Genomic DNA, 57,671 nt, shown 5'->3' with positions numbered 1-57,671 from the left:
TGATTTGGCATGAACTGCCCAACATCAAACCGGTTTTGGGGAGCGAAAGTCTTGAGGATGAAGATTTGCTTGGGGAGCTGCAGAAAACAGAATTTATCTTGTCGTTGGATTTTCGAAAGGGGAGTTTATTAGGCCATTATGATTTACTCGAGCACAGCGATTTATGGCCTGACACAATCATTGTTATGAGTTTGGACAGTGTGGGGAGTGAAGCCGGACCGGATAAGCAATTATTGAAAAAAATAAACGAACTTAAGCCAGAAGCAAAGTTGATGGCTGCGGGTGGGGTGCGGGGAGAAGAAGATTTACTGGATTTAGCGGGAATCGGTACAAATGGCGCGTTGGTTGCCAGTGCGTTACACAAAGGAAAACTCAGCGTAAATGCTATACGCCAGATAATGAACTGAAAATGCCACCCCGAAGGGTGGCATCTGCATCAGTCTAAAACTTACTTAGCACCAAATGGGTGTTCTGAAGCTTTATATTGTGCAACAACGTCAGCCGCTTTTGGCTCACGAGCGACTGCACGTTTGATAGCTTCTTTAGTCGCACGGTAGTTCCAGTCCTGGATTTTTTCATCGCTGTCAGCAGTGGGTGAAATAAATACACCAACACAAATGAAGCAATCATCAGCTTCACTGGCAGGGATAGTGCCATCTTCAACACATTCAGCAACGGCAACAGAAACACCACGTTGTGCAGGGCCAAACATTTGCACAGCTTGTTTCATGTTTTTGATGGTTACTTTGTTGAACATAACGGTAGCTGGTTTGACCATCAGGTTAGGTGCAACAACAGCCAACAGGCCATTAACACCTTGTTTCTGGTCGGTCAGAGTGCGGCAGAAAGCATCTTCTGCTGCTGAACCACGTGGGCCCATTAATAAGTCAATGTGAGCAACGTTGTCTAAGTCACCATCTTCAATGACTAAGGATTCACCTACAAGTACGCGATCGATAACTGGCATGTTATATTTTCCTGTTCCAAAAAAATTGTCAAAAAGGCTCATTTTTTCCTCAATCGTTTTTGTGAGATTGAGGTTTATACGTAATAAAGGAACGTATCACCTGCTCAGTGGCGCCCGCTATAAGCATCGTGCTACTGAAATTCGGTTTGAATCAAACGCCTGCTCAAACGCAAATAGCAGCAAAGCTGCTGCGGTCATATCTGCGGAGGTTCCGGGATTGATGGCGTGACTCTTTAGTTCTTGATCCCAGACGGTCAACTCAGTTGTTGATTTGCTTAAGGGTCTATTTTTATTCATTTTTAAAATAAATAACTGTGCCTTTTGTGCCACTGTCTGGGCGAGATGCCGAGATTGCTTTCGTATAATTAAAGTGTCCGGCACACGTGCTAGTAAGTAAAGATACGCGATTGTGGTGGCCCATTCAACCTTTTCCCCACATTTCAGCGCTTCTGTCAATTCTTTATAGCCAATATCCCATATTTGCTGGTAGTTATTTACATATTGCAAAGCAATAGTATCCCGATGTTGCGCTAATGCCATGGCTTCCCGCAGAGTTACTTTTGGCTGCTGATTGATGTCTTCCTGCTCCTGTTTTCCCAAACCGCCTGCTTCAGCCAGCCGAATGGCTTCATAACAGAACCGGGCATCTTCCAGGGTCAATGCATTTAATGTGGCTTCAAGTTCAAAGGATAACTGATCAAAAGTGGTACAGCGTTGAATCGCGTCACAGAGCGGTGCAAACAACAGGACTATGCCGAGATTGGTGTTACAGTTAACCACTTTACGCGTGGCTTCAATGGCCTGCAGAATCCGTTTGCCAACCGGTAGATTCGGCTGGGCCATAATCGGAGCGATAGCGGAAGCGCTTAGTAAAAAATCCTGTACCTCCATGTTATGACCATCACTCCAGGTATTCACGTTACCTGGTTTGGGTGCATTGACTTCCTGCTCACAGGCCCAGCGGACACATTCGACAATCTGTTTTTCAGCTAGCATGTTCAGGAAGCGGCAACTTTTGATTTTGTCGGAGAATAGTGTTCACCATCAATGCCAGCCGACCAGCAATATCAATTCCAGTAGCCTGATATAAGCCTTTCCAGGCCGGTACGCTGTTCACTTCCAATACACTGAAACGACCTTGTTGATCCTGAATCAGATCGACTCCGGCATATGGGGCTTCTACTACCGCCGTTGCCTGGATGGCGAGCTGTGCCATCTCATGTGTCACTGTGCTGGCAAAACAGTTGGCACCTTGAGCAAAGTTGGTGATCCAATGATTCGAGCGACGGGTCATGGCCGCGATCACTTCGCCCTGAACGACCATCAGTCGCCAGTCCTGCCAGCAATCGGCTTGTACTGGTGGAATATAATGTTGCAGATAATATGCATCACCTACGACAGAGAGTTGCTCGAGTTGCGATAGTTGTTCAATGCGCTGAATCCCTTTTCCCTGGCAGCCAAATAATGGTTTGACGACCAGGCTATGGCCTTTAGCAAGCTCTTCAGCTGCAATTTGCAACGCGTGTTGTCTGTTTTCACAGGCCCAGGTGTGCGGTGAAGGAATATTGGCCAGATGAAGTTTCAATGACGTTCTGGCTTTATCGACCGTCAATTCAATTGCGTGAGCCGGGTTAAGTACCGGCACACCCAATTCGGCCAGAGTATGTAACACATCCATACGAAGGGTGATTTGTTCCAGACTGCCAGGCGCAATCCCCCTCACCAGGACGGCATCAGGTAAGGTATTTTCAAACTGCGGAATCACCAATCCTGTCGGGCTACGGGTATCGATCCGGCAATCAGCCAGATCGATACGCACTGCCTCCATACCGAATGCCGATAAGGCATCAGTCAGCTGGGTACTGTGCCACCCATGGGTATCATTAAAAATAGCAACGCGGGCTTGAGGCATGTTCAATCATTAAAACCCGAAAGATTGTTTTAATAAATCGGCATTCAACTCACCAGCAGTGAAACTTTTACCGGTTTGAGTACTGGTAATAATCACTTTAGCCGGACTGAACAGCATCGGATCAATTTTGAAAAAGTCGTATTCATACGATTTGAAAATCTGACCAAATGGCCGACCGTAATCTGACGATGTATTACTTGGCATTTTTTCTGCCAGTTCACGTGCTTCATCATTACTGCTGTCAACAAACAGATGTACGGTACCACCATAAAGAATCGCATCATTGGTACGGCCCATGCCGGTCATAAAATCACCACCCGGAGGTGCAACGGGGGTTGTCCCAAAGCCGTCAACAATTTTGTCCATCGGGAAGTGCAGGGTATGCGCTTTATGCATAGCGACTTCAAGTACCCGAATGGCAATTTGCATTACTCCTGCCAGACTGGTGGTTGGTGTCAGAATCAAGGTCAGGTTTTCTGGTTTAATGGCACAGTTATCAGCGATTTTTTCGGCAATTTCAACCGGAGGCATGCTATCGACTTCCAGTACAATCACGGTGGAATCGGCTTTATCCTGATAGCCGAATTCCTTGAATAACTCTTCACGAGCTGCGAGGGCGCGGCCCGGGCCTGAACCCAAAGCATAAAATTTTACATCTTCACTTTTGTGAGACAGGCTCCATCCCGCGTATTGACTGCCAAGACAGCTTAAAACAGGTGTTTTGGCATGTACATTCACTGACCACGGCCATTCAGCAAAACCACTGTTGCTGCCCAGGGTTGCGGTACCTAATCCCCCCATACAGATTTCACCAATCAAACGTCCGGCTTCAAGACCGCCAGAGGCTTTGATGCCGGCATCAACTACGCGAGTGCCATTGGATAGATAACTGATTTCCAGTTGAAGGGCTTGAGCGTTATTGATTAATTGATCAACCAGAGGCTGACAGGCGGCATTAACACTGGTCCAGTTGGCGGAGATTTGACTGCTCATGGAAGAAATCCTGTCTGATAAAAAAAGACAATAGTATACGTCATGCACTTGGTGCCTGTAATGTTCAGGCAGTTGTCAAGTCAGTGTTTTTTGCGAAATGGTTTCAGCACTTGATCAATAACCTTGCAACGCTGCCTTGCAATGGCGGCGGCGATGGCCGGTCCTTTCAGACCTTCACTGACAAACGGTGCAGCATTAATCTGTAAAGCAGCATCAAAACAGGCCTGAAATGCGATTTTTTCCGGCATATCGGCGTTTTCGTACCCTGGTCGACCGCGAAAATCAGCTTCGCCAGCCAGCAAGTATTGTGAAAACCGCTGTGGTTTACGAAAGGCATCGAGGCCTTCAAATACGGCTAATACGTCAGCAGCCGATAATTCGAATAATAAATGACAGTGAGTATGAAACTCTGCCACTTTTATCGCCAGACTGCTGATTTCGCGTGGCACACGTAACCGTTCACACAGGTTACGGGTTAATGCAATACTGTGTTTTTCATGGCCTTTATGACTGGGCAGAATATCGGCAGGCGTAGTGCCCTTGCCTAAGTCATGACATAAAGCAGCAAAGCGTACAGCAAGATCATCGCTGAGTCGGGCTGCCTGATCCAATACCAGCATGACATGCACACCGGTATCAATTTCGGGGTGCCATTTAGGAATTTGCGGTATGCCAAACAGCCGATCAATTTCCGGAAACAGAATATGTAAGGCACCCACCTCACGTAAACAGTAGAAAAACAGCGAGGGTTGTTTACTTTGCAGTGCTTTTTCCAGCTCTTGCCAGACGCGCTCAGCAACCAGATGTTCCAGCTCACCGTTAGCAATCATTTGCGAAATTAATTGCCTGGTCTCGTCAGCAACTTGAAAACCAAAGCGTGCAGAAAAACGGGCAAGTCGCAAAACGCGTACCGGGTCTTCAACAAAAGCAGGAGATGTGTGGCGGAGGATTTTATTTTGCAGATCGAGTTGTCCGTTGAAAGGATCAATGACATTACCCTCAGCATCTTCAGCTATCGCATTGATGGTCAGATCCCGCCGGGCCAAATCTTCTTCTAAGGTCACTTCCGGTGATGCATGAATTTCGAAGCCATGATAGCCAGGCGCCGTTTTGCGTTCAGTACGGGCAAGCGCATATTCTTCATGTGTCTGTGGATGCAGGAATACAGGGAAGTCTTTACCCACCGGCCGAAATCCCTGGGCCAGCATTTCATTAACATTGCTGCCAACCACCACCCAATCACGGTCTTTAACCGGGAGTCCCAGTAAGCGATCCCGAACACAGCCACCGACTTTAAATAATTCCATATCGCTATGTTAAGGGTTTTTGGGTTGTACCGCAGGCATCCGTTCCGACATTCGTTTGATGGGTTGTTTTCGCTGATAGTCGTAGGTCGCGGCAAAACTGAAAACGGAACGAACATATCGGCGAGTTTCGGTGAACGGAATATTTTCTACCCAGATATCAGCTGGCATGGTTTGTTCAGGTAACCAGCGTGAAACACGATGTGGACCGGCATTATACGCAGCAGTTGCCAGCACGGGATTGCTTTGAAACTGATCCTGCATACGACGGATGTAAAAACTTCCCATCTCGATATTACGTGGTGGGTAATAGAGTTCAGAGTCATGCTGTAAGGGCTTGTTAAGCCAACGCCCTACCTGTTTACCGGTAGCGGGCATCACTTGCATCAGACCCATCGCACCAGCATGAGAGCGTGCTTGTGGGTTAAAAGCACTTTCCTGCCGGGCTATGGCCAGCAACCAGGAGGCATCCACTCCAACATTCGCACTGGCTTGTCGCATTTCTGTGTCATACAACACCGGGAAACGTAAATCCAATGCATCCCAGTAACGTGCAGTACCCAGTAAGGCAATTGTTTGATTATGCCAACCCCATTTGTGGGTTTCGTTTGCCACGATCTGAAGCTCACGTGGAGTCAAGGTTTGCTGAAGAAAATAGGCTTCACGCCGGGCATCAAGTAGTTCGTCCTGCAGATAAAATTCACGCATGCGCTTTACAGGGGCAGAGTTGACGATGGCATTAGTTTCCAATGGTTCAGCGACAATGGGGTGATGGTTCATCGTATATTCTGCATCCACTTTATCGGCGGCCAGAAATGCATAATAATCGCGTTCGTCCACCAATGTACGCCATATAGCCTCGGCTTCAGTACGTTGGCCCAACTCGGCAAGACTTCTGGCAAGCCAATATTGCCAACGTGTTTCCTGTCGTGTGTTTTCATCCAGACTGGCAATGGCTTTTTGTACCTCAGGCCAGTTTTGTTGCCATAAGGCGGCACGTACACGCCATGGGTGATTTGGCGTGTCGCCGTAATAGTAGAGTGCTTTATCGTCACGATCCAAAGCGGCCCAAAGACCAATGCTACCCTGAACATCGTGGCGTTCATCCGTGGAAAACTGATAACGGTTTTCCAGGCGTTTCCAATGAGAATACGCCTTTGCAGGATCTTGTCTGGCTAAGCGTTTTAAGCCATAAACCAGGATTTCCCGAGCCATTGGAACATCCTGTGCCAGGGAAACTCCCTGAGCGGGCGCTGATGCGGGTAATTGTGACAGCAAGCTAACAGGATTTTTATGTATATCTTCCCAGCGTTTTGCCCATGCCTGAGCGGTTCCGCTCTGTTTTACGGTTTTGGCAAGATAGTTGGCCAGAGGAAACTGCTGGTTACGTAATGCCAGCAGCAGCCGTTGCCAGCGTAAATCATCGGTCAGCCAGCCCCGCTGTTCAGCGTGATGAAAAACAGGATCACAGGCCTTGTCTTGTGAAGCTGCGACTAACCAGAGTTTTTCAAATGCTTCGGCCGCGGCTTGTGGCTGGTTGTTGGCGATCAAAGCTCGGGCATAGTGGCATTCACGTGTAGCGGATTGCGGTGCCTGATAAAACTCCAGATACTGTTGCCACTGTTGTTTACTCGCCAGTTTATCCAGCCAGGCGCTGCGCAGACGTGCCTTGAAAAAACTTTCTTCCCGGGTTTGCAGGAAGTCCCTGATGTTTGCTGTTTCGGTATCGTTTAGTCGGTGTTGCAGATATAAATAATCAAGATATTCCCGCAACGGATAATCTTCCAGCTGACCTTGCAGTTGGCGAAACTGAGTCAGTTGATGTGTCTGTAGCGCTTTTTTGGCTTGCTGATAAAGCTTTCTCTGTTGATTGAGTTCAGCGTCAGCAAAGGCCTGGACAGGTAAAAAAGCTGCAAGCATCAGCAGCACTGCTAGTCGAATGTGAGTTTTCATGCCGGTATCTTAAAGCAAATTGTCAGAGGATGTACTACCGGACAAACTGTTTTGCAGATGAGTTTCAATATTGTCTAATTTTGGGATAAATGCCACATTGGAGCCAATCTTTATCTGGCAATGCAACCAGTCGGAGTCGACGATATCATGAGTGGGTTGCAGGGCGGTTTCATTGATAGTGATAAGCTGCGGAGCGCCGCAACAGGCAACCGCATAGTTTTTTATTTTGGCATCATTATTGATGCCGTTGATCACACAAAGTTTGTTGATTTGTCGTTTGTTTTGCTGACCACTGCCGATCAGCGTTTCCAAGTCTATCACCTGTAATGGTAATTCACGCCAGAAGAACTGGCCGATATACCAGGCTGAGTCAATATCGCTCTCTGTAAGATGAGGTAATGGAATGACTTCAGCAATCGTTGGGTTAGGCAGCAATAAATAATGCTGTCTGAGCGGTATCAACATGCAATGAATGAAATCAGATTCTTTGCTCATAATCGCCTTTAGTGAGTTATTCTCAACGCTTTTCGTTCGGATATCGATAAGCAAGTTGTTGTTTCAGTGAAATAATCAACTCATCATCCTGATAGGGTTTACCAAGGTAGGCATTTACACCGATGCTTAATGCCCGCTGGCGGTGTTTGTCTCCGGTTCGGGAGGTAATCATCACGATAGGTAAATGTTTAAACTGCGTGTCATTCCGGATAATGGATGCGAATTCAAATCCGTCCATACGCGGCATTTCGACATCCAGTAGCACGATATCCGGGGTTTGTTCGTAAAGTTGCGCCAGTGCATCCACACCATCTTTTGCGGTCATCACATCAAAACCCAAGCGCGTTAATAAACTGCCGGTCACTTTACGCATTGTAATCGAATCATCCACGATCATTGCCAGTGGTTTACGGTTAACTTCGATTTGCTGGAAGCTCTCACTGGCTTGTTGCAGGTTTATCGTACCACTGGGCTTTTGGTAGCTTTCAATTAAGGTCGGGATATCCAGGATAAAGATCACCCGCCCATCACCGAGAATGGTTGCACCGTTAATGGCGCTGATCTGAGCAAGCTGAGTTCCCACAGATTTGATAACAATTTCCCGGTTGCTATCAATACTGTCAACAGCCAACGCAATTTTGATATCGCCACTGCGGAACAGTAGCAATGGCATTTGCTGACGTAGATTTTCCAGCAGATTAAGTGGTTGGCCGAGCAGGTTACTCAGTGGAACAAAATCATAGTGTTCGCCATGAAATGTATATGTCGGTTTTTCCTGGGCCATCAATTCACCAATCTGCTGAAGACTGATCCGCCCACCGGCATTGACCGCCGAAAGCGGTACAGCAAACTGCTGCTGATTTACCGAGATCAATAACGCCTGCATCACTGACAGTGTCAGTGGGAGACGCAGGTTAAACTGAGTTCCCTTACCTGGTTGAGAGCTGATTGACAGACGACCTTTGAGAGCACGGATTTCATTGCTGACAACGTCCATACCAACTCCCCGGCCAGCGAGTTGAGATATCTTGTCGGCAGTACTGAACCCTGAGGTCAGAATCAACTGAATCAGTGCCTGCTCATTGGGGATGTTGGAGGGATCGATTAAGTTCTGCGAGATCGCTCGTTGTTTGATTTTTTCGATGTTCAGTCCCTGACCGTCATCAGCAATGGTGATCAAGACCTCTGATCCTTCACGTTGCATACTGATTTGAAGTTGGCCACTTGGATCTTTACCTTGTTGCGAACGCTCATCTGCTGTTTCCAAACCATGCGCAATGGCATTACGCAGAATATGTTCAATCGGAGCCACCAGCCGATCCAGGATAGTTCGATCCAGTTCCAAATCCGCGCCACTGACAGTTAATCTGGATTGTTTATTCAGTTCACTATTGGTTTGCCGGACAATTCTTTCCAGTCGCGGCACTATTGAATTAAATGGCAGCAGACGGGTGTGCATCAGGCCTTGTTGTAAGTCTGTATTCAACCGGGATTGCTGTAGCAGCAGAATATCGGTCTCACGCATCAGGTTACCCATCGAACGGCTGATATTATTCAAATCGTTAACCGTTTCAGTCAGACTGCGCGAGAGTTGCTGGATGGTGGAAAAACGATCCAGTTCCAGTGGATCGAATTCTTCGTTCGCATCATGGACCGTGTCTTCATAACGGAACAGGATCTGTGTTTCGGTTTCTATTTCCAGTTTGCGAAGCTGTTCATGCAAACGAGCTACCGTCTCCTCCATCTCCTCAAGCTGCTGATGCATCACACCATGTTGCTGGGTGACCTGGTCACGGGTAATACTGACCTCACCGGCAAAGTTACTCAGATAATCCAGCAGGTCAGCCCGGACTCTGATTTTCTCAGAGCTTTGCGGGCTGGGAGTGGTGTTATCGGATGAATCCCTGGCAAAACTGCTTGCTTCCGACCGGGGCAGATCAATGAAAGGTGCTTGCTCCGGCAACGTGTCGATATTGTCGATATCTGCAGGAATATAACCTGAGTATTGCTGAATATCGTGCAGTAGATCGGTCGCGGCTGGAATGTGGCTTCTGTTAGCCAGTTGTTCCTGCATTTCTGTCAGGCGATCCTGACAGCGTTGCAACAGACTAAAAAAGCTTTCCTCAGGTTGTTCTGAACGATCTGAAACAGAAAGTACCAACGTCTCGGTTTGATGTGTCAGATCAGCCATTGCCGTGGTGGCTGTTAACCTCGCGCCACCCTTAAGTGTGTGTAAATCACGCTGCAACTGCATTGAGCCAGCTGGGTTTTCCGGTTCAGTCTGCCATTGTTTGATAGCCTGATCAGTTGATATCAACAATTCTGCCGCTTCTTCAGTAAAAGCTTCCAGAATTTCAGGATCAACATCGACCGTTGAGATATCGTCCAAAGCCGTCAGGGTGGAACGGATTTGTTCACGGAAATTTGTGAAATCCGCTGGTGCTTTGTGTTGTATCAGTGCTTCAATCTGATCATTTACAATTTCTAAAGCTTCATCAAGCAGTCCACTTAAATTATCACTGCGACTCTGTGGATGCATTATCAGGCGCTGCATCAGTTGATAAAGTGCTGCGAGTTGAGGCAATGCGCTGTTTTCCGCATTCTCTGCCAGTGTGTTTAGCGTCTGCCGAAGGACTAAGGGAGCCTCATCATTTGATTGCTGCCATATTTCAAGCTGCTGACCGTATTCATTTAACAGGCTGTCCGTTTCCTCCAGGAAACTGACAAGTTGTTCAGGATCGAGTCGTGCACTGTAGGATTGTTCTGATTTTTTGGGACAAAGTTCGAAAATCCGGCGGTCCAGTAGACGAATATCAGGTTCTTCTGTCCCCGTTTTAACAGACTGCAGTAACTGACCCAGTTCAACAATAATGTCATTCAATTCACTGATAGACGCATCAGTGAAGGTTTGCTGCTGATGGTAAAGGTTACGGAAAGTCTGATCCAGTTGAGTGGCAATTATCGCGACGGGTTTTACATTGGCAATATTGGCACAGCCTTTCAGAGAGTGTGCTGCACTGAGCATGGTTTTGTTGATGACTTTACCGGTTTGCAGAATAGCGGTTTCTGCAAACAGGGTTTGCAGATGCTGCTCTGCTTCCTGATAGAAAATATCCCGCAGTGCTTTGTCTTCGTCATCTTCATCAGCAATTTCCAGCACATTCTCCTGTTCTGCAAGTTGTTGGGCCAGAATGGTTAATGCTTGTGCGGATTCGGTAAAATCAGACTCTGCCTGGGTAAATAATGTTAAGCAGTTTTTAATTTCAGGAACTGCCTCCATGGCGAGCGCCATGATTTCATCCGAAACAGGTAATTCATCGTCCAAAACTCGATTCAGTATATGTTCAACTGCTTGTGCCATATCAGCGATGGTGGTTGCACCGGCCATCCGGCCGCTGCCTTTAAGGGTATGAAAATGACGACGGATAGTCGCGATGTCACCGGTTTCTGGTGTTTCACTCCATATTGGCAATAATTGCTGCAAGTCTGTTAACACCTCATCGGCTTCTTCAACAAAAACTTCGGCAATTTCAGGATTAATATGTTCTTCAAATAGCCAGTTTCCGGCTACAGGACTATCACCGCTTTCAAAGTGCTCAGCAGTCGAAGGCGTTCGTTCTTCAAGTTCAACGGGTTGCGGGTGCTCATCGGCTTTCTGACCAGTGCTGAGGACGGTTGACTGATCATCCTGCAACGCCAATGTTTCCGCTTCAGTGACGCGCTCGCTGGAGTCTGCAGCAAGCGGATCGTAATCTTCAAACTGCAAGGTATCAGTATCTGTTTCCCTGTCTTCGAGTGCCTTGATATATAGATCGACAGAACTCAATTTTGGTTTTTCAGCAGCTGACTTGAAGGTAATAGAATCATCGGCAGAAAAATCAATCTCGGGTAGTTCCACAGCCTGATCCTGATCTGCTGGCTGGGGGATTCCTTCAGGTTCAACAGATTCCTGTTCCGTTACCGTGATGCTGAGTGGAGGGGCATCGGTATCTGTTGCTTTATCCTCGAGTGCTTTGATATATAGAGCAACCGAGCTTAGTTTCTGCTTTTCAGCGGCTGATGCGTTTTCACTCGATGCATCAACAGAAAAATTAATGTCGGGCAGATCCAATGCGTGGGTTCGCCCAGAGCTTTGACCGTAATTTTGTAATGTTTGCAGGGCTGTTTGCAGAAGATTCTCATCAGCCTGGCCGGTCCGGTGCAGATCGTCCAGATAAATTTCTGCTGAAGCAAGTATTTCTGCCAGGTTCTGCTGGTCATGAGGGGCGGTTAATAATGACGTTTCATCCGCAAATTTGTTGGCAAGAGAAGTAAACAGGTTTGCAGCGATATTGATATCCAGAACATCCAGGCTGCCTGCCAGCATCCGTAAACTATTGGTTAAGTTTTCCTGCATTTCATCAGTATCTTCAGCCTGATGATTTGATTGCTGGATCAGCAATTCTTTAATGCTGGCCAATTCATTAAGGCATTCCGTTAAAACGGTTTTTTGTAACTGACGATGAATTGCATCCGATGCATCGGTTTGTCTGAGTCTTGCTTCAATTTGCAGCAAATCATCAGCCAGACTGGTTAACTGTGCATGGTAGGACTTATCCGTTGCCAGACATCTTTGCAGGGCAGTGTGTTGACTATGTAAGCAATTACTTTGCGCCTGATGCTGCAGTAGTGACAGCGTATCCGCCATGCTGAGCAATTGCAGACTGATATCGTTGACTGCCTCGTCGGCTTGATCTTCTGCAACATCAAACTGACTGATACGTTCTTTTAATTCTTCGAGCTGTTCGAGCAGAGCATTTTGCGCTTCTACCAGTGCAGAATCGCTGTGGCCAATAAGCTGTGAAGCCTGGTCATAAAATGTCAGGTCAAAGCTTTGTTTAACGCCAGTGACCAGTGGCCCATAGCTGCTTGAGCTGGCAACCAGTAGTAACAGTTGTTTTAATAAGGTTTCCGGATATCCGGCCACTAAGGAGTTTTCATCACCTTCACAGACCAGTCTTATCGGTGAGGCCATTTTGCCAATAAGCTGTTTGGCAGTATCTTCATCCCGAATACCTCTGTGGGCCAGGCCTTCAAGCAAGGCTTCTGCCACCCACCAGAATAAGGTGGTTTTTTCCTGCAGACACTGCAACCGCAGATGACGCAAAATCCCACGCATTTTCCGCAGGTTTTTGTCATCTTTTTCACGCATCCAGGTCAACAACAAGTGTTGAAATACGTGGGCTATTTTGTGTCTTTCCAATTCCAGTGGTGGAGCGGACTGCCCTGGGTTAGGGATAATGCTGTCGGGTAGTTTTTGTGAGAGATCCGGCGTAAATACATCTGTTTTAGCAATCACCGGTTTATCTCGTAATACTCTCAATTCATTTATTGCGTCCAGCAGACATAAAGCATTGTCGGGGAATTTCTCATTTAATTTCTGTAAATACGTCGGCAGCAAAATCATGCTGCGAGTCAAGGTTTCCAATGCCTGGTTTTGTTTATCTTCCGGGAAAGAACGCAGATAACCCGCAACGGATTGCATTTCAGCAGCGAGCATCTGGGCGCCATCCAGATTAAGCATTTCCAGAGTACCGTTGACTTGATACAAATGTTCGACACAGCGGCTCAGTGATTCAGACTGTTGAGGATCCTCGATAAATGTCTGGACAGATTGCAATGCCGCAGCGAGTGAATTCTGCAATTCATCCTGAAGCCATGTCAGGGCATGGTAATTGCCTCTGGATTGGGTCATATGCAAATCTCCGCTGGCTCAGCCTGCATCAGGGTAATTTGAAACCGGAGACTGACTTACGCAGTTCGTTGGTCAGTTCAAGCAGTCTGCCGATCGCTGCCGCGCTCTCATTGGTTCCGGTTGAAGTCTGCATGGTGATTTCCTGAATCACACTCATATTTTCTGAAGTACCAATCGCCGCTGTTGCCTGTTGTTTTGCATTGCTGGAAATATTGTTAATCAATTCTGCCAATTGTTGAGATACGGTTTCAATCTGCTCCAGAGAAGCACCGGCATCTTGTGATAAGCGAGCTCCGGAAACCACTTCAGCGGTACTTTGCTCCATGGAACTGATGGCTTCGCTGGTATCACTTTGAATGGTGCGAACCAAAGCATCAATCTGCCGGGTAGCACTGCCTGAACGTTCCGCCAGTCGCTGAACCTCGTCAGCAACCACCGCAAAACCTCGACCGGCTTCACCCGCCATAGCGGCCTGAATGGCAGCATTCAAAGACAGAATATTGGTTTGTTCAGCGATGTCATTGATCAATTCAACGATTTCACCGATTTGTTGGGAGCTTTCACCCAAACGCTTCATGCGTTTGGAGGTTTCCTGGATTTGTTCACGGATGGTATCCATTCCGTGGATGGCTTTTTTTACTGCCCCGTTACCTTGTACGGCGAGGCTTACCGATTGCTTCGCAACTTCAGAAGACTGGCTGGCATTTTCTGAAACCAGTTCGATAGAGGCCGCCATTTGAGTAATCGCCGAGCTGACTTCAGAAATCTGTTGTGCCTGGTGCTCACTGGCGTCGGTTAAGTGTAACGCGGTCGCCTGGGTTTCCTGAGCTGCAGAGGCTACCTGCAATGTCGTTGAGTTAATCTGTGCGACCAGGCTGCGTAATGCATCAATGGTGTAGTTGACGGAGTCAGCAATTGCGCCGGTGATATCTTCGGTCACAGTGGCTGTAACGGTCAGATCACCGTCAGCCAGATCACCCATTTCATCCAGCAACCGCAGAATAGCGTCCTGGTTATGACGATTCTGTAGTTCCATTTCATCCATGGATTGCTTGATTTTGCGTAACGGCTGATAAGCGACCATCAAGGCAAATATCACCGCTAGGATAACGCTTAAACCACTGGCTGCAGCGGTGACCAGGGGATCGGGATAGACCAGAACATATTGTCCGGAAACCAGTAACCAGATACCGGCGAGCGTCAAGCCACTGAAAACAATTATTAAAACAAGGTAAAACAGATTTCTGCCGCTGAGCAGCGATGAAAAAAACAGTTTACTGGTGGCATTCATAGGGCGTGTCCTGAAATAGAATCGTTAAGCGGCTGCATTCAAAAATCTGGGGTCTTCCGCAAGCTTAAGCAGGCTGAAAACATGCCAGTAGGTATCTTGCTGATAAAGTCGACCCTGCAAATATGGTTTCAGATGCAAGTGCTGGCTTGCATCTGCCGGTTCCGGTTGACGTTGAAAATGCTTCAGACCGAAGACTTCATCAACGATCAGACCAGTGAAAAACTCAGGGTGGTTCAAAACAATAACGCGCGTGCGCTTATCTGCAGGAGGGCTGGTACCGTGCAAAAATAAATTCAAATCAATTAACGGTAGAAGATCACCGCGCAGACTGGTTATGCCGGCAACCCAGGGTTGAGATTTGGGAACTGGGGTGATTTGATGCGGCAGTGGAAACACTTCACGGGATTGGCCAAGCGGGATAAGCAGGTGAAGATTATCCAGCCGAAAGCCAATGGCTGTCCAGGCGCCCTCCATATTATCTTGCTGGGACAAGCCCGCAATACGTTGCTGGCTGCGTCGTTCGATATCCTTGAGAGTAGCAATAATATCTTTTGGATTGTCCATTGTGGTCATACTGACACTTCTACCAATTCATTGATTTGCAATATCAGATCTTCCTCTGCAACGGGTTTGCCAAGATAGCCACGTGCACCTTGTCGCATACCCCACATGCGATCAGTTTCCTGGTGTTTGGATGAAACGATCACAATCGGAATATGTGCCGTAGCGCTGTCTTTAGTCAATCGGCGAGTCGCCTGAAAACCATTTAAACCGGGCATTACCACATCCATCAGTATTAGCTGAGGTAACTGGGATTGCGCCATTGCAACTGCCTGCTCGCCATCTGTTGCCACGATCACCTGGTGACCGTTTTTTTCCAACATTTTCTGTAATACATATACTTCTGTTGGCGAGTCATCGGCTATTAAAATTAAAGCCATATAAAACCTAAGCGTCCTTGTTTTTGTTAAGCAAATGCGTCCGTATTGCATCAAGTAAGTCTTCGCGGGTAAATGGTTTTGTCAGATATTGTTCTGCACCGACAACCCGCCCTTTTGCACGGTCAAACAGTCCATCCTTGCTGGATAGCATGACTACCGGGATATCCCGATATTTTGGGTTGTTTTTCACTAGGGCGCAGGTTTGATAACCGTCCAGGCGAGGCATCATGATATCGATAAATATGATATCGGGATGCTGACCACTGATTATTGGCAAAGCCTCAAAACCATTATCCGCAGTGAGAACTTCACAACCTGCTTTCTGCAGCAGGGATTCAGCGCTACGGCGAATCGTTTTACTGTCGTCAATGACCATCACCTTAAGGCCTGAAAATTCTGATAAAGTCTCACTCACAGTCATTTTTACCTACAGCCTGATACATTCGATTAAAATCAACCCTGAAGATAACCCATTTTTGATCGTCAGGCTAGTGACTACTTTCGATGTTAAGGTCTGTTATTCCTTCATTTCTAAACGCATGGCAGAGTATGTATGACTTGAAAATTGCAATCTGTGTCCCATATCACAGTAAATACGGTCTGTTTATCTTTTGTTGTCCCTGGAAGGGCGGGAAAATCGCTTGCAGCAGTGACGGTGATAAAAGATAAACAGCCCTAATTCAGCCAGCCTTATTTTTATTGACTCAGAGAGTTCATCATGACTTCAGCTGTACCGCATCTCATTACTGCCCTGAATGGGCCTTTACTGGAATTGGAATCACATTTACTTGAGCGTCAGGCTGATGTGGAATGCTGGTTACGTGAGCAATGGCTTAAAACTCCCGCACCGTTCTATGCATCGGTTGATTTGCGAAACTCGGGATTTAAACTTGCACCGGTAGACACGAATCTGTTTCCGGCAGGTTTTAACAATCTTAACCCGGCATTTATGCCGCTATGTGTGCAAGCTGCGCAGGCGGCGGTTGAACGACTTTGTCCGAAAGCCCGTCGGGTATTAATCATTGCGGAAAATCACACGCGTAACCTGTTTTATCTGGAAAGCGTGGAAACCTTAAGAGATATTTTTGAAAAAGCCGGCCTGGAGGCGCGCATTGCCAGCTTGCGTGACGATATCAGTGAGGCTATACAGGTCGAATTGCCCTCTGGGAAAACCTGTGAAATTTCACCTTTGGAAAGACAGGGAAATCGCGTTGCGATAGGGGATTTTTCGCCTTGTCTGGTGTTACTCAATAATGATATGTCAAGTGGGCGTCCAGCCATCCTGGAAGGTGTTGAACAGCAACTTGCGCCTCCACTAAAAGCCGGGTGGGCCACTCGGAAGAAGTCGGATCACTTTACCCACTATTCGATGGTTGCTCATGCTTTTGCTGAGCAAATTGGGATAGATCCTTGGCTGGTATCGCCACTTACATTGCAATGTGGTGAAGTCAATTTTATGGAACGCAGCGGCATGGAGTGTCTGGCACGTAATGTGAACACCTTGTTAACGGCGATTCAGAATAAATACAATCAGTATGGCATTGATCGTGAACCGTTTGTGGTAGTGAAAGCAGATTCAGGCACCTATGGCATGGGTATTATGATGGTGAAAAGTGCTGATGAGTTATTGAACCTGAATCGCAAGCAACGCACTAAAATGTCTTCGGCCAAAGAAGGTCTGGTCGTTGATAATGTATTGGTTCAGGAAGGTGTGTATACCTTCGAAACTCTCGGTGAGGAGGAGGCTGTGGCTGAGCCGGTGATATATATGATGGACCATTTTGTTATCGGTGGCTTTTATCGTGTGCATACAGGCCGTGGCATTGATGAAAATCTTAATGCGCCGGGAATGCACTTCGAGCCCCTGGCGTTTGCCCAGTCCTGTATTACACCGGACAAATTTGATAAGCCGGATGCTGAACCGAATCGCTTTTATGCCTATGGGGTTATTGCGCGACTAGCGTTGCTAGCCGCTGCAAGAGAACTGGCATAATTCAGGCGTTATGCTCACTTAAATAGGCGATAGTCATGGTCTGGTTGTGCAACAGGCTATGGCTATCGTCTTCTCCGGAACAGATTTCACCATTTGAGTAAAAACCGGTAATGCCGGTTTGCATGCCCAGCAGACGCTGAACCGCATACACTTCGTCTGAAACCTGATCTTCCATCACCAGTTTACGACCTACACAGCTGACGCAGATGGCCAGCGCTTTATCGTTAATATCCACTTTTTTCAATAAGATTTGCCGGGCAGCTTCGCTGGCTCCGGCGACCAGCTGATCATGATCGGATTTCAGAAAACGTACGGTTGACCCTTCAGCAATATTGCCGGCAAAGGTCATACTGTTTTCTTTTTCGTTAATCGACAGCAAGGTTCTTATGACATTAACGTTTTTGTCATCCATGATGGCGAACGGAAAATTAAGACCCGAAGAAGGCAGTTCGCTGGCATAGTAGCCGATATACATTTTATAAAGCGGTAAGGCTGGTTTGTTATCCATTTCATAGACCACATTTTTAATGGCCTTGGTGATACGTCTTGGCGGGCCGTAAGGTTTCCAGCCACCTAATGCGCCACTGGTCACAATAGCGTCTTTGCCATAAATTCCTACAGCAATGACAATGCGATCCTGGATTTGATCATTATTCAGTAACAGAGTCTTGCTAAATTTGGCATCATCGCCAGCCAGACCGCCGGTAATAGGGGTGTTGGGCAATACTTCCTGCAGACCTTCAACCAGTTCTGAACCGTTAACATTAAGGCCATCGCTGAGAACAAATACACCTTTTAAATCCGGAGCGACTAATTCATTGGCGATTTGGGCACCTAAAGCATGTGATTGCTCCATGCTGTTGACGGGTTTGCAGATGAAGCGAAGCTGGCTGCGCTGCCACTGCATGGCGGTAATATGTACGCTGTCATCAAACACGCCATCTCCGGTAATTTCACCGGAAGTGGTGCAACCGATAATTTGGGCATTGGGGTAGCGTTTCTGTAACTGGCTGGCAAAATTGCGTTCGCTGAAACGGTTAACGGAGCCGAAAACCAAAACCCAATTTGCTTCACTCAATGTCGATGCAGATGAGAGTTTGTTAAAACCGCTTTTGGTAGGTAAATGTTCCTGTACAAACTTCATTTTATTAAACCCAACATCCTGAAATTTAAATGAATCATTAGCATCCTTGTTCTATGTGTTCAAAAAACATCAGCCGATACTACATCAGATTGTCTGATACTGGGAGTAGCTTGATTCAAAATGTGAACTGATTTGCACAAATCTGGCGCATAAAAAAGCCCTGAGCGCCTATTCCGCGTCAGGGCTTTCGAGTAAAAAAAGTTTTTAACCAGCCAGTTTCTGTTTAAGGATATCGTTGACCTGTCCTGGATTGGCTTTGCCTTTTGAGGCTTTCATAACCTGTCCCACAAAAAAGCCGAATACCTGTTCTTTACCATCACGATATTGCTGTAATTGATCGGGATTAGCGGCAATCACTTCATCAATCATTGCTTCGATGGCACCGGTATCGGTGACTTGCTTAAGACCTTGAGCTTCAATGACGGCATCGGCATCAGCGCCTTTACCATTCCAGATGGCTTCAAACACCTGCTTGGCGATTTTACCGGAGATAGTATTGTCCTGAATGCGAAGTAATACGCTGCCCAGTTGGGCTGCAGAGACCGGAGATTCAGTGATGTCGAGACCCGCTTTATTCAATGCGCCGGAGAGATCCCCGATGACCCAGTTGGCACATTGTTTGGGATCTTTATTGCCTGTCGCGACAAGCACGGCTTCAAAATAATCAGCCAGTTCACGGCTGCTGGTCAGTACGCTCGCATCATACCTTGATAAGCCCATTTCACTTACAAAACGATCGCGTTTCTCGTTGGGCAATTCCGGTAAAGTGGCACGAACCTGTTCAATCAAGCCTTCATCTAAAACCAAAGGCAATAAGTCAGGATCCGGGAAGTAACGGTAATCATTGGCTTCTTCCTTGCTCCGCATGGAGCGGGTTTCATTTTTATCCGCATCATACAGACGAGTTTCCTGAACCACTGCGCCGCCGGATTCAATCACATCAATCTGTCTTTCAACTTCAATATTGATGGCACGTTCGACATTACGGAATGAGTTGATATTTTTCAGTTCAGCCCGGGTACCGAATTTTTCCTGACCTTTGGGACGTACGGAAACGTTGGCATCACAGCGGAATGAGCCTTCCTGCATATTGCCATCACATATTTCCAGATAACGTACCAAAGAGTGGATTTTTTTCATATAAGCAACAGCTTCTTTAGCGCTGCGCATATCGGGTTCGGAAACGATTTCCAGTAAAGGCGTCCCAGCGCGGTTCAGATCGATCCCGGTTTGACCGTGAAAATCTTCATGCAAGGATTTCCCGGCATCTTCTTCAAGATGGGCACGGGTGATGCCAATAATTCTCTCACTGCCGTCTTCCATTTCGATGGTGATTTGGCCTTTGCCAACGATTGGCAATTCAAACTGACTGATTTGGTAGCCTTTCGGCAAGTCTGGATAAAAATAGTTTTTGCGGGCAAATACTGAACGATCGGCAATTTCGGCATCAACCGCTAAACCGAATTTGACCGCCATACGAACAGCTTCTTTATTCAATACCGGCAGTACTCCCGGTAATCCAAGATCAACAGCACATGCCTGAGAGTTCGGTGCCGCACCGTAGGCAGTGGCTGCTCCGGAGAAAATTTTCGTTTTGGTTGCAAGTTGGGCGTGGATCTCTAGCCCGATAACAACTTCCCATTCCATAATTGACGGCCTGAATTTAAGTGATTAAAACTTCGAATTGTAGCAATTATTCACGCAGACTCAGAATTTTCCAGTCGCGCTGTCGTGCAATTTCGGCCAATGTTTCATCCGGATCCACCGCGATGGGGGTCTCGACCTGCTCCAGCAAAGGCAGATCATTGTGTGAATCACTGTAGAAATAACTGCCTGCAAGGTTATGCTGATGTTCGGTTAACCAATGTTGTAAACGGACAACTTTGCCATGCTGAAATGACGGAACACCCTGTACCTGACCGGTATAGCGCCCATCAACCATTTCCGGATCGGTGGCAATCAGATGGTCGATACCTAATATTTCAGCTATTGGCTTGGTTAAAAAACTGTTCGTTGCAGTAATGATCAGCAGGGTATCACCCTGCTGGCGATGGTATTCAATCAACTCGCGGCCTTTTGGCAGAATAATCGGCATGATTTTCTGTTGCAGGTACTCGGCACGCCAACTCAGCAAGTTCTGCATACTGTTTTTTGCCAGCGGTTCAAACACAAACTGCAGGAAGGCATTGATATCCAGCTGTCCTGCCTGATAGTCATGATAATAAGCCAGATTAGTGTCGTGGTAACTCTGCGGATCGACGATGCCATTTTCCGCCAAATAGCGCCCCCACAAATAATCACTGTCGCCGCCGAGTAAGGTATTGTCTAAGTCAAATATTGCTAAAGCCATTGTAACTGGTCATGTCCCGATAAATTGAGCGCCTATTGTAAGACAAAATGCGTTGCATCCTCATGTCTCATTCACTAATCTAAACTTATTATAAATAATTATGCTGGCGGCCCGTGCTTATCGTTGCCCCCGGCGAGAGATTGAACCGTGATAGACAAAGATGGCTTCAGAGCCAATGTGGGGATTATCCTCTGCAATGACCTTAACCAGGTGTTGTGGGCGCAACGTGCTCAGCATGATTCATGGCAGTTTCCCCAGGGTGGCATTAAAACCAATGAAACGCCGGAGCAGGCCGCCTTCCGTGAATTGACGGAAGAAATTGGTCTGGGCCGTGAACATGTTGAGCTGTTGGCTACTACCCGGGGATGGTTGCGTTATCGCTTGCCCAAGCGTTATTTAAGGTATGGCAACAAACCCTTGTGTATCGGTCAGAAGCAGCGCTGGTTCCTCATGCGTTTTACCGGTGATGAAGCCGATGTCAGACTGGATCTGCATGAAAAACCCGAGTTTGATGATTGGCGCTGGGTAGATTACTGGACGCCCGTCGAGGAAATTGTATTTTTCAAACGGCGGGTATACGAAAAAGCTCTGCATGAATTTGCGCCACTGCTATTTCCTGAATACCGTAAACGGGCCGGTAATCGTGACCCGTCAGCTGGTTAATTCAGTTGCTTGCGAAATACGCTGGAATTACGTTGATAGTTATATAACGCCTGTTTTTGCATAGGTAAGTCACTGATTGCAGAGGGCTGAAAGCCATGTTCGATAAACCAGTGTGCAGTCTGAGTTGTCAGCACATAAAGCGTATTCCACCCTGCCGTTTTAGCCTGTTTTTCCAACACGGTCAGTAACTGTTTGCCACGGCCTTGATGACGGTAGTCTGTGGATATCGCCATGCAGGCCAATTCCGCTGCATTGTTTTCCGGATAAGGGTATAACGCAGCACAGGCGACGACCGTGCCATCACGCTCCATCACCGTGAAATGATCAATTTCCCTTTCCAGTAATTCCCGAGAACGTTTGACAAGTACTCCGCTTTGTTCCAGAGGTTGCAGTAATTCCAGAATGCCACCGACATCTTCAATATTTGCCTGACGTGTGGTTTCAAACGAAGTGGCACTGATTAACGTACCAGCACCATCCCGGCTGAATAATTCCTGCAACAAGGCACCATCAATCGAACGGTCCAGCAAATGTACCCTGGAAACACCTGCTTTACAGGCGCTGACAGCCGCACTTAATGACGGGTGATCGTAATCTTTTGCCTGTTGCAGCGTAATTTCCCGGGGCAAATGCTCATTGCTCTGACCAATAAATATAAGTTTGTCGGCTTGTAAGCGCGTGGCCGCTGCGGTGGCAATAGCCTCGGCAGATAAATTAAAGATTTCACCAGTAAGTGAATATCCCAGCGGCGGTAGCAGTACCAGATTGCCATTAGTCAATTGCTGTTGAATACCTTCAGCATCAATACGTCTGACTTCACCGGTATGTCCCAGATCAATACCATCAATAATGCCAGCGGGGCGGGCGGTGACCAGATTTCCACTGACACAGCGAATCCGTGAATCGGCCATAGGGGTGTGTGGCAGGCCAAACGAAAGTTTGGATTCAATAGCGATACGTAATTCCCCCACCACCCCACGGGCGATCTGCAGACTGGCATCATCCGTAATCCGCAGGCCACGATGATATTTCACTGCAATATTGCGTTTCTCACATTGCGCTTCGATTTGAGGCCGTGCACCAAATACCAGTACCAGTCGAATATCCAGACTATTCAGAATCGCCAGATCATGGATCAGATGATCAAAATTATCTGCTGCGACCGTTTCACCATCAAAAGCAATGACAAAAGTTGCGCCACTGTGGGCGTGAATATACGGTGCAGCCGCTCTGAACCATGAGGTTGTGGTCGCGAAATGAGCGTCTGCAGGTTGTTGTGATGATGAATTCATAATGTCTTTTTATCGTAGTCTCACCACGCTTGCCAAGTTGCGTGTAAAATCCCGTGGTTAAACTGATGTCATTCCGTTGTTGCAGTGTGTCCATCAGTCTCAATTATAGTTGGAGAAAATCAATGCCTGAATATCGTTCAAAAACTTCTACTGCTGGCCGTAATATGGCGGGCGCCCGTGCTTTATGGCGGGCCACAGGCATGAAGGATGATGATTTCAGCAAGCCTATTATAGCGATTGCGAACTCATTCACACAGTTTGTTCCGGGCCATGTTCATTTGAAAGATCTGGGTCAGTTAGTCGCGCGTGAAATTGAACGGGTTGGTGGTGTTGCGAAAGAATTCAATACGATTGCGGTCGATGATGGTATCGCTATGGGTCATAGTGGCATGCTTTACAGTCTGCCTTCACGCGAAATTATCGCCGACTCAGTTGAGTATATGGTCAATGCCCATTGTGCTGATGCGCTGGTGTGCATCTCCAACTGCGACAAGATTACCCCCGGAATGCTAATGGCAGCATTACGTTTGAATATTCCAGTAGTGTTTGTTTCCGGTGGCCCGATGGAGGCCGGTAAAACCAAATTGGCCGGGCAGGATGTCAAACTGGATCTGGTCGATGCCATGGTGCAGGCGGCAGATGATAATGTCAGTGATGAAGATGTTGCTCAGGTTGAGCGTAGTGCATGTCCAACCTGTGGTTCCTGCTCGGGTATGTTCACAGCCAACTCAATGAACTGTCTGACAGAAGCGCTTGGTTTGTCATTGCCGGGGAACGGTTCCTTGCTGGCGACTCATGCTGATCGCCGCGAACTGTTTCTGGAAGCAGGTCGGCGTATCGTCGATCTGGCAAAACGTTATTACGAAAATGATGAAGAAGATGTCCTGCCTCGTGCTATCGCCAGCAAAGCGGCATTTGAAAATGCGATTGCGCTGGATATTGCCATGGGCGGTTCCACCAACACCGTTTTGCATTTACTGGCTGCGGCGCATGAGGGTGAAGTGGATTTCACTATGGCGGATATCGACCGGATGTCCCGCAAGATTCCGAATCTATGCAAGGTAGCCCCGGCGACCAATAAGTATCACATGGAAGACGTGCATCGTGCCGGTGGTGTGATTGGCATCCTGTCTGAACTGGCTGCCGGTGGATTGTTACATACCGAAGTACCAACCGTGCACAGCAAAACGATGGCCGAAGGGCTGGCTTTGTGGGATGTGGCACGCAGTGATCACCAGCCTGCGCAATTACGTTATCTGGCCGGACCTGCCGGAATACCAACCCAAACAGCATTTAGTCAGGATTGCCGCTGGCCTTCTTTGGATCTGGATCGTGAAGAGGGTTGTATTCGTAATGTTGAGCATGCCTACAGCAAAGACGGAGGTTTGGCAGTCTTGTTTGGCAATCTGGCCGAAGAGGGCTGTATTGTCAAAACCGCTGGTGTTGATGAGTCAATACTTAAATTCTCTGGTCCGGCGCGTATCTTTGAATCGCAGGATCATGCTGTGACCGCCATTCTGACGGAACAGGTTCAAGCTGGTGACGTGGTACTGATTCGCTATGAAGGCCCGAAGGGCGGGCCGGGTATGCAGGAAATGCTGTACCCGACCAGCTATCTGAAATCCAAGGGGCTTGGCAAACACTGTGCGTTGCTGACCGATGGCCGATTCTCTGGTGGTACTTCTGGCTTATCTATTGGTCATGCCTCACCGGAAGCTGCAGAAGGCGGCAATATTGGTTTGGTAGAAGAGGGCGATATGATTCATATCGATATCCCTAATCGCAGCATTAATGTTGACTTAACCGATGCCCAGCTGGCGGAAAGACGTATTGCGATGGAACAACGCGGTGAGATGGCCTGGAAACCGGTTAACCGTGAACGTAAAGTCAGCCTTGCTCTGCAGGCTTATGCTGCTCTGACGACCTCTGCTGCCAAAGGCGCGGTACGTGATGTGGAGCAGCTGAAACGCCGCTGAGGGATTAAAAAAACTAACCACAGAGACACAGAGGGCACGGAGAAAGCTTTCGGGGGTATGTGGTTATTTTATCCGCAGATTACGCAGATTTTCGCAGATTCTTAATATGTATTTGCAGGCAATAAGCCTGCTGATACATAGCTTATTTTCTCTAACCAACGTTTTTATAATCCGCTTGTCAGCTGCCTTGTCTCTTAAATACAAGATAAACACTAAGAAAAGCGGGTAATTAATCTGCGCGAATCTGCGTAATCTGCGGATTTTTTAATAAGCCACTCAAACCAGCATGGATATCTTTTTTAAAGAAACATCTGTGCCCTCTGTGTCTCTGTGGTTATATCTAAAACCTAAATCTGCTGAGCATAAAGTTTCTGATAAATGCCGTGTTCCTGAATCAGGCTGTCATGATCTCCATCGGCGATGATTTCACCTCCATCAAATACCACAATTCGATCGGCTTGCCGAACAGCGCTTAAGCGGTGGGCAATGATTATGGTGGTGCGGTTTTTCAGGTAATCCGCCAAGGCGATATGCAGATGGTGTTCGGTATTGCTGTCCAGCGCTGAAGTAGCCTCATCAAGCACCACCACACTGGGATTCATTAGTGCCATTCTGGCTACGGCAAGGCGTTGCCGTTGGCCGCCCGAGAGCTTAACGCCGGAACGGCCAACCAAGGTATCCAGACCTTTCGGCATGGCCTGAATAACATCCTCAATCTGCGCGGTTTTTATCGCCTGCCAGATCGCTTCATCAGGATAATCGCGTCCCAGTGTAATGTTTTCCCGCACCGAGTCATTAAACAGGGCAGGATGTTGTAAAACGGTGGCCACATGCTCGCGCACGCCTTCCAGTCCTATTTCGCTGACCGGCACTTCATTGAAATACACCATGCCTTTATCGGCTGGATACAGACCCAGCAATACATTGACTAAAGTTGATTTACCGGCACCGCTGGCCCCCACCAGAGCCACTTTTTCACCGGCTTTGATATCCAGCGAAACTCCGCTGAGCACCGGATTATTTTCGTCATAACTAAAATGCAGATTTTCAATGCGGATACTGCTGGCCTGGCCTTCGATAAACGGATTGGTTTTGGCCGGATAAACCACTTCCTGTTTTAACGAAAACAATTTGTTCAGACGAGAAACCGCGGCACCGGCAGCATAGAATGCATATTGGATATTCAACACTTCCTGCACTGGTCCCATCATGAACCACAGGTAGCCAAACACCGCAAACATCTGACCGATACTCAGATCGGAAAACACCACCATCCACATGCTTACCGCGCGAAATATATCAAACCCAAACAGAAAAATAACAAAAGAAATACGATTGGCTGCATCGCTTTTCCAGGCATAGTCAGTGGCATGCGTGCGTATTCCACGAGCCCGGTCAATAACTCGCAGAAAATAATGTTTTTCACGATTGGCCGCACGGATCTGCTGAATGGCATCAAGTGTTTCGGTCAGGCTCTGTTGAAATACCTCGACTGCGGTATTTTCATTTTTTTTCAGGTGTTTAACATGTTTACCCACTCGCATGGTGAAATAAATTACCAGGGGATTCATAAACAGAATCAACAAAGCCAGTTGCCAGTGCAGAAACAGCAGTATTACTGCAGTACCGATAATGCTCAGCACTGCTACGATAAACCTACTAATGGTATTACCGATAAAGTTATCAATGACCTCAATATCGGTGACAAAATGAGAGGATATGCCACCACTGCCACGGGTTTCATATTCACTGATGGCGATTCTTCCCAGCCGTTTGATCAGCTGACGGCGAATTCGAAAGGTAATGCGTTTGGCAATGATGGTGAAATAGCGTGATTGCAACACGTTTAAAACCAATGAGGCCAAACGTAATACCAGCGTCAGGATCAACATGGCGCTGATGAAAAGAATAGGACCATGCCAGTGTTCAGGGGTAAACGAGGAAATAAATGCTACGGCGGCACCAGGCTGATTAAGCAGGACTTCATCCACCATTATCGGTAGCAGTAACGGCACAGGAACCGCACACAGAGTGGCAAACAGCGCGATCAGGTTGGCTTTTATCAGATGCTTTTTATAACTCAACGCCTGTTTGAGTATGCCTTTAAGCTGATAGCTGGTTTCTGTGCTCATGGATGTTAGTCAATTCAGTTAGGGTCTATAGGCAGCAATTTAACAGTGACTTTACCCTCCTCAGACCAATATCTGCTGGCCCTCGCTGTTAAAAAACAGCTCCGGTTGATAACCCCATATTTTCATTACTGTTTCAGGTTGAAGCACCTGCGGTGGTGATCCCTGGGCGACGAGTTCACCCTGTTGTAAAAGCCACACTTTGTCAGCATAACGACTCGCTTGGTTCAAATCATGCAAAATACTGATCACCGCAAAGCCATTTTCCTGACAAAGCGATTTTACCAAATTCAATAACTGATGTTGCTGTCCAAGATCCTGTGCTGATGTTGGTTCATCCAGTAATAACAATGGTGCCCGTTCTGCCTGTGACAGTTGTAATAATACTCTGGCCAATTGTACCCGTTGTCGTTCACCGCCCGACAGGCTGGTATAAAGCCTGTCAGAAAATTGCCAGGTATCGGTTGCCCGCATCCACTTTTGCACGGTGTGATTAATAGCATGACGATTCAGGTTGAGTGGTGTGGCACCTATGGCAACCACCTCCTGCGCTTTGAATGGAAACGATAACTGGCTGGCCTGAGGCAAAACGCCCAGATGTCGAGCCAATACGTGTCTCGGCCACTGTGGTAACGGTTTATTATGTAGACGTATCTGTCCGGTACTTGCGGGCCACTCACCACAGATGGTTTTAATTAAACTGGATTTACCTGCACCATTAGGACCTAACACCGCAATTAACTCGCCGGAAATCAAACTGGCTGCGGGCAAATTCAGAATTTGGCGGTGTTCCTGTTGAACAAGCAGATTTTCGATAGTGAGCATAGGCAGGCTTATAAGGTACTGAGTCGTTTACGTTGCTGGATCAGCAAAAATGCAAAGAATGGCGCACCGATTAATGCGGTCACCAAACCTACTGGTAATTCCGCCGGAGCCAGCAACACTCTGGCACCAATATCTGCCATCAGTAATAAAACCGCTCCTGTCAGCGCGGATAATGGCAGCAATAAACGGTGATCCGGGCCCATGGTCATACGCACCAGATGGGGCACCACCAGACTGATAAAGCCGATAATGCCGGTGGCTGAAACGGCAATGCCAATGCCGATTGCGGTGACCACAATCAATTGCAGTTTTAATTTCTCGACATTGATGCCCAGATGGCGGGCTTCGGCTTCGCCCAGCAGAAAGGCATTTAATGCTGGTGCCTGAGTTTGGTAAAACAATAAAAGGCAAAGGCAGGTCATTGCGGACAGCCAGATAGATGTATTGTTTGCGCCGTTCAGCGTACCCATACCCCATAAGGTCAGCTCGCGTAACGCCATATCATTGGCGATATAGGTCATAAAACCAATGATTGCCCCGCTAAAAGCCGCTATGGCAACGCCAGCCAGCAACAGAATCAATACCGAAGTCTCCCCATTTTGAGATTGCGCCAGCCGATACACCAGTAAGGTGGTTATCAAACCGCCCAGAAATGCCGCTACAGGTGTTGTCAGATAGCTGAGCGAAGCCGGTAACAATACGATGGCAATGGCCGCGCCAAGTCCTGCGCCAGAAGAGACGCCAATAATGCCGGGATCAGCTAATGGGTTACGGAATAGTCCCTGGGTGACAGCACCACAAAGGGCTAATAACGCACCGATAAAGATAGCGAGTAAAGTTCGTGGCCAGCGTAACTCCCAGATAATGGCGGTTTGAAAGGCATTTAACTGACTCAGTTCACTGCCGAAAAACTTATCTAGTATGCTCAATAAGCTTTGTTTTGCAGGCAAGGTCATTGGACCCAGCATGATCGATAACAACACCGTTACCAGCAATAACATGACCATCATCAGCCAGATGCTTCGGCGCCAGCCATGCAAGCTGGCAGGTAAATATTTGGCATAACTCATCGTGCTGAGGAATAAATAATGGCTGCCAGCTGATCGGCCTGTTTTACCGCAGTTATGCTCAGTCCTGCGATTAACTTACTGGCATCAATACTGATAATGCGCCTGGTTTGGCCGGCAGCAGTATTTTTCAGCAAAGGATAGCGAGACAACAGCTGCTCCGTTTCCGGTGCGCGATTACTGCGGTTTCCAACCAGAATGACATCGGGATTCATTGCCAGAACAGATTCCAGCGACACTGACTGATAACCATTAAATTCGCTGATATTTTGACCATCAAGCACATTGATGAGGGCATGACCAACCGTGTCACGTCCAGCCTGTGATAATCCCCGATCATTCAAATCCAGCAGAAACACCATTTTTAAATTTGATCCATTGAGATGATCGGTGATCGCGGTTTCCATTCGCTGAATATCGACGATTAATTGCTGACCGGTTTTTTCGCGATCCAGTGCTTTGGCTAAGTACTGAATATTACTGCGAAGGTCCGCAATGGTTTGCGGACTGTTGAGCTGGATAAAGTTAATCTGTGCATTTTGAATGGCTTTTACAGTGGGAGCAGGCCCTGTATGGTCGCTGCCCACAATCAGATCCGGTTGTAAGGATAAAATCGCTTCGGCCGACAACGCACGGTGATAGCCGAGTTGTTTAACATGATGACTTTTGAGTAATGGCTCACTGGTGATATCGGTGGCGATAATGTTGGAGCCAACCCCCAAGGCCAGCAAAATTTCTGTGGCATTGCTATCAACACTGATGATTTTTTTATCGGCATGAACCGGCTCAGCCATCGTAATTTGAGCCGTTAACAGTAATAAAACGCCGTAAAATAGTTTTCTCATATTAAGACGAGAAAATGTAGATTGAGACATGAATAGCTCCAAGCAGGGTAAATCAGTTTCGGGCTCGTTATTGAAGAACGCCATGAGCAAATGCAGAAGTTTAACCACAAATAAATAATTTGTTAAGTTAAATCTAAATGATAATCGTTATTATTTGCATGTTGTGTGAGGTGTGATAATTTTCCCAGCCGATGCAGTAACTCTCATCTGCAAATCAACTTTTTGAACGTTAAGGCGATCTTTACTGAGGAAAAAATGAACACACAATGTAAAACCCTCCCTACCCTGATTCAGTCTGTGCTTTTGCTTAGTCCGCTATTGGTGTCAACCAGTCACGCCCAAACGCCTTTGCAAATGGAAGAAATCAAGATCACTGCAACACGTAATGCAGAACAGCAAGACTTGCAGAGTCGCAATATCACGGTCATTGATAAAGCTGAATTGGATCAGGTTCAGGCGACTTCTGTGCCACAGACGGTAGCTCATCTGCCCAATGTCACGCTGAGTGGTGGGCCAAGGGAAGATGTTCAGAATGTGAATATCCGTGGTTTGGGAGATAACCAGGTATTACAGCTGGTGGATGGGGTCCGACAAAACTTTATGTCAGGCCATCGCCCGACCTATTTTCTGGATCCGGAATTAATCAAAAATGTCGAAGTAGTGAAAGGACCGAGCAGCGCGTTGTGGGGGTCAGGTGCCCTGGGCGGCGTAATTTCACAAAACACCATTCATGCGGCTGATTTGCTGGGAACCAGTGATTTTGGCGGTTTTATCAAGCAGGGTTATCACAGCAACAGTGATAAATGGTTGACCACCTCAGCACTGGCTGGACGAGGTGATAATCTCGACTGGCTGGTTTCTGGTTTTTATCGTGATGGTAATGACCTGGAACTGGGCAATGGGAAGAATCTCGAGGGTTCTGCATCACGTGATAAAGGTTTGATGGCGAAAGTAGACTGGTTTATTGATGATGCACAAACCGCGACATTTAATCTGCGAACTTCCGAGGTGAATGGCGAGATTCCTTCGAATGGAGCAGCCAATGTGGGATCCTCTAATTTTATGATTCACCGCGAAAATCAGACTGATCATGCTGCAGTGGATTATCGTCTGAATCCAGACAGTAACTGGCTTAATGCCCAGCTGATGCTGTACTGGAACAATACCGAAATGCAGGAATATCGCTTATCAGATCGACGTGCTGATCGGACTGAGATCGAAACGCTTGGCTTAAATCTGAATAACCGAACTGAGCTGGGTGACATTAGTTTTATCTATGGTGTGGATGGCTATCAGGATAAGTTAACTAGTAGCCGTGCTGGGTTAAATCGTCCTACACCGCCAAATGCCACAACCGAAGTTTGGGGAGCATTTACCGAAGTTCATATTCCGTTTGCCGAAGCTTGGCGACTAGAACTTGGCAGTCGTTATGATTATTTCAGCACTGAAGCAAAAAATTTAAATAATGATCGTAGTGATAAAGCGTTTTCACCTTCAGTCGCTTTAGTGTGGCAAACCACAGATAAGTTGAATCTGACCTTACGTTATGATGAAGCTTTCAGGGCACCAACTGCTGAAGAGCTTTATACAACCGGAACACATTTTTGTATTACTTCCACTGCCTGTAATACCTTTATTCCCAATGCTGATCTGAAACCAGAAGAATCTCAAAATATTGAATTCATTGCTGACTTTAATACGCAGAATGTTTTTACTCAACAAGATCGCTTTGGCATCAATGGGGCATTGTTTTATAACAATATTGATAATTTTATTGAGCAAACAGTTGATAACCCTGTTTTCTCAGCTTTACCTTTTCCACCTTTTTTCAGTGTAGATGCTGGTCATACCACTTATAACAACGTTGATGAGGCTCGTTTAAAAGGCTTTGAGCTAACATTTAACTATGGTCTAAATGATTTTAATGCTGCATTGTCGTACGGACAGACCCGTGGTGAAGATAAACAGACTGGTGAGAAACTGAGCGGTATCCCAGCAGATAAATGGGTATTGGATCTGAGTCAGCGCTTTATCAATCGCAGTGTTAAAACAGGTCTAAGAGTCAGTCATGTTGAAACTCAGAACCGAACTCCCTCCGGAGATAGCCGTGATTATGATCGCTATACTCTGGCCGATATTTATGCGACATGGGAACCAGTTACCATGCCCAACCTAAAACTTGATCTCAGCGTGAATAATCTGACCGATCAATATTACCGTGTGGCCTTTCAGGAGCTTTATATGCCGGGACGTGATGTAAGATTAGCCGTACGCTATCAGTTCTAATGCGGAGTAGATTTATGCAACAGGAACCAGCAGTAACAGCAGTCTCAATAATGCCGGGACAAAATGCGCAACAATTACTGGAACAGATTAGCGATTGGGGTTCGATGACCACGATAGTGATTCATGGTGGTAGTGTATTCGAATTTACCGGTCCTTTTCCAAAAGCAACAGTGGCAGAAGGATTCTATAACCTTAAAGCTGACAGTAACGGTTTTCATGGCCATCTTAATCTGCAGAAAGTTGAGCAAATCAGCTTTCAGACCAAACCCCATCGAGGTCGCGAGAGTTATGCCTTTGTGTTTGAGGATGTAAACAGTGAAGTGATCTTTAAAGTGTTTCTCGGTCGCGATGAACGAGGTGAATTAATCGCATCACAACGCGAAAAGTTTTATCAGTTAATGCAGCAATATCAGCTGTCAGGACATTCCGATGAAGAATAAAGGTTTGGAACAACAGATCAGCGATGAAATCATGATGATGGTCAACAGCCGTAAAACGTTAATGCTGTCGACGCTTGATGAAAATAATCACCCTTATGCATCCTATGCAGCATTTGCGGTAGGACGTGATTGTCTCTATGTATTACTCAGCGATATTGCTGTGCATGGTGTGAATCTGCGGATTCATCCACAGGCATCCGTGCTGATCATCGAAGATGAGGATTCGGCTATTGAATTGTTTGCCCGGTTACGGGTGAGCTATCAGATAGAGGCGGAATGGATTCAGGTCGATTCAGATGCCTGGAATGTGGGCATCGCCTTATTAACTGAACGTCATGGGCAGCGAATTACCAATCTGAGTCAATTAAGTGATTTTCGTCTGTTTAAGCTGAAGCCGAAAGGGGGACGTTATGTGAAGGGGTTTGGCAAAGCGTATCAGATTGATGGTGGCACGCTGGCAGGTAAGAACCTTGAGCATTTGCGCGATGGCCATAAAAAACGTGAAGTGGTGGTCAAACCATCCGCATCAGAATAAAAATAGCGCTGTGAATTCACAGCGCTATTTTATGGTGTCGTTTAGAAATTCCCCCACGAGCTTTTCTTGCGCATCCTCAGGCTCGGCATAATCAGGCCAATGATTATTCCACCAAATAACACGGCGGCACCAATTAAAAACCAGTTTTTTGCATCATTGTCCTTCAGGGTATTGTTTTCAATCACGATAGACTGAATCTCATGATCAATTTGCTGCAACCGTTCCTTTAATTGACGATTTTCGTTTTCCAAAGCCACAGCATTAGAGGCTGTACGACGTATATCATCCAGCTCCTTGCTCAGGCGTTGAGCGGTCTCTTTCAGGGTCATATTTTGTTCATCAGCCTCTGAGGTTTGTGAGCTGAGTTGTGCTAATTCTTCTTTATATCCGGTGACTTCCAGTTCAAGGTTGGCAATACGCTGTTCTTTGGCGGCTAATTGTTCACGCGCGCTTGGATTATTGTTTAAATAACGTGATAACACCCAGCCTTCGATACCATCATTGGTGCGTACTTTTGAATAGCCTGAGGGATCATTTTCCAATACCGTCAGTTCGGTGCCGGATTTCAGCATTTTTCGAATACCAAACTCCAGTCCCTGGCCATTACGCATGGTAATTTCTAATTCATCTGAAACATAACGAGTTGTCTGGGCAGCACTGATCCCCGGCAGTAATATCGGAGTGGCAAAAAGCAGCAGTGTGATAATCAGTTTTTTCACGTGTGAATCCGGCATTAAATTTAAAGCGTCATTCTAGCAGAAGCTATAAGACTGATTTCAAGTGCAGATAAGAATCATTATTAGGTTTTAATATGAGTTAATGGTTTTGTCATACAAGCTTGATAGGCTGATCAGCTAATCGAATGAGGTGGTTTATGGAAAAGTTCAGAATAATGTTTTTGTGCACAGGAAACTCCTGTCGATCGCAAATGGCAGAAGGCTGGGCCAGATTTCTGGGGGGCGATGAGATTGAAGTTCGCTCTGCCGGTATTGAAGCGCATGGCCAGAATGCCCAGGCAATAAAGGTAATGGCCGAAGCCGGTATTGATATCTCACAACAGGAATCAATCCGAGTAAATGGTGAAATGCTGGAGTGGGCCGATTTACTGGTGACGTTATGTGAGAATGCTGACGAGCAATGTCCAGTGGTCAGTCCGCATACGCTACGCTTGCATTTACCCTTGACCGACCCGGCAAAGTATCGTGGTACTGAAGAAGAGATCCTTGCCGAGTTTCGACTGACCCGGGAAAAAATCAAGCAACGTGTTAATTATGTTCTGCAGCAATTAAACAAATCAGCTGTGAATGCCCGTTAAATATTAAGCCGCTTCCTGCAACTTATCTGGCTTAAATCGCCTCAGAAAAAGGCTGGCAATCTGATAGATTAAGTTGATAAAGACTGTTACCCGGAATTTTCTTCGCTTTGGATTTGGCCTTGGTGGCATGCTCTGCCAGATCCGCTTCATCAACCAGATAACTAAAATCACTAATGGTGACTGCGCCGATTGACAAGCTGAGCAATGGATAGAACACCCGTTGCCCATAGCGATCCTGCGCCTCAATGCCTCCTTGACGGAGATGTTCTTCAGTATAGAGCTCCGGATACAACAGTTCGAAATCGTGAAGCATTCTCTGGCAACGTTTCTGCCAGTCAGTGCTGTCAAATATTATAATAAAATCATCACCACCGACGTGACCGAGAAAGTCCATGTCATGATCAATGTGCTGACTGAGAATTCTGGCGGTTCTGGTGATGACTTTATCGCCCTTGTTATACCCATAGGTGTCGTTGTAGGGTTTGAAGTTATCCAAATCAAAATAACAAACCGTCGCGTGACGTTTCTGACCGATAGCCTGTTGGATATGCTCATTAAGTGGGACATTTCCAGGCAGTCCGCTCAAGGGATTGGCATAACGCGCAATCGTCAACTGTAAATCCGTTATTTGTCTTAACAAATCAATCAAACTGCCGACACCACGGTAATAGCCGTGTTCACTAATGATGAATACACTGTGTTGATGAGCTGAATTCTGACTGGTAATTTGCTGACTGAGTTTTTTCAGTGTCAGAGAGGTTTCTGCAATAATTGGCTTCTTATCCATAAACAAGCGGATAGGTTTCCGGCCATACAAGTCGCGTCCATATCGGCTGGCATAAAGGGTCAAAAATTCATCCCGCCAGACGATGCCGGCAATCGTATTGTTCTCATTCAAAACGGGTAATGCCGCCAGATTCATCTCATTTTGAAAACGCTCGCCCACATATTCAAAATCATGGTAAGTTCGAAGCGGTGTCAATTGGGTCAGCAAGCTCACCACCAGTGAATCTGAGCGTGGTACCCCCGAAGGGATTTTTTCTCTTGGTTCACGCTTGGCAAATAGCGATGCTGGCAGTTGACGCTTCGGGGTAGCTGTAGGCCGGGAAAAATAATAGCCCTGGACAAAATGCATTTCCATGGATTGTGCCACCAGATATTCTTCACGCACTTCAACGCCTTCACCGATCACACGGCAATTGCTGCTGAGGGCGATATCAATCATCGATTGCACAAACTGTTTTTTCTGCTGATCTTCATGAATATTCTGCATGAAGTGTCGATCCAGCTTGACGAAGTCAGGCTTCAATTCTGACCAGGTTCGCAGTCCCGAATAACCTGCACCTAAATCATCAATTGCGATAGAAAATCCCATATCACGATAGTGAGCAGTCGCCTCACGCATCAGATCGTAATCATCAATTGGATATTGCTCGGTTAATTCAATAACAATTTGTTCGGCGGGAATTCTGGCTTGCTTAAGAAATTTTGCCGTCAGACCATGTGGATAATCGGGTTGTAATAACGCTGACGGAATCGTGTTGATAAAAAGTTTGGCATTCAGGTCAAGTTCACCAAAACGGCTAATGGCGATTTCTCTGCACAGCAAATCCAGCTCAGCCAGGCGACCATGGCGATTCGCCGCATCAAAAAGATTTATCGGAGAATGCAAAACACTGTCTGAGGGACCACGAATCAATGCTTCATAACCATAAATCTGATTATTTTTTAATGAAACAATCGGCTGAAAGATAGGGGTGAGGGCCGCGGTGGCGAGAATGTCTTCCAATGACTTAAATTGTAATAGTTCTTCTTGAGTCATATTGAATCCGGAAATTATTTAGCCAAAGCCTTATTAGTCGGAAAAGGTCATAAGGTCAGTGATTAAAATAAAATGATGGCGCAACTTAAGCCCCATACTGAAGGGGATCAAAGTATTGCCATCGGCAGTCAGGTAATCAGTTCAAGCTGTTTTGGTAGGCATTCATCGCTTGTTTTAAGACATTCATCGCTTCCTGATGATCAGCAAAGCCTTGAGCTTCCATGCCGCCATTTGGGCCTTTGTAATTTTCAAACCAGAGACGGACGATTTCAGAAACCGCCGGAAATTCTTTGTCCAGTTGTTGCATCGACTCAACGTTAGCAAAAGGACTATCTTCGGTAATAACAGCGACTAATTTGTCATCCTGCTCACCGTCATCCAGCATTTTTAATACACCTATCAAACGTACTGACAAAACCTCACCGCGAGGGATAGACTGGCCCAATACCAAAACATCCAACGGGTCACCATCACCCCCAAGCTCTTTTGGCATTGCGGTGCCGGGGATGGTGCCGTAATTTCCCGGGTAACCCAGGTAATTCACGATACGTGGTTTGTCATCTTTTAATTCCCAGATAACTTCCTGAGTGTTGTCTTTATTCATTTCCCATTTTGCAGATGTACCGGTCGGAATTTCGATCAGAGCATTCACTTCGCCTGCGACATTAATGGCGGAAACCGCCATTAAGTCCTGGTTTGAAGATAACGTGAACGAATCTTTAAGCTGCATGGAATGACTATGATTAATGGCTTTGTCAAAACTCAGACCGGCACCGGTCATTTGTTTTTTATAGCGCAGCATATAATCCACTTTCTTATTGGCACGAAACAGTTTTTCAAATTCCTTTTTATCAAAACCTTCATACTGACCCATTCTGGAAGCAGACATGCCAATACCGCCGACATTGTCAGATTTCACCGCTAAAATAGCGTCACTGACGTCTTTAACGGCTTTTTTATAGCCCTTCATTGAATTTAAGTCGTATTGGCTTAAATCGACTTTGTTGTAAATTTCTTTCCCCCAGTAAAACTCAACAAAATTGATGGCTGGTTTGGGTTTATCCCAGACAATTTCACGGGAAAAATAAACCAGTGAGCGATATAAGTTGTTATGGAAGTTTTCCAGACCAAGACTTTCTGGCAATGCACTACGATCAATTGGTTCAAACTTATCGTCATACAACCATAAGTTGTTTTCTGCCTGCATCTTGCTCCAGAAATCATCCATCGAGGTTAGATCACGATAATCGTCAGCAACCACAACATGCACTTCAAAATTGGCACCGCCATCCGGCATATGCCAGAACACGTTGAACGTATGATGACCATCGGTCAGATATAAACCATTATCGGGGCCTATCACCACTGTTTTCATATCTTTCGTGGCTGTACCAACGGGATCGGTACATTCAAATGAGCTGGCAACAGCGACATTGGATTTTGAGGAATAGTCTTTAATGGCCTTCTGGCCATTGGCTTCACAGATTTCATCAAATTTCTTTTCAGTATCGCCTTCATAACGTCCCAGTTTGTAGAAAACCTGGTCATAGCCGACAGAGGATTGTGTCGGTTTAAGCTGATGTAATTGAACCGGGATAACATCGCCTTTTTTGGCTTGGGCAAGATGATCGTCAGCAACAACCATGCTGCTGAAGAGGCTCAGGCCGGTTATCGATAACATCACTAAGCGTGACATAGCATTCATAAAGAACTCCGTGAATTTAACAGTCGTTGAACAGGTGGTATTCAAAAAAAAGCCCCACCTTTGAAGTCCAAGGTGAGGCTTTTTCTCAGGAGATATGCTGCGTCAAATTAGAACGCAACCTGACCACGGAACATAAAGGCTTCGATATCGCCTTCCAAGTCTGATGCATCATCAGATTTGATGTCCGCATCAACATAGTTCGCCATAAAGCGAATATTGTCGTTCACATACCAGTTCACACCCAAGGTCCAGATATTGCTTTCTGTTCCACGAATACCACTGGTATTTTCCAATGCTGCACTGCTATCCCAGATATCCAGTACGTCATAACGAGCAACCAGTTCCCAGGCACCAAAACCACCTTTACCTACAGGATTTTTCGGTGAGATAGTGCGCATTGCGCCACCTTTATAACCACGAGCTTCACCGGTTAAAGTGTAAGTCGCTAATGCATACCAGCCATCAGCATCAGCATCCTTGGCTTCTTTGCGGTTTAGCTGTTGCGTATAGTATTCAGCCTGTAAGGAGAAAGGCCCCATTACAGTGGCCGCTTCAAAACCGAATGTATCTGCATCTTCAGTACCACCGTAGTTCACTTGTACAGGGCGGTCATTAAAGAAGTGAATGCCAGGACGGGCACGTAAACGGCCGTTATTACTGCCTAAATTATTACCATCAAAAGTTTCTTCAAAACCAACATGGTGGTAGCTTGCACCTAAATGAACCAGTTTTTCTTTCTCTTGAATTGGAGCAAAGGTGACACGACCTGCATAACCATAATCAGAGTCTTTACCTTCCCAACCATCACTTTCAACACCTTCGCCAAGATAAGCACCACCAGTTAATGTCCAGTTTGAACCGCCGGTTGCAACAGTCAAGCCATTACGACGACCTAATGCAAATGTATTTGTAGGACCGGAACGTTCCATTGTTGAGATACGATTAGAACTGGTCAGCTCTTCCAGACCAACTGGCATCTTATGGCGGCCCAGTTTCAATTTGACGTTTTCAAAACCTTCATAACCGATAGTTGCATCAGTAAACTCAGTGGCTTCATCCTGACCATAGTTAATTTCTAACGCATAGGTCCAGTCAGTGAACATGGTGCCTTCCATACCAATACGAGCGCGGCGGAATTTTGCACCATTACCAAATTCGTCAACACTATCAACATTACGGTCAAAGTAGTTATCGTCAATAAACGCATAGTCAGCATGAATACGGCCGCCAATATTGGCAGTAAATGCTTTATCAGAAGACTCAAAATTCAAGCCTTTTTTGTCTAATGTAACGATTGAAGAAGGTTTACTATCGACCTTCGTCATGATTTCTTCTTTTTCAGCAGCAGCTTGTTCTTCTTTATCTTTAGCTGCATTCGCCAGTAATTCATAATCTTCAGCGCTGATAGTACCTTTGTCACGTAACACTTTCAGCAGGTCGACCATTGGGTCAGCCTGAACAGGTAAAACGGCTGCACCCATCAGTGCGCCGGCGATTAATAGAGATGTAGGTTTCAGTTTCAAGGGGCTATCCTCTTAGTTGATAAAACAAATCGGTCTTAAGTCCGAAGACCCGCACACCATAAGACTGGAATGTTTCAGGGTGATGATGTTTCTATTACAGTTGTGTTACATAGCAACAAAAGTGGAAATTTGTTGTTAAAACGCGACAACCTGGATAAGACAAAAATGCTTGAAAAATCAATATAAGCCCCAACCTATTGAATCATTGATATCCGTTAAGGAAAGAACATGTTCAAGTGGCTTTTTTTGCTATTTCTGCTGGTGCCGATTGCTGAAATTTACGTTTTAATTGAGGTTGGCGAAGTCATTGGCGCGGGTTGGACCATTCTGTTTGTGATTGCCACCGCAGTGTTGGGGGCCTGGTTAGTCAAGTTACAGGGGCTTGCCACTATGCAGCGTGCCCAGCAGTCAATTCGGCGAGGCGAAACACCCGCTTTGGAAATGCTGGAGGGCATGACTTTATTTATAAGTGGTTTTCTCTTGCTGATTCCGGGATTTGTAACTGATGCTGTTGGCTTCTTATTACTTATTCCAACGTTACGACGTGCTTTGCTACTGAAATTAATTCGTAACAGCAATGTGCTATTCCGTCAGCAATGGTCGGCACGTAGTCGCTATTCACAAACGGATGACATCATTGAAGGCGAAGTCATTAAGGATGACGAACAGCGCAATATTCGTTGATGCTGATAAATCAAGCAATTCACTGCATTTGACAGTTTTTTCAGAAATTTTTTAACGCAGGCACTTGAAGTTTGTTCTGGCAGCCCCATTAAAGGGGTTCCTGGAATTTTCTTGGTCATTTTTTGTTACTTTTGGAGGATAAAACTAATGAACCTTCGTCCCCTTCATGATCGTGTGATTGTTCGTCGCATGGAAGAAGAAACTACCTCTGCTGGCGGAATTGTCATTCCTGACAATGCAGCAGAAAAACCATCCCGTGGCGAAATTATCGCAGCGGGTAACGGCAAACCTACCGATTCTGGTGACGTCCGTCCTCTGGCTGTTAAAGTCGGTGACAAAGTGCTGTTTGGCAAATATGCCGGCACTGAAGTCAAAGTGGAAGGCGAAGAACTGCTGGTAATGCGTGAAGACGATATCGTTGCTGTGATCGAAGCTTAAGCGCTTCCCGACGATTTCACATCTGGTTACGTTAAACATAGCTATAAAGAGGAATTAAAATGGCTGCTAAAGAAGTCAAATTTGGCGCTGATGCGCGCCAGCTAATGGTCAAAGGCGTTAACACGCTGGCTAATGCGGTAAAAGTGACATTAGGACCGAAAGGTCGCAATGTTATTTTGGACAAAAGCTACGGTGCACCCACCATTACTAAAGATGGTGTTTCTGTTGCCAAAGAAATTGAGCTCGAGGATAAATTCGAGAATATGGGCGCCCAAATGGTGAAAGAGGTTGCTTCGCAAACGTCTGATGCTGCCGGTGACGGTACCACGACTGCTACCGTTCTTGCTCAAGCTATCTTGCGTGAAGGCATGAAATCAGTCACAGCGGGTATGAACCCCATGGATCTGAAACGCGGTATCGACAAGGCAGTGACTGCAGCAGTTGATGAACTGAAAAAAATGTCATCACCTTGTGATGATGACAAGGCTATCGCCCAAGTCGGTACGATCTCTGCCAACTCTGACAAATCAGTTGGTGACATCATTGCTGAAGCAATGAAAAAAGTCGGTAAAGAAGGTGTTATCACGGTTGAAGACGGTCGTGGCTTTGAAAATGAACTCGACGTTGTTGAAGGTATGCAGTTTGACCGTGGCTACCTGTCTCCCTACTTTGTCAACGAACAGCAAACCATGTCAGCCAACCTGGATGACCCTTACGTTCTGCTGTACGACAAAAAAATCTCTAACATCCGTGAACTGCTGCCAACATTGGAAGCTGTCGCTAAGTCCAGCCGTCCGTTGCTGATCGTTTCAGAAGATGTTGAAGGCGAAGCGTTGGCGACTCTGGTTGTGAATAACATGCGTGGTATCGTTAAAGTCTGTGCTGTTAAAGCACCTGGATTTGGTGATCGTCGTAAAGCGATGTTGGAAGATATCGCTGTGTTAACCGGCGGTACGGTTATTTCGGAAGAAGTTGGCCTGAATCTGGAAAAAGTTACCCTTGACGATCTGGGTCAGGCGAAGAAAATTTCTGTCAGCAAAGAAAACACCACTATTATTGATGGTGCTGGTCGTGCTGATGAAATCACCGCGCGTGTTGAGCAGATTCGTGCACAGATTGCTGATTCATCTTCAGACTACGACAAAGAAAAACTGCAGGAACGCGTGGCTAAATTAGCCGGTGGTGTTGCCGTTATTCGTGTAGGTGCTGGCTCTGAAATTGAGATGAAAGAGAAAAAAGCGCGTGTTGAAGATGCGTTACATGCCACACGTGCTGCGGTTGAAGAAGGCGTAGTTGCTGGTGGTGGTGTGGCTTTGGTCCGTGCCGAAGTGAGCCTGGGCGAGCTGAAAGGTGACAATCTGGATCAGGATGCTGGTATTGCTATTGCACGTCGTGCAATGCAGGAACCTTTGCGTCAAATCGTCACCAACTCTGGCGATGAAGCATCTGTTGTCTTGAATGAAGTCGTTGCCGGTAAAGGTAACTATGGTTACAACGCTGCGACTGGTGAATATGGCGACATGATTGAAATGGGTATTCTGGATCCAACTAAAGTCACGCGTACTGCATTACAAAATGCCGGCTCGGTTGCGGGTCTGATGTTGACCACTGAAGCCATGATTGCTGAATTACCTAAAGATGAAGCGCCTGCAATGCCTGATATGGGCGGCATGGGCGGCATGATGTAATTTATTACATCTGTTAATTCAGCTTTTAGCACAAACAAAAGCCCTGCCTCGATAGAGGTGGGGCTTTTTATTAGGTGTTTAGCAATGACTTTATCAAGGATGCAACGTATTCCAAAAAGGTATCAGCATCAAACTGAGTACAAAGAGCACTAACAACAGAACGCCTATAAAGCGAAATGGGTGTTGCAAAATGGATTGGAAAAAACCGGGGATTTCACCACTGGCACGCAGTGATTCGTATTGCTGACGTTGTTCAATGGCCCGTTTGGCCTGATATTCATCCAAAATGGCTTTGGCAAGCGGTAGCTGATTGTCGTTGACCAGCCAGATAGCGGCAACACCTAAGCCAAAGAATCCGGCATGAGTTTCGTAAAAGGCAAAGCCTTTGTCATCCAGTAATTGCCGAACGTCTTCAGCTTCGTCTTCAGGCACATTATTAAGTCGGAAAAGTAAAGTCGCCATAGTCGTCCCTGTCTGTTAGCGCAATGTGAAGTCTGTCATACCTTAATCAATCTGTGTCGCCGCGGTATCTTATGCGTTTTGCAATTGGTTGGCAAAATCATGATTCACGTCACGATGCTTTGCCTCATCATCTCTTACTACCAATATAACATCACGCAAACGGGCCTCTGCAGGCAGATTCCAGTAATCAATGGCAACTTGCGGTGCGGCTACATTTTCGTATTTTCCCGCGTCAATTCCGGCCAGATATTCGCTGTAGCTGTATACCGCTTCCTCCTCTAAATAGCCCACAATTCGGTGCGCAACACGAGATGAAAACAGGTAAAGAATAAAGAACAAATTATAAAACACACCCTGGGCAATAATGATCAATACGCGTTCCAGCCAGCTGGGTTTGGCAATATGTACAAAGGTCAGCAAATGCATACGTTCATTGTCAGCTTCCTCCAGCAAGGTGCTGATCCAGCCATCATCATCCTGCATTCGACGTAATGAACGAAGGTGTTGTAAGGCTCCGCCAACCATACCTGGAACAGCAGCAACCGTTTCCAGTACGACAGCACGATGTCCATAGCGACCCGAAAAAAACACGTCAGCAAAAAAACGCATAAATTTAACAATTGCCAGCGCAACGCGATCTGAAACGCATTCCGGTGTGTGGTGCGGAGCGCTATTTCTTGTGCTGTCCATCATGGTCTCCTTTGACGAGACGGAAGTTAATAAGGTGATAGCAAAATGTAAGTTAGAGATGCGTGAAAATTTCGTTCTTCTGCCATCGCGATAGTCTAAATGTTCTGTTAGTTTAGACACATTTTCAGATACTGTGCATCGCGAAATCAAATGAGGCAAGCATGACACCACCACTCAGTGACCATTGGCAATCGATTTTGCAAAATAAACAAAATCTGCTGCATTCTGCCATGACAGTATTAGCGGCCAGTGAATACGTAATGAATCAGGGCGACAGACAACCACAACGTCTGATTGAGTTGTTTCAAAGCGGTGATTTGGAAATGGCCTATGAGGGGGATGGTTATCAGCAACGCTTGCAATCCCGACTTGCTGAGGTAAATGACGAGGCATCTTTACATCAGCAGCTTCGAATCTTTCGCCAGCGTGAAATGGTACGCATTATCTGGCGGGATTTAAGTGGTTGGGCGGATCTGGCTGAGACAGTGCGTGAGTTGACTGCATTGGCTGATTGCTGTGTTGAGCAAGCACTGAACAAGCTTTATCAATGGCAAACTCAGCTGTTAGGGACACCATTGGATGAGCATGGTAAAGCACAACAATTAATTGTTTTAGGTATGGGGAAGATGGGGGCAGGAGAGCTCAACCTGTCTTCTGATATCGATTTGATTTTTACCTACCCTGCTGAAGGCGAAACGCAAGGCGCCAGAAAAAGCCTGACCAATGAAGAGTTTTTTACGCGGTTGGGTCGTAAGCTGATTCAGGCTTTAGATAATGTCACAGTCGATGGCTTTGTGTTCCGGGTGGATATGCGGTTACGTCCTTTTGGAGATAGCGGTTCATTGGTGGCCAGTTTTGATGCAATGGAGGAGTACTACCAGACGCAAGGCCGTGAATGGGAACGTTACGCGATGATTAAAGCAAGACCCGTTACCGGCACCGAACAGGATAGAAAAGCCATCACTGAGCTGTTACGTCCATTTGTATATCGACGTTATCTTGATTACGGCATGTTTGATTCATTACGGGAAATGAAATCAATGATTGCTGGCCAGCTACATCTGAAAGGAATGGAAGATAATATTAAATTAGGTGCTGGTGGAATTCGTGAAATCGAGTTTATCGGTCAGGTATTTCAATTAATCTATGGCGGACGGGATAAATCTTTGCAACAACGGCCGATCCTGACAATTCTGGAGTTATTGGCTGACAGAAAATTATTGTCAGGTTATGCGATAACGGCGTTAAAAGAGGCCTATGTATTTTTGCGGCACACTGAGCATCGTATTCAGGCCTGGGCCGATCAGCAGACTCATTTATTGCCCAAGGACAGTGAAGCACAAACCAGGCTGGCCAACAGCATGGGCTTTGCAAACTGGGCTGGTTTTATCAAAACATTGAATGAACATCGCCAGCAGGTGCATGAACATTTCGAGCAGTTGCTTACCGCCCCGCAGGCTGATGATGATAAAGCCGAGACCATTGCTTTACTAACCGCAGGTGAATCTGAAGTTATTGCTTATCTGGAAAAATGGGGATATGACGATCCACAGCAGTCACAGCTAATCATTGAAAATTTACTTGAGCAAAACAGCGTCAAAAAGCTTAGTCACACAGGACGTGGCAGATTAAAAAAACTTCTGCCATTACTTGTCCAGGCGGCAGCTGGAACCGAACAACCGGATATCTGTTTGAAACGAATGATGCCACTTTTAGAGTCCATCATGCGGCGTTCTGCCTATATGTCACTGTTAGTCGAGAATACGCTGGCCCTGTCGCAATTGGTCAAATTATGTGCGGCAAGTCCATTAATCAGCCATCAATTGGCGCGTTACCCCGTCCTGCTGGATGAACTGTTGGATCCCCGAACATTATACGAAGTGCCTGGCCGGGAACAGCAAAAAGCTTTATTGGAACAGTTCTTATCTGTTGCTGAAGAGACCGATCTTGAACAGCAAATGAATTTATTGCGCGAATTCAGGCAGATTGCCACCTTACATGTCGCGGCTGCTGATGTGACTGAGGTTCTTCCATTAATGCGCGTGGGAGATCAGTTGAGCGAACTGGCGGAAATTCAGTTAGAACGCGTATTGCAATTGGCCTGGTTATATCTGAGTAGTCGTCATGGCTTGCCTCCGGGCGCAGATGCAAATGATATGTCGTGCTGTGGTTTTAGTGTGATTGCCTATGGAAAATTAGGTGGATTGGAACTGGGCTATGGTTCGGATCTGGATTTGGTATTTGTATTCGATGATGCCCGTGAAGGCACCACCGATGGTGATAAGCCGGTTGATGTAATGGTGTTTTATACACGGCTGGCCCAGCGCATGATCCATTTGTTGAACACCGTCACCTCCGGTGGCGTGCTTTATGAAGTGGATATGCGCCTACGACCCAGAGGTAATTCTGGTTTATTGGTGAGTCCGATCTCCGGTTTTGCAGATTATCAGCAAAATGAAGCCTGGACCTGGGAACATCAGGCCCTGGTCAGAGCGAGATGTGTCGCAGGCGATAAAAAATTGACAGAACAGTTCAGTAACATTCGGCAGCAAGTTTTGTCCAAGCCTCGCGAAGAGTCAGATCTGGCGAAAGAAGTCAGCGAAATGCGCCAGAAAATGCGGCAGCAACTGGATAAGTCTGCAGAAGGCCTTTTTGATCTCAAGCAGGGTATAGGTGGTATCACTGATATTGAATTTATGGTGCAATATGCTGTGCTGGCCTGGTCATCAAGCTTGCCTGATCTAATGGTTTACACCGATAATATCCGGATTTTGGATGCATTGGTGGCGACCGGCAGACTCAGTCAGCAGGAAGGATCTATGCTAGCGGATGCCTATCGTTATTATCGTAGCGAAGCAAATCATTGTGTCCTGCAGGAACAACCGGCAGTGCTGCCGGTGGCCAAAGTGGCCGATTTTCAGCAACAAGTAAAAACAATTTGGCAGCGCTGGTTAAACTAAATAAACCGGTTTGATATCAATTTAAGTCTTGAAAGTAGGTAATTATGGCAGCAGTAACAATGGCAGATCGTGATGGCGTTATCTGGTTGGATGGCGAATTCGTGCCTTGGCGTGAAGCAAAAGTCCATGTTCTGACGCATACCCTGCACTACGGTATGGGCGTGTTTGAAGGTGTTCGCGCCTACAAAACAGATGCTGGGACCGCTATTTTCCGACTGCAGGAACATACCGACCGTTTATTCCGCAGTGCGAAGATTCTCGGTATGAAAATGCCGTTTGATAAAGCGACGCTAAATGAAGCGCAACGTGCAGTGGTTCGTGACAACAAACTGGATTCGGCCTATATACGTCCAATGTGTTTTTATGGGTCTGAAGGTATGGGAATCCGTGCAGACAACCTCAATACACATGTCATGGTAGCTGCCTGGAGCTGGGGCTCGTATCTGGGTGAAGAAAATATGACGCGAGGTATTCGCATCAAAACGTCTTCATTTACCCGTCATCATGTGAATATCACCATGTGTAAAGCCAAAGCCAATGGCAACTATATGAATTCAATGATGGCGTTACAGGAAGCTGTGAACGATGGTTATGACGAAGCGTTATTACTGGATGCCAATGGTTTTGTCACAGAAGGCAGTGGTGAGAACTTTTTTATGATCCGTGATGGCGTGCTTTATACACCGGAGCTGACTTCTGCACTGGAAGGTATTACCCGTGATACGGTTATGCGCCTGGCCAATGATATCGGTTTGAAAGTGGTTGAAAAACGCATTACCCGTGATGAAGTGTATATCTGTGATGAAGCTTTTTTCACTGGAACGGCAGCGGAAGTAACCCCAATTCGTGAACTGGATAATCGTCCAATCGGTGAAGGTAAACGCGGCCCGATAACTGAACAATTACAAAGCATGTATTTCGATCAGGTGTATGGTCGTAGCGAATATTATCGCGACTGGAATACACTGGTTTAATTGCTTAACACTCGTATTACGTAATAACAAAGAGGTTAGTACCAAATGGCAGGTCATAGTAAGTGGGCGAATATTCAGCATAGAAAAGGTGCGCAAGATGCCAAACGCGGCAAACTTTTCACGCGGTTGATTCGTGAAATTACTGTCGCTGCCAGAATGGGGGGCAGTGATCCTGCCACTAACCCGCGATTACGTGCTGCCATTGATAAGGCTTTGGGCAGTAATATGACTAAAGATGTTATCGAACGCGCTTCAAAACGTGGTGCTGGCGAGCTGGAAGGCGCGGCCTATGAAGAAGTACGGTATGAAGGTTACGGACCAAATGGCATCGCCATTATGGTGGATTGTATGACGGATAATCGTAATCGTACTGTGGCCGAAGTCCGCCATGTTTTCAGTAAACGCGGTGGCAACATGGGCACCGATGGCTGCGTGGCCTTTATGTTTAATCAAAAAGGGATTATCAGTCTGGCGCCAGGTGTAGACGAAGACGCGGTCATGGAAGTGGCACTGGAAGCTGGTGCTGAAGATATTGTCACCAATGACGACGGTTCCATCGATGTGTTTACTACGCCGGATGACTATGCCGCCGTTAAAGATGCTTTGGATGCAGCAGGATTTGAGGCACAATCAGCTGAAGTCACTATGCACCCGGACAATACCGTCAGCCTGGATCTGGATGACGCGCAAAAAGCTATCGCGATGATTGAAGCATTTGAAGAGCTGGATGATGTGCAACAGGTATACTCAAACGCTGATTTCTCCGATGAGGTGATGGCGCAGCTGGGTAGTTGATTTGGTGCTTTCTGATTTTGATATTGTGGTCATCAGTGTGTATATGCTGGCATGCAACAAGGCGCATTGTGCAGGTAATGTTTTTCCCCTTGCCAAGTGATGCAATGTAGTGGCGGGGCAATACATATACGCTTAAAGGGTTCCCTGGCCGCGTTGTTTTTCTTACAAGGTGGTTATCATTTCTCGCTAGCCGCGCCTTGCCATGAATGCTGACAGAAACAACTGAAGGTCCCAATATCACGATGAGAGAACACTAGTTATGGCGCGCATTCTTGGTGTGGATCCTGGTTCTCGGAAAACCGGTTTTGGCATCATAGAGCTTGATGGTAAACAAATTAATCATGTTATTAGCGGCAGACTGCTGGTCGGGGATGGTGATTTTGCCAACCGGCTTAAGCAGATTTTCGAGGGATTAACAGATATCATCCAGCGCTATCAGCCCGACATCATGGCCATCGAACAGGTATTTCTGCATAAAAATGCCGACTCCGCTTTAAAACTTGGTCAGGCGCGGGGTGCGGCCATTTGTGCTGCGGTCAATCAACAACTGCTTGTCCATGAATATTCCGCAACCCAAATTAAAAAAGCCGTTGTGGGCAATGGACATGCCAAAAAAGAACAGGTTCAGTATATGATGACGGTCATGTTGCAACTTAAAGAAGCGCCACTGGAAGATGCCGCCGATGCTTTGGCGTGTGCGGTCACTCATGCGAATCATGCTGCTCTGGATAGTCTCACTAATAAACTTCCCGCAGGAATGCGGCTCAGTCGTCGTCGAGGAGGACGCTATAGCAGATGATTGGCCGTTTAACTGGAATTATTATCGAAAAACAGCCCCCTGAATTAGTATTGGATGTGCAAGGGGTTGGCTATGAAGTTTCGGCTCCAATGTCGACATTTGTCAATTTGCCGCCACTTAATGAAAAAGTAAGTTTATATACCCATTTGGTGGTGCGTGAAGACGCTCAGTTACTGTATGGTTTTGCTACTACACGCGAACGATTATTATTTCGCAGTTTATTGAAGGTGAATGGGGTTGGAGCAAAACTGGCATTGACCATTTTATCCGGTAGTGATGTGGACAGCTTTGCAAGAAGTGTCCAGGAGGGGGATGCCGCAAGTTTGACGCGGCTGCCCGGTGTCGGTAAAAAGACAGCTGATCGTCTTATCATTGAGATGCGCGACAGGCTTAAAGAAGTGGGTTCCGCGATGGGACTTGATGAGCAAATTACCACGAATATGCCGAGCGCTGGCGGGGCACGAAAAGAAGCACTGGAAGCTTTGGTAGCTTTAGGGTATAAAGCCGCCGAAGCAGACAGAATGATCCGTAGTTTTGATGCACAGGATATGACAACTGAGCAAATCATCAGACAGGCATTGCAGCGAAATTAACTATGGATGAACGATTTATTTCCCCGCAAACAGTAAATGATGATGAACGGGTGGATCGTGCTATCAGACCTCTCAGTTTGCAGGATTATATCGGTCAGCCAGTGGTTCGTGAGCAGATGGAGTTATTTGTTTCTGCTGCTCGTAAACGTAAGGAAGCATTGGATCACACGCTTATTTTTGGTCCCCCCGGACTTGGTAAGACCACATTGGCACATATTATCGCCCATGAAATGGGAGTGAATTTAAGACAAACGTCAGGTCCGGTATTGGAACGTCCGGGTGATTTGGCAGCATTATTGACGAATCTGGAACCGAATGATGTATTGTTTGTCGATGAAATTCATCGACTGAGTCCGGTGGTTGAAGAAGTGCTGTACCCGGCAATGGAAGATTACCAAATCGATATCATGATTGGTGAAGGGCCGGCAGCACGTTCGATTAAGCTGGATCTCGAACCTTTTACCTTAGTCGGAGCCACAACGCGTGCGGGTTCTTTGACCTCGCCATTACGGGATCGTTTTGGCATTGTGCAGCGATTGGAATTTTATAATGTTGCTGATTTAAGTACGATTGTGCAACGTAGCGCAGGTATTTTGGGTGTCTCTCTGGACATAACTGGAGCAGGCGAAATTGCTCATCGTTCGAGGGGAACTCCACGAATCGCGAATCGACTTTTGCGGCGGGTAAGAGATTATGCGGAAGTCCGGTTTGATGGTGTGGTGACAGCGGAAATTGCTCGACAGGCACTGGATTTACTGGATGTTGATAAGTTTGGTTTTGATATGTTGGACCGTAAACTTTTGTTGGCCATTATTGAAAAGTTTTCGGGCGGGCCAGTTGGGCTGGATAATTTGGCAGCCGCCATTGGCGAAGAACGAGGCACGATTGAGGATGTTATTGAACCTTTTCTGATACAGGAAGGGTTTATTATGCGGACACCTCGTGGCCGAATTGCCACCAAACGGGCCTTTTTACATTTGGGGTTGACACCGGATTTGGATCTTACAGGTGATTAATGCAGTCTTTTGATTGGCCGGTAAGGGTGTATTACGAAGATACCGATAGTGGTGGCGTGGTCTATCACGCAAATTATCTGAAATTTATGGAGCGGGCGCGAACCGAATGGCTGCGCCAGCTTGGTTTTGAACAGAACGTTTTAAAAGACGAGCATAATTGTCTGTTTGCAGTCCATTCGATGCAAATCAATTTTCGTCGACCGGCACGATTTAACGATGCCTTAATGATTCGATCTGAAATGACACAAACGAGCGGTGCAAGCATGCAGTTTGAACAATCAATATTGCGTGACGACGAACTGTTGTGCAGTGCGTCAGTCAGAGTGGCTTGTCTGGATGCTCTGCGATTTAAGCCGTGCCCTATACCTTCTTTTATTTTGACGGAGATGCAATGTGAATGCTGATCTATCCTTGATGTCCCTGATATCTGAAGCCAGTTTGTTGGTACAGATTGTGATGCTGATTTTGCTGCTGATATCAGTTTATTCCTGGACTATTATTTTCAAAAAACGTAGTGAACTTGCCGAAGCACGGCGAGATGCTGACTTGTTCGAAGATAAATTCTGGTCAGGAAATGAATTAAACAGACTCTATGAGGATATAACCGCCAGGCCGCATTCTGGTAGAGGTATGGAAGGTATTTTTGAGGCAGGTTTTAAGGAATTTGTCCGTTTGAAAAAAACTTCCACAGATTCGACTTATGTGTTGGAAGGTACTCAGAGAGTAATGCGTATTTCTCTGTCCAGAGAAATGGATGAGTTAGAAGTGTCATTACCTTTCCTTGCCACAGCCGGCTCAACCAGCCCTTACATTGGTTTATTCGGAACGGTCTGGGGTATCATGAATTCATTCCGTGCTTTAGGTGAAGTCCAACAAGCGACACTGGCAATGGTGGCGCCTGGTATCGCTGAAGCGTTAATCGCCACAGCAATGGGGTTGTTCGCTGCGATTCCAGCGGTTGTGGCATATAACCGCTATTCACATGAAGTAGAGAGATTGATTAGTCGTTATGACAATTTCGTTGAAGAATTCTCTTCAATTTTGCAACGGCAACAAGGTTAATAACGGAGCCAACTATGGCGCTTTATAAACAACAACGCCAACGTCGCAAGCCTATGGCAGAAATTAATGTCGTACCGTATATCGACGTTATGCTGGTACTGTTGATCATCTTTATGATTACTGCTCCTTTGTTAACACAAGGGGTACAGGTAGATTTGCCGCAAGCGGATGCCAACCCTGTCGAAGCCCCGGAAAATCTAGAACCACTGGTGATTTCCGTGGATGCGGAGGGTAATTACTACGCTTCTGTCGGTGATAATCAAGACGAAAGTATCGGCGCGCAAGAGCTGGTTGCCAGGGTCTCGGCGGTATTACGTCGCAACCCTCAGACACCCGTCATGGTCAAAGGCGACAGTTCAGCAAGTTATGGACAGGTGGTAGGGGCTATGGCTTTATTGCAAAAGGCTGGCGTACCTAATGTCGGTTTAATAACTCAACGTCCGGAAACGGAAACACAGTAATTAATATGAAGCATTCTATTGTGCAAACCTTTCTTGCCGGTGGAGCCTCAACAGTACTGCATGTATTGCTGTTTTTGCTATTGATATTCAGCTTTGATATGCCCACTGAGATTCGCCAGTTTGGCCAGCCGGAAGTGGAGATAGTACAAGCCACGGTAATGGATGAAGAGTTAGTTCTTGAAGAAATGGCACGATTGCAGGAGGCGGAAGACAGCAAACGTGCTGCTGAAGAAGAGCGTCAGCAAAAGCTGGATGAACAACTTGAAAAATCCCAACAGGAACTGGCACGTCAAGAGCAGGAACTGCTGGACATGCAAGAGCGTGCGAAGCTGGAGGCTGAAAAACGCAAACAGGAAGCAGAGCAAGAACAACAACGCTTAAAACAAGAAGCTGAAAAAGAACAGCAACGCCTAAAAGAACTTGAACAGCAACGAGTTGAGCAGGAAGAAGCACGCAAACAAGCAGAGCTGGAACGTCAGAAGGCTGAGGAAGCTAAACAGCAGGCAGAGGCCGAACGAAAAGCAGCCGAAGAAGCCAAACAGAAAGCTGAGGCGGAAAGGTTAGCTGCGGAAAAAGCCAGAGAAGAAGCTGAAGCCAAACGCAAAGCTGAAGAAGAAGCCAGACGTAAAGCGGAAGAAGAAGCGAAGCGTCAAGCTGAGGAAGAGGCCAAACGCAAAGCGGAAGAAGAGGCCAAACGTAAGGCCGAAGAAGAAGCGAAACGTAAAGCTGAGGAAGAGGCCAAGCGAAAGGCTGAAGAAGAAGCTAAGCGTAAAGCAGCCGAGGAAGCGAAACGCAAAGCTGAAGAAGATGCACGTCGTCAGGCCGAAGCAGATTTACAGCGCCAATTGGAAGCAGAACAAGCCGAGCGTGAAGGTCGCCGGGTAAGAGGCGTGGTAGATGAGTATTCACAAATCATTCAGCAACGGGTAAAACGATTTTGGAATAAACCAGCGAATGCTGACCGGGGCTTGGAAGTGACATTACGGATACGAACATTGCCTGGCGGAGATGTTGGGGAAGTCACCATCGTTAAAAGCAGCGGGAATGCGATTTTTGATCGATCCGCAGAAAGTGCAGTCTACAAATCCTCACCATTGCCACTTCCAAGTGATGCGAAAGCGGCAGCGGAATTTAAAAGTTTTAATTTTGTATTCAGACCAGAATAAGAGGCGAACGTGATGATAAAGAAATGGTTGTTAAAGCTAGGCTTTGTGCTTGCTTTGTTACCTTTACAAGCACAAGCCTTACTGACTATTGAGATAACTGGCGGATCAGATGCAGCATTACCAATTGCTATTGTTCCTTTCGGAAGTGAAGGGCTGAAAGCACCCGAAGATATTACGAAAATTATTCGTAACGATCTCGAAAGCAGTGGTCGTTTTGCCCCATTGGATGAACAGGATCTTGTATCCCGGCCCAGCGAACAGTCACAGGTCAATTTTGCTGACTGGCGTTTATTGAGATCGGAAGGACTCGTTATCGGAAAAATCAGTAGTCAGGATGGAGAGAATTTTCAGGTTCAGTTCCAACTCTTTGATGTTTACCGTGGACAACAGTTGGCGGGTAAAAGATATCAAGTACCCGCATCGGGCCTGAGAGCATTAGGACACCAGATTGCTGATCTGATTTATGAAACACTTACGGGTGAGAAAGGTATATTTTCAACACGACTGGCTTTTGTTACTCAAGTCACTGCTGGCGATGGGAAAAAGCGTTTTGCATTACAAATTTCGGATGCTGATGGAGCAAATCCGCGCACCGTATTACAATCAACTCAGCCAATTATGTCGCCAGCCTGGGCGCCTGATGGAAACCAGCTTGCTTATGTTTCTTTTGAAAATGGAAAGTCAGAAGTTTATGTTCAACAGCTGCAAAGTGGTCAACGTAAATCTGTCGCTTCTTTTGAGGGTATAAACAGCGCGCCATCATGGTCGCCAGATGGTCGAAAACTGGCACTGACCCTGTCCAGGAATGGTAATCCTGAAGTGTATGTTCTGGAGTTGACAAGTGGTGATTTAATTCGTGTAACCAATAATGCCCAGGCCATAGATACTGAAGCCGTCTGGTCACCTGATAGTAAAGACATTTATTTCACATCTGACCGTGGTGGTCGCCCACAAATCTACCGGGTTTCTGCAAACGGCGGTCGGGCCGAACGGGTCAGTTTCGAAGGTAATTACAATGCGTCTCCTGATATATCACCGGATGGACGTAAATTAACCATGGTGCACGGCGCGAATGGTCGTTTCTATATTGCAGTACAGGATTTGAAAACCGGAGCGATGCAAGTTCTGACTGAGTCAGGACGCGCCGAGTCACCGAGTTTTGCTCCAAATGGTCAAATGATCCTGTATGCTACTGAGCAAAAAGGTAGCGGTGTATTAGCTGCTGTCTCTGTTGATGGCCGGATCCATCAACGTTTGAGCGAATCCGGAATTGTCGTGCGTGAACCAGCATGGTCTCCGCTGAAAAAATAATTTATGTCAGGAGTGTTTGTTATGAATCGTTATAAATTCTCGGCTCTGTTTGTTGCATTGTTCCTATTGAATGCCTGTAGTAGTAATGCAACTAAAGATGGAACGGATGATGTGCTGGTGGAAGAGCGCAATGGCGCATCGACATCAGGTGTTTCAGGTCAAGGCGCTGATGGTAGTGATTTGGGTGCTGAAGCGAGTGTAATTGTTGGCGAAGACGGTTACGCCGGAAGTGAATTGAATGATCCTTCCAACCCATTATCCAATCGGGTAATTTACTTTGATTACGATAGTGCCAGCGTCAGACCGCAGGATCAGCCGATTGTTGAAGCCCATGCAGAATATTTGGGCAAAAATCCAAATTTGAGTGTGAGACTGGAAGGACATACTGATGAACGGGGGTCACGTGAATACAACCTTGCTTTAGGTGAACGTCGTGCTCTGTCTATTCGTCAATTATTGATGTTGCAGGGTGCCAGTGCTCAACAATTCCGGGTAACCAGTTTTGGGGAAGAACGTCCCGCAGTTGATGGTAGCGATGAATCTGCATGGTCTCAAAACCGTCGAGTTGAAATAATTTATATTGGTCGTTGATATGCCTTTTAAAAAGCGAAAACAACTTGCAATAGCAATAATGGTGGGCGCTTTCTTGGCGCCCACTGTTTCTTGGGCTGAGCAGGAATCCATACAAGCACGTATGGATAGACTTGAGCGAATCATCCAAGGACAAGGGTTAACTTCATTGCTCACTCAGGTGGATCAACTTCAGCGTGAAATTCAGCGTTTGAATGGAGCGAATGAAGAGCTCAGTCATAAAATCGATCAGATGCAGCAGCGTCAGCGGGAACAGTATCTTGATTTAGACCAACGTTTGACTGAAGTCCAGCAGCAGCCTGCGGCAGCACAAGAACCCACTCGAGATGAGTCAGCTTCCATGACCAGTGAAGCTGCTGGTGCAGAGTTGGCTGATAACGAGTTAGAACAAACTGCTCGAGACTCTGCCATTGATAATGGGGAAATTGACACCCTTGCTCCGGTTGCCGTTGAAAGTGGTGAAGCTGCTTACCAGTCTGCCTTACAGGATTTACGCGGTGGACGTTACCAGGAAGCTTTAACGGCTTTAGGAGAGTTTCCGCAAAATTATCCAAACAGCACCTATCTGCCAAATGTTTATTATTGGCAAGGAGAAGCGCATTACGTATTACGTGAATTTGATAAGGCTATAGTGGCTTTTGATAAAGTGCTATCCAACTATCCGGATAGCAATAAAGTCTCAGATGCTTTACTAAAGCGTGGCTTTAGCGAATATGAAACTGGTGATACTGGCAAAGCTCAGGAAACGCTGAATTTGGTGATTCAAAAATATCCTGATACATCTGCTTCACGTTTAGCCCGAGTGCGTCTGGATCGCATTCAGCAAAATGCGCAATAAAAGATTATTTGTAGAACGAACTGATGGCTCAATGTCGTATCACCGAGATTTTCTATTCATTGCAAGGTGAAACCCGGACAGTAGGTCTGCCCACCGTTTTTGTAAGACTTACGGGCTGTCCTTTACGCTGTGGTTATTGTGATACTGCTTATGCATTTCATGGCGGGAAAAAGATGGAAATCAGTGACATTGTTACTGAAGTTAAAGGCTTTAGTCCCCGCTATGTCACAGTGACCGGTGGTGAACCGCTGGCGCAAAATACTTGCCGGGAATTATTAAGCGCCTTGTGTGATTTAGATGTCGAAGTGTCATTGGAAACCAGCGGAGCGATGGACATCAGTAATATCGATCCACGGGTTGTAAGGGTTATGGATTTAAAAACCCCCGCATCAGGCGAAGTCTCCAAAAACCGTTACAGCAATATCGATCTGTTAAACCTCCAGGATCAGGTTAAATTCGTTATCTGCAATCGTGAAGATTATGATTGGGCCTGCCAGCAGATATCACATTTCGAATTAACCCATCGTTGTGAGGTATTGTTTTCCCCGGTACATGGTGATTTAAACCCAACTGACTTGGCTGAATGGATTGTTGCCGATAACCTGCCAGTGAGAATGCAAATTCAACTGCATAAATATTTATGGAACGATGCGCAAGGCAAATGAATAAACGTGCGGTCATATTACTTTCCGGCGGATTGGATTCGGTTACGGCCTTGGCAATAGCCAAAGCTGAAGGTTATGAATGCTTCAGTATCAGCTTTGATTATGGCCAGCGACACAAAACCGAACTTGTAGCCGCAGAAAATCTGGCTAAAAAAGCTAATGTTGTCAGTCACAAAGTAATACAAATTGATCTGCGTGCCATCGGTGGTTCAGCGTTAACCGATGACATCGATGTGCCTGAGTCAGAACAGAAGGGTATTCCTGTTACCTATGTTCCGGCAAGAAATACGGTTTTCCTTTCGATTGCTTTGGGATGGGCAGAGGTGCTTAATGCCGAAGCCATTTTTGTAGGGGTTAATGCCGTTGATTATTCTGGTTATCCCGATTGCCGCCCTGAATTTATCGATGCATTTGAAAAACTGGCAAACCTGGCAACCAAATCTGCAGTTGAAGGTTCCGCTATATATATAAAAGCTCCATTGATGCATCTATCAAAGTCAGAAATCGTCAAGCGTGGTACGGAGCTGGGGATTGAGTACAGTGAAACAGTCTCTTGCTACCAGGCTGATGCGCAAGGCAGGGCGTGTGGACAATGTGATTCCTGTCGCTTGAGACGACAAGGTTTTATTGATGCTGGATTAGCAGACCCAACACGTTATCAATAAGTTATTGTTTCTTGGTAAGAATCAGCAACTACCTGTTTTCTGCAAGACTCCCCCCGACTTTGTATGTCAGTAAAATAGAAAAATATTGGCAACTGGGGTTGTCATTTTTATCAACTATAGTATTATGTCGCGCTTGGTTTGGGCCGTTAGCTCAGTTGGTAGAGCACCGGACTTTTAATCCGATGGTCCTGCGTTCGAGTCGCAGACGGCCCACCATTTTTTCTGCAAAATTTCAGTTTTATTCTAGTTTCATAATTCTGTAATAATTGTTGTTGACAGCCCGGCGAGTGGCTGTATAATTCTCGCTTCTTTG

Annotated in this window: 52 protein-coding genes and 1 tRNA gene (1 of these 53 running past the window's edge); 27 read left to right on the top strand and 26 right to left on the bottom strand. The window is 46.4% G+C overall.

Annotation, left to right across the window (positions count from 1 at the left end):
- Positions 1-407: the 3' portion of a HisA/HisF-related TIM barrel protein gene (locus B2W60_RS12360; protein WP_292361231.1), read on the top strand. It extends 289 nt beyond the left edge of the window; 407 of the gene's 696 nt are visible here — the last part of the coding sequence; its start codon lies beyond the left edge, outside the window; its stop codon occupies positions 405-407.
- A 41-nt stretch (positions 408-448) separates the two neighbouring features.
- Here the strand turns inward: B2W60_RS12360 and fae are convergent, their stop codons facing one another.
- The 12 genes from fae to pilG form a co-directional block, all read right to left on the bottom strand.
- A complete protein-coding gene (gene fae, locus B2W60_RS12355) occupies positions 449-967 on the bottom strand; it encodes a formaldehyde-activating enzyme (protein ID WP_226072570.1) in 519 nt (172 codons plus the stop codon).
- A gap of 117 nt (positions 968-1,084) precedes the next feature.
- Positions 1,085-1,963, bottom strand: a complete 879-nt coding sequence (locus B2W60_RS12350; RefSeq protein ID WP_292361230.1) for a triphosphoribosyl-dephospho-CoA synthase — start codon at positions 1,961-1,963, stop codon at positions 1,085-1,087.
- Entirely contained in the window at positions 1,953-2,879 is a 927-nt protein-coding gene (locus B2W60_RS12345) for an ATP-grasp domain-containing protein (RefSeq protein ID WP_292361229.1), read from the bottom strand. Before B2W60_RS12345 ends, B2W60_RS12350 begins: the two co-directional genes overlap by 11 nt.
- A 9-nt stretch (positions 2,880-2,888) precedes the next feature.
- Positions 2,889-3,872, bottom strand: coding sequence for a methenyltetrahydromethanopterin cyclohydrolase (gene mch, locus B2W60_RS12340; RefSeq protein WP_292361228.1), 984 nt, complete (start codon positions 3,870-3,872; stop codon positions 2,889-2,891).
- An 80-nt stretch (positions 3,873-3,952) separates the two neighbouring features.
- Positions 3,953-5,179 carry a multifunctional CCA addition/repair protein gene (locus tag B2W60_RS12335; RefSeq protein ID WP_292361227.1) on the bottom strand — a complete coding sequence of 409 codons (1,227 nt, stop codon included), beginning with the start codon at positions 5,177-5,179 and terminating at the stop codon, positions 3,953-3,955.
- A gap of 9 nt (positions 5,180-5,188) precedes the next feature.
- Positions 5,189-7,129: a transglycosylase SLT domain-containing protein gene (locus B2W60_RS12330; protein ID WP_292361226.1), complete on the bottom strand. Its 1,941-nt coding sequence runs from the start codon at positions 7,127-7,129 to the stop codon at positions 5,189-5,191.
- A 9-nt stretch (positions 7,130-7,138) separates the two neighbouring features.
- Positions 7,139-7,624: a chemotaxis protein CheW gene (locus tag B2W60_RS12325; RefSeq protein WP_292361225.1), complete on the bottom strand. Its 486-nt coding sequence runs from the start codon at positions 7,622-7,624 to the stop codon at positions 7,139-7,141.
- A 22-nt stretch (positions 7,625-7,646) separates the two neighbouring features.
- Positions 7,647-13,358, bottom strand: coding sequence for an Hpt domain-containing protein (locus B2W60_RS12320; protein ID WP_292361224.1), 5,712 nt, complete (start codon positions 13,356-13,358; stop codon positions 7,647-7,649).
- A gap of 28 nt (positions 13,359-13,386) precedes the next feature.
- Complete coding sequence (locus B2W60_RS12315) at positions 13,387-14,649, bottom strand: methyl-accepting chemotaxis protein (protein ID WP_292361223.1); 1,263 nt, start codon at positions 14,647-14,649, stop codon at positions 13,387-13,389.
- 24 nt (positions 14,650-14,673) lie between these two features.
- The gene (locus B2W60_RS12310) at positions 14,674-15,222 is read right to left on the bottom strand and encodes a chemotaxis protein CheW (protein WP_292361222.1); all 549 of its coding nucleotides are present in this window, start codon (positions 15,220-15,222) and stop codon (positions 14,674-14,676) included.
- A complete protein-coding gene (gene pilH / locus B2W60_RS12305; RefSeq protein ID WP_292361221.1) occupies positions 15,219-15,590 on the bottom strand; it encodes a twitching motility response regulator PilH in 372 nt (123 codons plus the stop codon). Before pilH ends, B2W60_RS12310 begins: the two co-directional genes overlap by 4 nt.
- Positions 15,591-15,597: 7 nt before the next feature.
- Positions 15,598-16,005 carry a twitching motility response regulator PilG gene (pilG, locus tag B2W60_RS12300; RefSeq protein WP_292361220.1) on the bottom strand — a complete coding sequence of 136 codons (408 nt, stop codon included), beginning with the start codon at positions 16,003-16,005 and terminating at the stop codon, positions 15,598-15,600.
- 303 nt (positions 16,006-16,308) lie between these two features.
- Between pilG and gshA the strand changes: the two genes are divergently transcribed.
- Positions 16,309-17,583, top strand: coding sequence for a glutamate--cysteine ligase (gene gshA, locus B2W60_RS12295; RefSeq protein ID WP_292361219.1), 1,275 nt, complete (start codon positions 16,309-16,311; stop codon positions 17,581-17,583).
- 1 nt (position 17,584) lies between these two features.
- Here gshA and B2W60_RS12290 read toward each other — a convergent pair whose 3' ends face one another.
- From B2W60_RS12290 to B2W60_RS12280, 3 genes are all read right to left on the bottom strand, one after another.
- The gene (locus B2W60_RS12290; RefSeq protein ID WP_292361218.1) at positions 17,585-18,727 is read right to left on the bottom strand and encodes an FIST signal transduction protein; all 1,143 of its coding nucleotides are present in this window, start codon (positions 18,725-18,727) and stop codon (positions 17,585-17,587) included.
- A 204-nt stretch (positions 18,728-18,931) separates the two neighbouring features.
- Entirely contained in the window at positions 18,932-20,374 is a 1,443-nt protein-coding gene (gene gatB / locus B2W60_RS12285; RefSeq protein ID WP_292361217.1) for an Asp-tRNA(Asn)/Glu-tRNA(Gln) amidotransferase subunit GatB, read from the bottom strand.
- Between the two features lie 46 nt (positions 20,375-20,420).
- Entirely contained in the window at positions 20,421-21,077 is a 657-nt protein-coding gene (locus tag B2W60_RS12280; protein WP_292361216.1) for an HAD family hydrolase, read from the bottom strand.
- 147 nt (positions 21,078-21,224) lie between these two features.
- Here B2W60_RS12280 and B2W60_RS12275 point away from each other — a divergent pair, with 147 nt between their 5' ends.
- The gene (locus tag B2W60_RS12275; RefSeq protein ID WP_292361215.1) at positions 21,225-21,740 is read left to right on the top strand and encodes an RNA pyrophosphohydrolase; all 516 of its coding nucleotides are present in this window, start codon (positions 21,225-21,227) and stop codon (positions 21,738-21,740) included.
- On the opposite strand, the gene argA is transcribed toward B2W60_RS12275, so the two are convergent.
- Complete coding sequence (gene argA / locus B2W60_RS12270) at positions 21,737-23,032, bottom strand: amino-acid N-acetyltransferase (protein ID WP_292361214.1); 1,296 nt, start codon at positions 23,030-23,032, stop codon at positions 21,737-21,739. The two genes, B2W60_RS12275 and argA, sit on opposite strands and share 4 nt — an antisense overlap.
- Before the next feature lie 122 nt (positions 23,033-23,154).
- On the opposite strand from argA, the gene ilvD reads away from it, so the two are divergent.
- Positions 23,155-25,008 (top strand): dihydroxy-acid dehydratase, encoded by a 1,854-nt coding sequence (ilvD, locus tag B2W60_RS12265; RefSeq protein ID WP_292361213.1) that lies wholly within the window; start codon positions 23,155-23,157, stop codon positions 25,006-25,008.
- Positions 25,009-25,355: 347 nt separating this feature from the next.
- Here the strand turns inward: ilvD and B2W60_RS12260 are convergent, their stop codons facing one another.
- The 4 genes from B2W60_RS12260 to B2W60_RS12245 are packed head-to-tail and all read right to left on the bottom strand — an operon-like array spanning position 25,356 to position 29,904.
- Positions 25,356-27,140: an ABC transporter ATP-binding protein gene (locus B2W60_RS12260; RefSeq protein WP_292361212.1), complete on the bottom strand. Its 1,785-nt coding sequence runs from the start codon at positions 27,138-27,140 to the stop codon at positions 25,356-25,358.
- 60 nt (positions 27,141-27,200) lie between these two features.
- On the bottom strand, positions 27,201-27,962 hold the full coding sequence (locus B2W60_RS12255) for a heme ABC transporter ATP-binding protein (protein WP_292361211.1): 762 nt from the start codon (positions 27,960-27,962) through the stop codon (positions 27,201-27,203).
- Between the two features lie 8 nt (positions 27,963-27,970).
- A complete protein-coding gene (locus B2W60_RS12250; protein WP_292361210.1) occupies positions 27,971-29,032 on the bottom strand; it encodes a FecCD family ABC transporter permease in 1,062 nt (353 codons plus the stop codon).
- Positions 29,029-29,904, bottom strand: a complete 876-nt coding sequence (locus tag B2W60_RS12245) for a heme/hemin ABC transporter substrate-binding protein (RefSeq protein WP_292361209.1) — start codon at positions 29,902-29,904, stop codon at positions 29,029-29,031. The genes B2W60_RS12250 and B2W60_RS12245 overlap by 4 nt, the downstream gene beginning before the upstream one ends.
- A 225-nt stretch (positions 29,905-30,129) precedes the next feature.
- Here B2W60_RS12245 and B2W60_RS12240 point away from each other — a divergent pair, with 225 nt between their 5' ends.
- Genes B2W60_RS12240 through B2W60_RS12230 form a run of 3 tightly spaced genes read left to right on the top strand, consistent with a single transcriptional unit; the run spans position 30,130 to position 33,135 of the window.
- On the top strand, positions 30,130-32,160 hold the full coding sequence (locus tag B2W60_RS12240) for a TonB-dependent hemoglobin/transferrin/lactoferrin family receptor (RefSeq protein ID WP_292361208.1): 2,031 nt from the start codon (positions 30,130-30,132) through the stop codon (positions 32,158-32,160).
- A 14-nt stretch (positions 32,161-32,174) separates the two neighbouring features.
- On the top strand, positions 32,175-32,600 hold the full coding sequence (gene hutX, locus B2W60_RS12235) for a heme utilization cystosolic carrier protein HutX (RefSeq protein ID WP_292361207.1): 426 nt from the start codon (positions 32,175-32,177) through the stop codon (positions 32,598-32,600).
- Complete coding sequence (locus B2W60_RS12230; RefSeq protein ID WP_292361206.1) at positions 32,590-33,135, top strand: HugZ family protein; 546 nt, start codon at positions 32,590-32,592, stop codon at positions 33,133-33,135. Before hutX ends, B2W60_RS12230 begins: the two co-directional genes overlap by 11 nt.
- 41 nt (positions 33,136-33,176) lie before the next feature.
- On the opposite strand, the gene B2W60_RS12225 is transcribed toward B2W60_RS12230, so the two are convergent.
- Positions 33,177-33,854, bottom strand: coding sequence for a TIGR04211 family SH3 domain-containing protein (locus tag B2W60_RS12225; RefSeq protein ID WP_292361205.1), 678 nt, complete (start codon positions 33,852-33,854; stop codon positions 33,177-33,179).
- A gap of 173 nt (positions 33,855-34,027) precedes the next feature.
- On the opposite strand from B2W60_RS12225, the gene B2W60_RS12220 reads away from it, so the two are divergent.
- A complete protein-coding gene (locus B2W60_RS12220; RefSeq protein ID WP_292361383.1) occupies positions 34,028-34,450 on the top strand; it encodes an arsenate reductase ArsC in 423 nt (140 codons plus the stop codon).
- Positions 34,451-34,481: 31 nt separating this feature from the next.
- Here the strand turns inward: B2W60_RS12220 and B2W60_RS12215 are convergent, their stop codons facing one another.
- The 3 genes from B2W60_RS12215 to B2W60_RS12205 all read right to left on the bottom strand — a co-directional run bounded on the left by B2W60_RS12215 (position 34,482) and on the right by B2W60_RS12205 (position 39,500).
- Complete coding sequence (locus tag B2W60_RS12215; protein WP_292361204.1) at positions 34,482-36,272, bottom strand: GGDEF domain-containing protein; 1,791 nt, start codon at positions 36,270-36,272, stop codon at positions 34,482-34,484.
- Positions 36,273-36,408: 136 nt separating this feature from the next.
- Positions 36,409-37,977 (bottom strand): ParB-like protein, encoded by a 1,569-nt coding sequence (locus B2W60_RS12210; RefSeq protein WP_292361203.1) that lies wholly within the window; start codon positions 37,975-37,977, stop codon positions 36,409-36,411.
- Between the two features lie 107 nt (positions 37,978-38,084).
- Positions 38,085-39,500 carry an OprO/OprP family phosphate-selective porin gene (locus B2W60_RS12205; protein WP_292361202.1) on the bottom strand — a complete coding sequence of 472 codons (1,416 nt, stop codon included), beginning with the start codon at positions 39,498-39,500 and terminating at the stop codon, positions 38,085-38,087.
- A gap of 228 nt (positions 39,501-39,728) precedes the next feature.
- Here B2W60_RS12205 and B2W60_RS12200 point away from each other — a divergent pair, with 228 nt between their 5' ends.
- The 3 genes from B2W60_RS12200 (at position 39,729) to groL (ending at position 42,310) form a co-directional block, all read left to right on the top strand.
- Positions 39,729-40,184: an FxsA family protein gene (locus tag B2W60_RS12200; RefSeq protein ID WP_292361201.1), complete on the top strand. Its 456-nt coding sequence runs from the start codon at positions 39,729-39,731 to the stop codon at positions 40,182-40,184.
- A 147-nt stretch (positions 40,185-40,331) separates the two neighbouring features.
- Positions 40,332-40,622 (top strand): co-chaperone GroES, encoded by a 291-nt coding sequence (groES, locus tag B2W60_RS12195; protein ID WP_292361200.1) that lies wholly within the window; start codon positions 40,332-40,334, stop codon positions 40,620-40,622.
- Positions 40,623-40,681: 59 nt separating this feature from the next.
- Entirely contained in the window at positions 40,682-42,310 is a 1,629-nt protein-coding gene (groL, locus tag B2W60_RS12190; protein WP_292361199.1) for a chaperonin GroEL, read from the top strand.
- A 93-nt stretch (positions 42,311-42,403) separates the two neighbouring features.
- Here groL and B2W60_RS12185 read toward each other — a convergent pair whose 3' ends face one another.
- Together B2W60_RS12185 and B2W60_RS12180 are read right to left on the bottom strand one after the other, a co-directional pair.
- The gene (locus B2W60_RS12185) at positions 42,404-42,772 is read right to left on the bottom strand and encodes a DUF6164 family protein (protein WP_292361198.1); all 369 of its coding nucleotides are present in this window, start codon (positions 42,770-42,772) and stop codon (positions 42,404-42,406) included.
- Between the two features lie 69 nt (positions 42,773-42,841).
- The gene (locus tag B2W60_RS12180; protein WP_292361197.1) at positions 42,842-43,462 is read right to left on the bottom strand and encodes an alternative oxidase; all 621 of its coding nucleotides are present in this window, start codon (positions 43,460-43,462) and stop codon (positions 42,842-42,844) included.
- Positions 43,463-43,623: 161 nt separating this feature from the next.
- Between B2W60_RS12180 and glnE the strand changes: the two genes are divergently transcribed.
- The 16 genes from glnE to B2W60_RS12100 all read left to right on the top strand — a co-directional run bounded on the left by glnE (position 43,624) and on the right by B2W60_RS12100 (position 57,574).
- Positions 43,624-46,422 carry a bifunctional [glutamate--ammonia ligase]-adenylyl-L-tyrosine phosphorylase/[glutamate--ammonia-ligase] adenylyltransferase gene (glnE, locus tag B2W60_RS12175; protein WP_292361196.1) on the top strand — a complete coding sequence of 933 codons (2,799 nt, stop codon included), beginning with the start codon at positions 43,624-43,626 and terminating at the stop codon, positions 46,420-46,422.
- A gap of 44 nt (positions 46,423-46,466) precedes the next feature.
- The gene (locus tag B2W60_RS12170) at positions 46,467-47,396 is read left to right on the top strand and encodes a branched-chain amino acid transaminase (RefSeq protein ID WP_292361195.1); all 930 of its coding nucleotides are present in this window, start codon (positions 46,467-46,469) and stop codon (positions 47,394-47,396) included.
- Positions 47,397-47,441: 45 nt separating this feature from the next.
- Positions 47,442-48,191 carry a YebC/PmpR family DNA-binding transcriptional regulator gene (locus B2W60_RS12165; protein WP_292361194.1) on the top strand — a complete coding sequence of 250 codons (750 nt, stop codon included), beginning with the start codon at positions 47,442-47,444 and terminating at the stop codon, positions 48,189-48,191.
- 259 nt (positions 48,192-48,450) lie between these two features.
- The gene (gene ruvC, locus B2W60_RS12160) at positions 48,451-48,990 is read left to right on the top strand and encodes a crossover junction endodeoxyribonuclease RuvC (protein ID WP_292361193.1); all 540 of its coding nucleotides are present in this window, start codon (positions 48,451-48,453) and stop codon (positions 48,988-48,990) included.
- Positions 48,987-49,583, top strand: coding sequence for a Holliday junction branch migration protein RuvA (ruvA, locus tag B2W60_RS12155; RefSeq protein WP_292361192.1), 597 nt, complete (start codon positions 48,987-48,989; stop codon positions 49,581-49,583). The genes ruvC and ruvA overlap by 4 nt, the downstream gene beginning before the upstream one ends.
- A gap of 2 nt (positions 49,584-49,585) precedes the next feature.
- Positions 49,586-50,599 (top strand): Holliday junction branch migration DNA helicase RuvB, encoded by a 1,014-nt coding sequence (gene ruvB, locus B2W60_RS12150; protein ID WP_292361191.1) that lies wholly within the window; start codon positions 49,586-49,588, stop codon positions 50,597-50,599.
- On the top strand, positions 50,599-51,003 hold the full coding sequence (ybgC, locus tag B2W60_RS12145) for a tol-pal system-associated acyl-CoA thioesterase (protein ID WP_292361190.1): 405 nt from the start codon (positions 50,599-50,601) through the stop codon (positions 51,001-51,003). The genes ruvB and ybgC overlap by 1 nt, the downstream gene beginning before the upstream one ends.
- A gap of 10 nt (positions 51,004-51,013) precedes the next feature.
- On the top strand, positions 51,014-51,661 hold the full coding sequence (gene tolQ / locus B2W60_RS12140; protein ID WP_300497907.1) for a protein TolQ: 648 nt from the start codon (positions 51,014-51,016) through the stop codon (positions 51,659-51,661).
- A 14-nt stretch (positions 51,662-51,675) separates the two neighbouring features.
- Positions 51,676-52,122 carry a protein TolR gene (tolR, locus tag B2W60_RS12135; protein WP_292361188.1) on the top strand — a complete coding sequence of 149 codons (447 nt, stop codon included), beginning with the start codon at positions 51,676-51,678 and terminating at the stop codon, positions 52,120-52,122.
- Positions 52,123-52,127: 5 nt separating this feature from the next.
- Positions 52,128-53,288, top strand: a complete 1,161-nt coding sequence (gene tolA / locus B2W60_RS12130; protein WP_292361187.1) for a cell envelope integrity protein TolA — start codon at positions 52,128-52,130, stop codon at positions 53,286-53,288.
- A 12-nt stretch (positions 53,289-53,300) separates the two neighbouring features.
- Positions 53,301-54,599, top strand: a complete 1,299-nt coding sequence (gene tolB, locus B2W60_RS12125) for a Tol-Pal system beta propeller repeat protein TolB (RefSeq protein ID WP_292361186.1) — start codon at positions 53,301-53,303, stop codon at positions 54,597-54,599.
- A 21-nt stretch (positions 54,600-54,620) separates the two neighbouring features.
- Positions 54,621-55,190: a peptidoglycan-associated lipoprotein Pal gene (pal, locus tag B2W60_RS12120; protein WP_292361185.1), complete on the top strand. Its 570-nt coding sequence runs from the start codon at positions 54,621-54,623 to the stop codon at positions 55,188-55,190.
- Between the two features lies 1 nt (position 55,191).
- Entirely contained in the window at positions 55,192-56,028 is an 837-nt protein-coding gene (ybgF, locus tag B2W60_RS12115) for a tol-pal system protein YbgF (RefSeq protein ID WP_292361184.1), read from the top strand.
- A gap of 20 nt (positions 56,029-56,048) precedes the next feature.
- Positions 56,049-56,693, top strand: coding sequence for a 7-carboxy-7-deazaguanine synthase QueE (queE, locus tag B2W60_RS12110; RefSeq protein WP_414673271.1), 645 nt, complete (start codon positions 56,049-56,051; stop codon positions 56,691-56,693).
- Positions 56,690-57,358: a 7-cyano-7-deazaguanine synthase QueC gene (gene queC / locus B2W60_RS12105; RefSeq protein ID WP_292361182.1), complete on the top strand. Its 669-nt coding sequence runs from the start codon at positions 56,690-56,692 to the stop codon at positions 57,356-57,358. Before queE ends, queC begins: the two co-directional genes overlap by 4 nt.
- 140 nt (positions 57,359-57,498) lie before the next feature.
- Positions 57,499-57,574: transfer RNA gene (locus tag B2W60_RS12100), tRNA-Lys, on the top strand.
- The last annotated feature ends 97 nt before the right edge of the window (positions 57,575-57,671 follow it).

Source organism: Methylophaga sp. UBA2496 (genome assembly GCF_002341635.1).
Lineage (GTDB): Bacteria > Pseudomonadota > Gammaproteobacteria > Nitrosococcales > Methylophagaceae > Methylophaga.
Note: the sequence above shows the minus strand (reverse complement) of the source record. Positions and strands in the feature narration are given on the sequence as shown.

What these genes read in the sequence shown, in the direction of transcription:
- fae (WP_226072570.1), bottom strand. Translation starts at nt 967, where the DNA reads ATGCCAGTTATCGATCGCGTACTTGTAGGTGAATCCTTAGTCATTGAA.
- B2W60_RS12350 (WP_292361230.1), bottom strand. Translation starts at nt 1,963, where the DNA reads ATGCTAGCTGAAAAACAGATTGTCGAATGTGTCCGCTGGGCCTGTGAG.
- B2W60_RS12345 (WP_292361229.1), bottom strand. Translation starts at nt 2,879, where the DNA reads ATGCCTCAAGCCCGCGTTGCTATTTTTAATGATACCCATGGGTGGCAC.
- mch (WP_292361228.1), bottom strand. Translation starts at nt 3,872, where the DNA reads ATGAGCAGTCAAATCTCCGCCAACTGGACCAGTGTTAATGCCGCCTGT.
- B2W60_RS12335 (WP_292361227.1), bottom strand. Translation starts at nt 5,179, where the DNA reads ATGGAATTATTTAAAGTCGGTGGCTGTGTTCGGGATCGCTTACTGGGA.
- B2W60_RS12330 (WP_292361226.1), bottom strand. Translation starts at nt 7,129, where the DNA reads ATGAAAACTCACATTCGACTAGCAGTGCTGCTGATGCTTGCAGCTTTT.
- B2W60_RS12325 (WP_292361225.1), bottom strand. Translation starts at nt 7,624, where the DNA reads ATGAGCAAAGAATCTGATTTCATTCATTGCATGTTGATACCGCTCAGA.
- B2W60_RS12320 (WP_292361224.1), bottom strand. Translation starts at nt 13,358, where the DNA reads ATGACCCAATCCAGAGGCAATTACCATGCCCTGACATGGCTTCAGGAT.
- B2W60_RS12315 (WP_292361223.1), bottom strand. Translation starts at nt 14,649, where the DNA reads ATGAATGCCACCAGTAAACTGTTTTTTTCATCGCTGCTCAGCGGCAGA.
- B2W60_RS12310 (WP_292361222.1), bottom strand. Translation starts at nt 15,222, where the DNA reads ATGACCACAATGGACAATCCAAAAGATATTATTGCTACTCTCAAGGAT.
- pilH (WP_292361221.1), bottom strand. Translation starts at nt 15,590, where the DNA reads ATGGCTTTAATTTTAATAGCCGATGACTCGCCAACAGAAGTATATGTA.
- gshA (WP_292361219.1), top strand. Translation starts at nt 16,309, where the DNA reads ATGACTTCAGCTGTACCGCATCTCATTACTGCCCTGAATGGGCCTTTA.
- B2W60_RS12290 (WP_292361218.1), bottom strand. Translation starts at nt 18,727, where the DNA reads ATGAAGTTTGTACAGGAACATTTACCTACCAAAAGCGGTTTTAACAAA.
- gatB (WP_292361217.1), bottom strand. Translation starts at nt 20,374, where the DNA reads ATGGAATGGGAAGTTGTTATCGGGCTAGAGATCCACGCCCAACTTGCA.
- B2W60_RS12280 (WP_292361216.1), bottom strand. Translation starts at nt 21,077, where the DNA reads ATGGCTTTAGCAATATTTGACTTAGACAATACCTTACTCGGCGGCGAC.
- argA (WP_292361214.1), bottom strand. Translation starts at nt 23,032, where the DNA reads ATGAATTCATCATCACAACAACCTGCAGACGCTCATTTCGCGACCACA.
- ilvD (WP_292361213.1), top strand. Translation starts at nt 23,155, where the DNA reads ATGCCTGAATATCGTTCAAAAACTTCTACTGCTGGCCGTAATATGGCG.
- B2W60_RS12260 (WP_292361212.1), bottom strand. Translation starts at nt 27,140, where the DNA reads ATGAGCACAGAAACCAGCTATCAGCTTAAAGGCATACTCAAACAGGCG.
- B2W60_RS12255 (WP_292361211.1), bottom strand. Translation starts at nt 27,962, where the DNA reads ATGCTCACTATCGAAAATCTGCTTGTTCAACAGGAACACCGCCAAATT.
- B2W60_RS12250 (WP_292361210.1), bottom strand. Translation starts at nt 29,032, where the DNA reads ATGAGTTATGCCAAATATTTACCTGCCAGCTTGCATGGCTGGCGCCGA.
- B2W60_RS12245 (WP_292361209.1), bottom strand. Translation starts at nt 29,904, where the DNA reads ATGTCTCAATCTACATTTTCTCGTCTTAATATGAGAAAACTATTTTAC.
- B2W60_RS12240 (WP_292361208.1), top strand. Translation starts at nt 30,130, where the DNA reads ATGAACACACAATGTAAAACCCTCCCTACCCTGATTCAGTCTGTGCTT.
- hutX (WP_292361207.1), top strand. Translation starts at nt 32,175, where the DNA reads ATGCAACAGGAACCAGCAGTAACAGCAGTCTCAATAATGCCGGGACAA.
- B2W60_RS12230 (WP_292361206.1), top strand. Translation starts at nt 32,590, where the DNA reads ATGAAGAATAAAGGTTTGGAACAACAGATCAGCGATGAAATCATGATG.
- B2W60_RS12220 (WP_292361383.1), top strand. Translation starts at nt 34,028, where the DNA reads ATGTTTTTGTGCACAGGAAACTCCTGTCGATCGCAAATGGCAGAAGGC.
- B2W60_RS12215 (WP_292361204.1), bottom strand. Translation starts at nt 36,272, where the DNA reads ATGACTCAAGAAGAACTATTACAATTTAAGTCATTGGAAGACATTCTC.
- B2W60_RS12210 (WP_292361203.1), bottom strand. Translation starts at nt 37,977, where the DNA reads ATGAATGCTATGTCACGCTTAGTGATGTTATCGATAACCGGCCTGAGC.
- B2W60_RS12200 (WP_292361201.1), top strand. Translation starts at nt 39,729, where the DNA reads ATGTTCAAGTGGCTTTTTTTGCTATTTCTGCTGGTGCCGATTGCTGAA.
- groES (WP_292361200.1), top strand. Translation starts at nt 40,332, where the DNA reads ATGAACCTTCGTCCCCTTCATGATCGTGTGATTGTTCGTCGCATGGAA.
- groL (WP_292361199.1), top strand. Translation starts at nt 40,682, where the DNA reads ATGGCTGCTAAAGAAGTCAAATTTGGCGCTGATGCGCGCCAGCTAATG.
- B2W60_RS12185 (WP_292361198.1), bottom strand. Translation starts at nt 42,772, where the DNA reads ATGGCGACTTTACTTTTCCGACTTAATAATGTGCCTGAAGACGAAGCT.
- B2W60_RS12180 (WP_292361197.1), bottom strand. Translation starts at nt 43,462, where the DNA reads ATGGACAGCACAAGAAATAGCGCTCCGCACCACACACCGGAATGCGTT.
- glnE (WP_292361196.1), top strand. Translation starts at nt 43,624, where the DNA reads ATGACACCACCACTCAGTGACCATTGGCAATCGATTTTGCAAAATAAA.
- B2W60_RS12170 (WP_292361195.1), top strand. Translation starts at nt 46,467, where the DNA reads ATGGCAGCAGTAACAATGGCAGATCGTGATGGCGTTATCTGGTTGGAT.
- B2W60_RS12165 (WP_292361194.1), top strand. Translation starts at nt 47,442, where the DNA reads ATGGCAGGTCATAGTAAGTGGGCGAATATTCAGCATAGAAAAGGTGCG.
- ruvC (WP_292361193.1), top strand. Translation starts at nt 48,451, where the DNA reads ATGGCGCGCATTCTTGGTGTGGATCCTGGTTCTCGGAAAACCGGTTTT.
- ruvA (WP_292361192.1), top strand. Translation starts at nt 48,987, where the DNA reads ATGATTGGCCGTTTAACTGGAATTATTATCGAAAAACAGCCCCCTGAA.
- ruvB (WP_292361191.1), top strand. Translation starts at nt 49,586, where the DNA reads ATGGATGAACGATTTATTTCCCCGCAAACAGTAAATGATGATGAACGG.
- ybgC (WP_292361190.1), top strand. Translation starts at nt 50,599, where the DNA reads ATGCAGTCTTTTGATTGGCCGGTAAGGGTGTATTACGAAGATACCGAT.
- tolQ (WP_300497907.1), top strand. Translation starts at nt 51,014, where the DNA reads ATGTCCCTGATATCTGAAGCCAGTTTGTTGGTACAGATTGTGATGCTG.
- tolR (WP_292361188.1), top strand. Translation starts at nt 51,676, where the DNA reads ATGGCGCTTTATAAACAACAACGCCAACGTCGCAAGCCTATGGCAGAA.
- tolA (WP_292361187.1), top strand. Translation starts at nt 52,128, where the DNA reads ATGAAGCATTCTATTGTGCAAACCTTTCTTGCCGGTGGAGCCTCAACA.
- tolB (WP_292361186.1), top strand. Translation starts at nt 53,301, where the DNA reads ATGATAAAGAAATGGTTGTTAAAGCTAGGCTTTGTGCTTGCTTTGTTA.
- pal (WP_292361185.1), top strand. Translation starts at nt 54,621, where the DNA reads ATGAATCGTTATAAATTCTCGGCTCTGTTTGTTGCATTGTTCCTATTG.
- ybgF (WP_292361184.1), top strand. Translation starts at nt 55,192, where the DNA reads ATGCCTTTTAAAAAGCGAAAACAACTTGCAATAGCAATAATGGTGGGC.
- queC (WP_292361182.1), top strand. Translation starts at nt 56,690, where the DNA reads ATGAATAAACGTGCGGTCATATTACTTTCCGGCGGATTGGATTCGGTT.